The organism is Alteromonas sp. S005 (assembly GCF_036864475.1).
In the GTDB taxonomy this organism is placed as follows: domain Bacteria; phylum Pseudomonadota; class Gammaproteobacteria; order Enterobacterales; family Alteromonadaceae; genus Alteromonas.
The window spans coordinates 1-45,138 of the sequence record NZ_JAZETN010000022.1 but is presented as its reverse complement, the minus strand read 5'-3'; the positions used below and the strand labels follow the sequence as shown (position 1 = coordinate 45,138).

Sequence of the window (45,138 nt, the reverse complement as noted above, 5' to 3'; positions counted from 1 at the left end):
TGTTTTAGTACAAAGTAGGCGCAAAGGCTGTAATAAAGCAGTATGTCTCCGCCAAATACAAACACGCCATGTATTAACCCAAATAAAAATAGCCATTTAAGCCGAGATTTAGAAAAGTCTAGAAAGTTGTGCCCACGCTTCTGGCAAGCATCAAATTGAATCGCTAAACCTGCTCCAAACAACAGGCAAAATAAGGTGCGAAATCTTCCATCTAAGAAAAGTGCGCTAAATGTTGAGATAATCTCATCAGATAAAAGTGGCTCTTCAAAAAACGCGTAGCCGGTGTGAAAATTTTGATGGTATGCAATGTTTAAAGACAATATGCCAAGGATTGCTAAACCTCTAATGGCATCTATCGATTGATTTCGCATTTACGTTCCCTGTAACAATGTTTAGTTGCTTGTCGAGTGTAGTGTCTCGTTTTCGTGGTGTCGATACTTAAAGTGAAGCCAAATATTAACCATTACTAATATCATTAAATTACAGGAGATATTTACTTTTTCAATAAAGTTAGACTGCATTGAGTCTCAAGCGTTATCGAAAAGGCACGAAGTAGGGCATTGGTGTAAATAAACTTAACGAAGAATTTGGCGTATAAAACCGAAAAGGCATAACAGATACTGTAAATGACATTACTTCCCTGCGCTTTCGCTAAGTGGTTTAAGCAAAAAGGCTGGCAACTACGTGATTATCAACAGAACATGTTGGTTGAAAAAGATAAACATGACTGTACATTACTGATAGCACCGACAGGGGCGGGTAAAACCTTGTCAGGTTTTCTTCCGAGTTTAGTAGAGCTTAGTGAATTATATGAAGGTAATGCGTCAGCTCAAAACAAGGGTGTGCAGAGTGGCTTTAACGGTTTACATACCCTATACATCTCTCCACTTAAAGCGTTAACTCAAGATATCCATCGCAATCTGTTACAGCCTATTGAAGAAATGTCGCTGCCTATCACTGCGGAAACCCGCACTGGCGATACGCCTTCTCATAAACGTCAGCGACAGCGCAAAAAGCCGCCTAATATTCTACTTACTACCCCCGAGTCCCTCATGCTGATGTTAAGCTACGCCGATGCCGATAAGCTTTTCGGTAAGCTAAAACGGGTGATCATCGATGAAACTCACAGTTTAATGGCGAATAAGCGCGGCGACTTTTTATCACTCGCCCTAGCGCGATTAAGCGTGTTTTCACCACGCTGCAAACGCATAGGCTTGTCAGCGACCGTGGCGTTTCCAGAAACACTGGGCGCGTGGCTAGCGGGCAGTGACGGTGTTGCTAATATCATTAAAGTAAAAGCGGGCGAGAAGCCAAAAGTTGAGATGCTGCATTCTAAAGCACGCATGCCTTTTGGAGGCTTTATGGCTCGTTACGCCATTGATGATATCTATGAGGCCATAGAGAAAGCGCAGACTACACTGGTTTTTGTTAATACTCGTGCTCAGTCTGAACTTCTATTTCAAATGTTGTGGGAAGCAAACAAAGCTGCGCTTCCCATAGCGCTTTATCACGGCAGTTTAAGTAAAGAGCAAAGGCGAAAAACCGAAGCCATGATGGCAAGTGGTATGCTTAGAGCAATTGTATGTACTTCTGCATTAGAGCTAGGCATCGACTGGGGCGACGTCGATAAAGTCATTCAAGTAGGTGCGCCTAAAGGCGTAAGCAGGCTGCTGCAAAGGATAGGGCGAGCGAACCACAGGTTAGATGAACCTAGCGAAGCGTTACTTGTCCCAGCAAACCGGTTTGAAGCGCTGGAATGCCAAGCGGCCATTACGGCTATTGAAAAAGGTGAACTTGATGGCGAAAGCCCTCAGCCTGGAGCCCTAGATATCATTCCGCAGTTTATCTTGAACTGTTTATGCAGCAAAGCTGATAGCCCGGATGCCTTGTATCAAGAGATCCTTACCGCCACGCCTTATCAAGGGTTAGATAGAGATGATTTCGATAAACTGTGGCGCTTCACTCAAGACGGTGGCAGTGCTCTAAATGCTTATGAACGATATCAGCGTTTAACGCAAAACGACGATGGCACTTTTGCGCCCGCAAATCGGCGAGTTATACAAAGACACAGGCAAAACATAGGCACAATCGTTGAGGCAGGGCGTTTAAAGGTAAAGCGTATCCGAAGGGGAAACCAAGGCAAGATCATTGGCGAGGTAGAAGAATATTTCGCCCAGCAGTTAACGCCCGGAGATACCTTTTATTTCGGCGGAGAAGTACTGCGCTTTGAAGCTATTCGCGACATGCAGCTTCACGCCAAGCCGGCCAAAGCGAAAGAGCCTAAAATACCAAGCTATGCGGGTGGACAAATGCCGCTATCTACCTATCTAGCAGAAGGGGTACGAGCTATCTTGGCTACTCAAAAATCCTGGAAGGCACTGCCGGTACAGGTACAAGAGTGGCTGAAGCTTCAGCAGGCGTTCTCTCAGCTACCTAGCCCTGAAAAGGTGCTGGTGGAGCAGTTTCCATTTAGACAGGCGCACTATACCTTGTACTACACCTTCGACGGACGCAAAGCGAACCAAACCTTAGGTATGTTGTTAACGCGGCGAATGGAAAAAATGGGCATTAAGCCTTTAAGCTTCAGCGTGACTGATTATGGTTTATCGGTAGCATCAGTGAACGCCACCACCCAAGGGCAGTTAGAGCAGTTATTTCAGCCGGATATTCTAGGCGACGAGTTAGAAGATTGGATGTTACAGGCGCCAATGCTAAAGCGTTCCTTCAGGCAAGTAGCGGTGGTTAGCGGGTTGACAGAACAGCGTTATCACGCCAGTCAAAAAACCATGAAGCAAGTAACGTTTTCTACCGACCTCATTTACGATACGTTGCGAGAGCACGACCGCGACCATATATTACTTAAAGTAGCGCGTGCTGATGCTGAGCGCGAGCTCCTCGACTTACGGCGACTCGCTAACTTACTTATTCGCTACGTAGATTCAGCGACATTAGTTAACCTTGAAAAACCGTCGCCTATGGCCATTCCTATTGTACTGGATGTACGCAGTGAACAAGTAAAAGGCGCTGGTGCACAAGCCATAATCGAGCAAGCTAATTTATACGCCGAAGCTGAAACCATGTTAGACGAAGTACGCGCACTACTCTCAGGGACTAGCGTTGAATAGGTAATATGAACTCACAAATGAAAAGAACAAGAGGGTAAGTTGGCAATAACCGATTCGTGGCTGACGGAGAAAGTCAGTCAGCGCCAAATTACAATTACGAAGTACGCCGACTACTTGTGGTTGTTAGACGCACGTGGCGTAGCATATTTACCTGCATGCGACTGGCTGATAGTGTCTGATCTTCACTTAGAAAAAGGCAGCTATTTACGCAGCTATGCGAACCCCATACCTAGCTTAGACTCCACCGCCACACTTAAACGCTTAGAAAGCATTATTGATGATTACCAGCCTAAACGAGTAATCAGCCTAGGCGATAGCTTTCATGACAAGCATAGCATGTCCCGAATGACCAATGATGACCGTCAGCACTTGTGTAGGCTTGTTGATAAAGTGAAAGAGTGGATGTGGGTAGAAGGCAACCATGACCCAGATCTGCCAGAAGGCATTCCAGGCACGCCATGTTTTGAAGTAGTGCTAGATAATATGGTATTCAGGCATGAGCCGGATTTAAACGAAAAGCGACCGCAAGTTATCGGTCACTATCACCCTAAAAAGCGCACCACTATTTCTCGCCGCCGTTACTCTGGTAAATGCTTTACTAACGTCAACAGCCTATTTGTGATGCCTGCCTTCGGGCAGTTTACCGGCGGGCTAGACATAGACGAAGACGTAATGCTAACGCTTCTTCCCAAGTCGACCCGTCAGGTTTTTATGCTCTGTGAAGGTATTATCTTTAAAGTATAGCTCACCAAAATTGGGGTTAGTCGCGCCAGCGTTTGGTTAACTCGTCGTAGGCGTCTATGCGGCGGTCACGGAAGTAAGGCCAAATGCGCTTAACCTGTTCGGTACGTTCCATATCAAGCTCTACTGATAACGTTGTTTCACCTTCCGCTTCGGCTTTGGCCAAAATTTCGCCCTGCGGGCCTGCAACAAAACTTTGTCCCCAAAACTGAATGCCTGGGTCGCCTTCAACGGGTGACGCTTCAAAACCAGTGCGGTTCGCTACAATAACTGGTACTGAGTTTGCCACAGCATGAGAGCGCTGAATGGTTTCCCATGCACCGTGCTGACGGGTACGCTCTTCTTCTGTGTCAGTTAAATCCCAGCCAATAGCCGTAGGGTAGAACAACAAGTCTGCACCTGCCATTGCCATTAGGCGTGCCGCTTCTGGGTACCATTGATCCCAACATACCAAGACGCCAAGCTTACCTACGCTGGTTTCTATAGGCGTGAAGCCCATATCGCCCGGTGTGAAATAAAACTTCTCATAAAAACCTGGGTCGTCAGGAATGTGCATTTTACGGTATTTGCCCGCAATTTCTTTACTGCGGTCGAACACTACGGCGGTATTGTGATACAAACCAGAACCGCGCTTTTCAAAAAGCGATGTCACTAAAACGATATTGTGTTTTTCTGCGAGTTCACCAAAAAAGTCCGTCGCTGGTCCAGGAATGGGCTCAGCCAAATCAAAGGCGTCAGTATCTTCTTGCTGGCAAAAGTACAGGGTGCTGTGCAGTTCTTGAAGCAAAATACACTCGCAACCTTCAGCTGCTAATTTGGCAACTTGCTCGGCACTTTTGTTCCAGTTCGTTGCTTTGTCATTGTCGGCAACGGCCTGTTGTACCAGACCAACTTTTAGCTTAGCTGGGCGCATGTAATGACACTCCTTTCTTTAAAGTGGCGATAATCGAGTCTTTTAGGGTATTTGTGGGCACTTGCATAGAAATACAATGCAGGCTGCCGTATTGTCTTACGAGTACACTGCAATCAATTGGTTCAACAATATGAGTGGGATGTGCTTTTTGCACCGTCTCTATGGCTTCGGCATCTTCTTCTTCACCATACACGGGCAATAAAATCGCGTTATTACAAATCAAGTAATTGGCATACGATGCCGGCAAGCGATCCCCTCCATCATTAACAATATTAGGTAACGGTAAATGAAATTGTTCATGCTCTGGCAATTCAAGGGCGCATTCGTCACATAACGCTTTTAACCCTTCGAAGTGACTGTCATTAGGGCGGTTGTTACACGCCTGAATTACTAGGCCTTTATTCGGGGTAAAGCGTACTAATGTGTCGATATGACCGTCAGTGTCATCGCCTTCTAAATGACCATGCTGCAATATAGTAACCTTGCTGCAGCCCAGCATATCTTTAAATGCATCTTCATAAGCACTTAGCGACATGTCACCGTTGCGCTCAGGGTTAAGTAAACACTGAGCGGTACTTAATAGGTGTCCGTTTTCATCAATTTCCAGCGCGCCACCTTCAGCCACTACAGGGCTGCTGCGAAGCACAGATTTGCACATGGCAGCAAGATAGCGCTGATTAGCCAAGTTATCTTCATCGGCGTTAAACTTATTACCCCAACCGTTAAAGCGAAACTCTACAGGCGAGCCGTTACCATCATTGTCTTTGCAAGTGATAAAACCGTAATCGCGCATCCAAGTGTCATTAAAGGATGCGGAAACAATAAGTACTTGGGCATTCTCTGGTAAACGTGATTTAAGACCGTCTACATCGCTTGGCGCGCATAATAAAATCACGCCCGCATGATTACGGTTTACTGCAGCAATTACGTTTAAGTAGGTCGCTCGCGCCTCTTCCAACCACGGAGCCCAATCGGTTTGTGCATGTGGCCATGCCAACATAACTGCATCAATGTTATGCCATTCAGGCGCCATAATACGGTTGCCGTGCATAGTAGAATTCCAAGTCGCTTTAAAATAGGGAGTGGATTATAGCCATGCCTCGGCACCAGACCAAGGCTAACGGCGATGAAATTAATTGGCGGTGACGATTAATTTAAAACACTAAAAAACTAAGCTAAGCTTAAAGTCTGTAATATCACTTTAAATGTCGTCCACCGTTAAGGTGAAGGGTTTGTCCTGTTACGTAGTCACTGTCAAATAAATAGTTCATGGCTTTCACAGCCTCTTGCGCGCCTGGGACGATTTCAAGTAACGACTTCTTTACTGCCTTTTGTTTATAAGCTTCGTCATCACCTTCGTTGAACATAAGCAAAGCTGGGGCAACGCTATTTACTTTCACCTTTGGAGCTAATTTCTTAGCAAATGATAAGGTTAGATTGTGCAGCGCTGCTTTGCTTGCCGCATAAGCCATATGCTTCTCGCTACCTGTTTCTTGTACGTAATCAGTCATATGAATAATGTCAGCTTGCACTTCACAGTCTTGCAGCGCCTTTTCAAGTGCCAAGTTTATGCGGTAAGGAGCGACAGCATGGACCATCATCATGCGCTCTATTAAGTTGTGCTTGTTACTGTAATCTTTCTCCTGCGCCCAATCCGATGCGTTATGAATTATCCCTCGATAGGTTTTACTGATTGCCTTAATCTCATCAATTGCTCGATCAATAGCCGCCTCAGTGCTAAAATCTGCCTGTAAGACTGTAGCGCCTTTATCCTTAAGCATTGCAATACTGGAGCGATGTGTTCGATAAGTCACGACAACGTGATGGCCTTGTTCGAGTAACCTGTCAGCCATCGCTAAGCCTAAACGTTGACTCGCGCCTGTTATTAGTACAGGTGAATTCAAGATAGCGTCCTTCTTTTCTAAGAGGTATCAGTTTTATTATTCCGTGCTAAAAGCACGCGAGGAAACAACAACATTAAATAAAAGTCATGTTGTCGTATAATGGAACTTTTACGATTTTACAGGCGTATCAGTTCAAAAAAGCAGTAACAACGGATAAAACAATGTTAGCAAAAGAAGCGGTAATTGTGCGTGATGCACTAGACCCCTCTATATCAGAGCCGGCACAACGTGTACGAGAAGCATTAGAAGCCAAGGGGCTAGAAACTCCTATGGTAGTTAATGGCCTTTCTGACGAACAAAAGCGCAAACGAATTGAAAGCGCGATGCGTGACGTAATGGACACGCTTGGCCTTGATCTCACTGACGACAGCTTGTGTGATACGCCCAGCCGTATTGCAAAGATGTACGTTAATGAAATCTTTGGTGGCTTGGATTACCGGAAGTTTCCTAAGATTACTGCTATCGAAAACAAGATGCAGATTGACCAGCCTGTTCAGGTGTCTGACATCAGCTTAACGAGCACCTGCGAACATCATTTTGTGACTATCGATGGTACTGCGACAGTATCATATATACCGAAAGATACGGTGATTGGTCTTTCCAAGATAAATCGTCTTGTGGGCTTTTTTGCTCAGCGCCCTCAGGTACAAGAGCGCCTAACACAGCAGGTGTTAGTTGCGCTGCAAACACTAACGAATACAGAGGACGTTGCTGTAAGCATTAATGCAACTCACTATTGCGTAAAGGCGAGAGGAATTCGAGACACTAATTCTTTCACAAGAACATCTGCATTAGGCGGTCGCTTTCTAACAGATAGTGAATTGAAACGAGAGTTCTTTCGTTAAGTAAGTTGCAAGTGCTTTTACGTTCCAAAAAGAAAAGCCGCTTTTAAAGCGGCTTTTTTGTATCTTATGTCATTTATTACTTGATGAGGTGTTCGCTATCTAGAGCATCTACAATGAGATTGATCCGACCGCCAATACCATCGGCGGCAGTAAGACTGAGTATTTTGTTACAACAACTACAAGACTCATGTTGTTCGTGATACATATCGCGTGTGGAGTTTAATTGAAAATCATTGATTGCGCCGCAATAGGGGCACATGTATTCCAACATACTTTCACTTTGCATCGTTCTATCCGTTACCATGTTTTACATATCCATATGACGTAAGTCTAAATCCAGTGTGTGAGAAAATAACTGGTATTGCTTTTGCCATAAGCTTTAAAAAAGCTAATAGCTTGCAAGATACAAACCACACACATAGGTAAAGCGCTATTGTCGTGCTAAACAATCTGTAAGCTGCGTCGAGTCACCGCTTTTGCGAAATTGTCTCACGATAAATTGGGAATATTGCTACCCACTACTAAAGTATAGTCGGTTATTCTTTTACTGCCTTTGTAATTCGCGGCTTTCTTAGTAAGTAGTTGGCGACAAAAGGTAATTAAATTTGTCGGCGGTAACTCACCAGTCACGGGGCTAGCAACAGGTGGGTTACCGCGTATAAGAGGTTTTATTAGTCAGCTAATAGCCATAGCTGCTGAAAGGGAGCAAGTACAATAGGTGTTGATTCCATCGACACGTTATCGCCTGATAGCAAATCCACGCTTGATATGCAGTCTACTGTCGTCAAAAGGGAACGCGGAAGCTGCTGCTCGTGTTCACTGAAATTACAAACGACGAGGAGTTTTTCACCTTTGGTATTTTCTCGCATGAAAACAAAGCAATGTTGATTATCAGAATCTAGTATATGTGTTTGAGCTTGCCCGAAAATGGTGTACTGTTTTCTAATTTCAATCATTTTCTGTAAGCCCGAAAATATACGAAGGCTTGCCATTTCCGCCAAGCTTGCAGGTGCTGTTTGACCAAGCGCTAAAGCGGTGTCTTCATTATTAACCGCGATACGATTTACCCATCTATCATCATGCTTTTTACTTTCGTCGAATCGATAGCTATAGTCATTAAGCTTTCCAATTTCATCGCTTGAATACAGTAATGGGATTCCACCTATGCTGAACGTTATCCCATATAACAGCAGCATACGCTTTACCGCTTCTTCAATGCCTTTCGTATCATTAGCCTGCAGTGCGCCTTCTAGCCCGCACAAAGATGCCAGTGAACCACATACACGACAATCCCCGTTGCTCGGGTTTTCTGCAAACGGCACACCGTTTGCGAAACTTCCTTCAAAACGACCGGTGTAGAACTGATTCAGAAAATAGCGATGATCGAACGGGTTTATGCCTAATTCGTCAGCGACAGCATCGTCAAAAGTCCAACCTATGTCATCGTGACAGCGCACGTAGTTCACCCATGTACACTCGTCTGAAATAGCAAAGCTCTTTTTCATCGACTGTGTGAGCAGGCGAGTTTTGCGTGTTGCCAATGAGTTCCAGAGTAGCGCCATTAACAAGGGGTTATAGGACAGCTGACATTCGTCTTTATCGATATACTTGAGCACTTCATCCGGATGAACGATAGCCTCTGATTTGAATACCACCGCTGGCGCAACAATTTGTAAACAACAATTAAATGCTTGAATAAGCACGTGAGCCTTCTCTTGATTCTCACAATTTGTACCAAGTTCTTTCCAAATGAATGCCAATGCGTCTAAACGAAGAGCGGCGCTACCAACATTAGCCAAAAATAGCATTTCAGAGGTGATAGCGTTGAATACTTCAGGGTTGCTGTAATTTAGATCCCACTGAAAGCTATTGAAGGTCGTCCAAACCCACTTTTCAATCTGCTCATTGTAGGTAAAGCTGCCCCTTCTTACTTGAGGAAAAATTTCTCTTAGCGTTTCCTCATATTGGTCGGGAATGGTCTTGTCATCAAACAAGTAGTAATAGTTTTGGAATTGCTTGTCGCCCTTAAGTGCAGCTTTTGCCCACGCATGTTCGTCAGATGTGTGATTAAAAACAAAGTCGAGCACAAGGTTAATTCCTTCCTTTTGGAGAGCCGACGCAAGCTTTTCTAAATCTTTCATAGTGCCTAACGAGGAATTTACCTTGCGATAGTCCGATACTGCATAACCGCCATCACTGTCTCCTTTAGGTGCATCGTATAAAGGCATTAGGTGGACATAAGTTACACCGAGAGCTTTGAAGTAAGGGATTTTATCGTGTAAGTCATTCAGCGTAGGCCCCATTAAGTCCACATAGCAAGCCATACCGACCTGTTGCTGATCGCGATACCATAGAGGAGATTTAAGCCTTTCATTATCGAGCTTTTTGAGCGCCGGCTTTCGACTTTTCAACCCATCTCTTAATATTTCAATAAGTTTTTGTAAATGAAAATAGCAGTCGTACTGATGTCCATAAACATAAGTATAGTTTGTGAAAAGGCGAGGAAAGTGAACTTTTAATCGCTTAGTAAACGTGGCCGCATCTTTCTTCGAAAGGCTTGATAAATCAGTGGATGCCAGGATGCGCTCCAAACATAAACTACTATCGGCAGCATAGCTCATAAAAAACTCCAAAGTATAACGCGACTGCGCGTCTAGTAACCCTATCCTAATTGTCAGGTTTACAGGCTTTTTAAATTCTGTTAACTTTTATCTTAAACGATTAAGTCTTGTTTTCCAAGTTAGACTAAAGTTTTGATACCAAGCGCAATAGCATTTTTTGTTATCAAACTTTTTACATCGTTCTTTTATTGATTAGATTATGAAAAGTGGGTGCTTCAGATTTCTTTGTCTGCTATCGCCCACATGCTTTGTTTAAAAGTATGTAGACGTAAAACACCTTCATACCGATGTTGTGAGACCGACTATGCCAAGCCAAGACCGTAGCAGTAGAGTTATTAGGTGGTTAACCTACCTCATGTTCATGATGTTTGCTATGACATCAGATTCAGTGGGCGAGATCATTAAAGAAGTTAAAGTGGCGTTCTCTGTCACTAATGCACAAGCGAGTTTAATGCATTCTTTGCCCATGCTGGGTATTGCGCTATCTGGTTTATTCTTAGGTTTTTTAGCAGATAAATTAGGCCGTAAGCCAACAATCATCATTGGTTTAGCATTGTTTGGGATAGCTTGTTACAGCTTTCTAATTGCTAATGACTTCTTGTTGATCGTTAGTTTGATGAGCTTATCAGGGGTAGCCGTTGGTATTTTCAAAACGGGGGCGCTCGCGTTAATTGGTGACATATCGTCATCTACAAAACAGCACACAGCTACTATGAACGGCGCAGAAGCATTCTTTGGCGTAGGTGCAATTATCGGCCCGTTAATCGTTGCATACCTTATTCATCAAGGCGTTGCTTGGCAGTGGCTTTATGTCATTGCCGGTGGGGTTTGTACCATACTGATTGTGGGGGCGTTATTAGTTAAATATCCTGCTTATACTAGAAAAACAGGAAACGGTGAAGAAAAGATATCAATAGCGCAAAGTCTGAAACTGGTTAAAAACCCCTACGCATTGGGCTTCTCAATAGGCGCATTTCTCTATGTTGCGGCAGAAAGCGCAATTTATGTTTGGATGCCGAGCTATTTAGTGTGCGATGCAACCACACTTAGGGCTACCTATGATTGTTACACAGAAGGCTTTTCACAAACGTTGGCCATATATTCAGTCACCGCTTTCTTTATTCTCCGAGCTGCAGGACGATTTGTAGGTATTTGGATGATGTCTCGCTTTAACTGGGCACTAGTGCTGATGTTGTTCACTGGCGCGATTGTATTGTGCTTTGGTTTAGGGTTATGGGGTGGAAAGCAAGTCGCGCTTTACTTGTTCCCTTTAACAGGTATCTTCATGTCGGTCATTTACCCTACGTTTAATTCGAAAGGGATAAGCTGTTTCCCTAAACACCAGCACGGCAGCGTGGCAGGGGTTATCTTGTTCTTTACCGCTGCTGGCGCAGCGGCTGGTCCTTTTATTATGGGCCTTGTAAGTGATGCTAACGGAGGCGATGCCAAATACGGTTTTATGGTGGCAACAGGGTTTGCGGCGCTGTTATTTGTGGGCTTGGTATATAACTATGTCAAGAATCCTACAAAGGCGCGTTTGGCTGAAATAGAAGCAAGTGAATACGCTAACTAATCATCGTTTTTTCTTAGGCTTGTCATCAGCAGGCCTTACTTCCCCTTAAGCAGTGCTGGGCTAAGTTCCGGCACTGGTTTTTCTTATCATTGTTGTTTAATCTTCACTTATTCAAGTATCACCGCTAATTGTACTCACGCTCAATGGATGAATTAAAACAAGCCCAAGCACTTTACGACACCCTCGTGGAGTTCGCAGTGACCTACAGCTTCCAAATTGTAGGTGCCATCATCATTTTCCTGCTTGGTTGGTGGGTTGCCAATAAAATAGGCCATGTGGTTGAAAACCTCATGGTAAACAAAAAAATTGACGTTACGCTAAGCCGGTTTACCGGTGGTATATGCAAGCTGGTGGTGCTTGGAATTGTAATCATCATCGCCCTTGGAAACGTGGGGATTAGCGTTACTCCATTAATTGCGGCGCTTGGTGCTGTTGGCTTAGGGGCCGGTCTCGCAATTCAGGGCATGCTGGCAAATTACGCCGCAGGTTTTACTATAATTATTACCCGCCCGTTTGTAGTAGGAGATACTATTCGGGTTCGTGGCGTTGCCGGAGTTGTTGATCAGGTTATGCTGCCTTATACCATTCTTATCGATGAAGATAACGTGCAAATCCAAATTCCCAATAAGCTCATTGTAGGGGAGATCTTGCATAACTCAGCTGAAAACATGCTTATAGAGCTAGATATTGGCGTTGCTTACTCTAGTAATGTAGATAATGTCATTGAAGTCATTCGACATGCAGTTGCTTCTGTTGACGGTGTTAGTGCAGAAAAAACACCTGCTATTGGTGTCGATAATTTTGGCGACAGTAGTATAAATTTTGGAGTTCGGGTTTGGGCACCGGCCGTAAGGCATTTCGAAGTTCGCTATGCGCTAAACCAGGCCATTTTTAATGCGCTCCAACAGCACAATATTGATATTCCATTCCCGCAACGGGAAGTAAGAATGCTGGACTAGAGGTAGTTTCTTTCTACAAGCTTATTGTTAAATAAATGCCGAATAACTACTTAGCTATTCGGCATTATTTTTAAAGTTCGTAAAGCTCCAACGGTAAACCATCAGGGTCTTGAAAGAACGTAAAGCGCTTGCCTGTATATTCGTCAGTTCTTACCGGCTCACATTCCACACGTTTATTCGTTAAATGATCAATCATTTCATCTAGGTCGTCTACTTTGAACGCCAAGTGTCTTAGCCCTTGTGCTTCTGGACGGGATGGCCTCTGGGGTGCCCCTGGAAACGAAAATAACTCAATTTGACTTCCGTCTGGTAAACCAAGGTCGCATTTATATGAATCTCTGGCTTCTCGATAATTTTCGTCAATGATGGAAAAACCTAGTACGTCCGTGTAAAACGTTTTTGAACGTGGATAGTCGCTACAAATAATAGCTACATGGTGAAAGCCTTTAAGCATAGAATTTCCTTTTGTGTGCCTACGGCATCTCTAGACCGCGAGCAGCTTCAAATAATTTATACCAGTGTTCGCGAGACAGGTGAACGTCCAATGCTTTATGGCTAGATTTAATTCGCTCTATATTTGTGCTGCCTAGCACCGGTGCAATATTCGCAGGGTGTCGCATAAGCCATGCTAGAACAATGGCTTCAGGGGTTGTTTGGTATTCGCTTGCAAGTTGCGCTACTAATTCTGCGGTAGCAGCGTCTGAGTTAGTTTCGGTTTTCGCCCCTGTATATTTTCCTTGAGCCAAGCTTCCCCAAGCCTGAAGCTGAACATTATTCATCATACAATATTCAAGCGTGCCTGGCGCATAACCTATGTTGCGATTAGCCGCACTATTGCTGGTGATGCCGTCTTCTAGCCAATCTCTAAATCCAAGGCTCATTTCAAGTTGGTTGGCAACAATAGGTGTCGAAAGTGCTGATTGAAGGTAGTTTATTTGGTGACCGTGCATATTAGACACACCCACGTGTTTTATCTTTCCCTGTTGCTGCAGAAGTAATAAGGTGCCAGCCACTTCTTCAAGTTCCATAAGCGGGTCGGGGCGATGTAACAGCAGTATATCAAGTTGCTCGATACCTAGACGAGAAAGAATACCTTCAACAGATGTGTGAATATGCTTTGCCGAGAAATCGTAACGCTTTGGTCCTAAATCATCTTCGAAGCGTATTGCACATTTAGATTGAATAAGCATTTTTTCTTTAAGCTCTGGAGCTTGCTTAAGCGCTTCACCAAAGGCAGTTTCTGCTTTACCGAATGTGTAAATATCAGCATGGTCAAAAACGTTAATATCTAAGTCTAGTACAGCGTCGATGATTGATCTTGCTTGGGTAACAACGGCTTTAGTAACGGGGTCATTATTCCAGCCCCCACCTAAGCCCATGCATCCATAAATTAGGCGGCTTGCATGTGGAAAGTGTGCATTCATATGATTATCTCTTCTTAAAAGTGTGAGTGAACAAAAGTATTCATGCACTCAGTAAAAGCTTTGGCGCTTAATTTTATTTGTAACAAAGCGGTACTCTAGTATGACTTTGTTGATAATAAAAGCTTGATTAGGCGAGTGTATTTTTACTGTCGACAGTTAACACCTCAGACTTTTTCTTATGTGCAAAGGGTCAAGAAGAGCAAAATTGCCGGTGTGAGCATATTAATAATATAGTGAGTACTCATCACTGCACATCATTACAGAGAAAAGAGGATTTATGCTGAAAAAATGGTTTCTAATTGCAATGGCAAGTGCACTACTCGTTGGGCTATCTGGCTGTACCGGAGTACCGGAAAACGTAAAGCCAGTTAGAGGTTTCGAGCTTCCTAGATACTTAGGAGAGTGGTACGAAATCGCGCGCTTCGACCACAGCTTTGAAGAAGGGTTAAGCGAAGTCACAGCAACTTACAGTATGCGCGATGATGGTGGCGTCAAAGTTATCAATCGCGGTTATTCAAAAGAAGACGGTAGGTGGGATGAAGCCGAAGGGAAAGCATACTTTGTAGAGTCTGAAACCACAGGGCATCTAAAGGTATCTTTCTTCGGTCCATTCTACGCAAGCTATGTAATTATGGAGTTAGACCAAAAAGGTTACCAATATGCGCTAATTACAGGGCCAGATAAAGATTACCTTTGGATATTAGCAAGAACGCCTACCATTTCAGATGAGGTTCGCGCCCGTTTGCTAGAGAAGGCGAGGGCAGCTGGGTACGACACTAACAAGCTTATTTGGGTTGAGCACGGCCAAGTGAAATCATAGGTACTATCAAGCGAGTTGTTCTGCGCGCAAATACGGATTTGTGCTATTATTGCGCGCATTCCCCTCTGTTTGAATAAGTACTAAGAGAGACAAGGCATGCAAACGCTCACCATTACCACGCCAGATGATTGGCACCTTCACTTTCGCGATAACGAAATGCTTGCTGAAACAGTGCCAGCAACGGCACGTTGTTTCCAGCGCGCTATTGTTATGCCGAATTTAGTACCACCAGTAGTTAATGCTGAAATGGCGATGGCATACAAAGGGCGAATTGAGGCTGCGCGACCTCAAGGCAGTAATTTTGAGCCATTAATGACTCTATTTCTGACTAACCAAACTACTGCGCAAGACATTGTCGATGCAAAGCAAGCAGGCGTAACCGCATGTAAGCTTTATCCAGCAGGTGCGACGACCAATTCGGATGCAGCGGTAAAAGGTATTCAGGCTTTGTACCCAGTATTTCAAGCCATGCAAGAACAAGGTTTACTCTTGTTAATTCACGGTGAAGTAACCGAGCATCACATTGATATTTTTGACCGTGAAAAAGTGTTCATAGACACACATCTAGGCCCCATAGTTGAAGCATTTCCTAATCTGAAAGTGGTGTTCGAACACATTACCACAGCAGATGCGGCAAGTTTCGTAGCGAACGCGAGCGAATTTGTAGGCGCCACTATTACGCCTCAACATTTATTGCTTAACCGCAACGATTTGCTTGTTGGTGGCGTACGCCCTCATAACTATTGCTTACCGGTACTTAAGCGCAACACCCATCAAAAAGCTTTACGCGATATGGTGGCAAGTGGCAACAAGAAGTTCTTTTTAGGTACTGATTCTGCACCTCATGCTAAGCATAAAAAAGAGAATGCATGCGGGTGTGCAGGTTGTTACAGCGCATGGTCTGCTATTGAGCTTTATGCTGAAGTGTTCGAACAGCTAGGTGTAATAGACAAACTTGAGGGCTTTGCGAGCCATTACGGCGCAGACTTTTATGGTTTACCGCGAAATACGACTACAATGACATTAGTGAAAGAGTCGTGGACGGTGCCAGAACAAGTAACCCTAGCTGACGGTACCGATATGGTTCCATTTTTTGCGGGGCAAACACTACAGTGGAAATTAGAAAAAGCATTTCAAGCGTAGGCTTATTTGTTATTGTTTTTACGTGTGCCCTGTGGAGCTTATCCACCTGGGCACAAGTTTTCTATTATTCTCACGCCCAAGATTTACCGAGCGCCATATCTTCTTATCAAAAGCAGAGTATTGAATCTTACTCACTCAGTATTTTAAAAAACACTTTATCTAAAAAAGACGTCAATTTTGCACCCGCTTCGAATACTGCAGGCAATAAATCTCAATTAGTAATAAACCTGATCAGAGATGAAAAAAACGAAGATAGTTATCACTGGATAACGCCGTTATTTGCTTTTGAGTGCAAAAAGAATATTCGCTGTACGCCGAATGCAGGTAGTCAGGCTACAAGAATAGCCGTGAGCTATATCGCACTTGCCAAAGGCGAAGGCTCTGCCGATATAGCAGAGCGTTTTATTGAACTCTTCGCACAGTACAAAGGTTCAGATGGTTTCGCATTACTCGCTAATGCTTTAAAAGATGAACTCAAGCCATCATTCCCCGCTACGATACTTACTTTTGGCGTACTAAGTTTAGCGGGCGAACTACATGCGAACTCTGACAACCTGTGGGTTATCGCTGACATAGTTCCACTTTTCTCAGAAAAGGGAGAGAGAGGAAAACTCAAAGGTATTGCTGCCGATTTGGTCAATGATATTTTGGATGAAATGGCACTGGAGCAGAACATTCTCTCTGCACCTTGGGCACGCATTGCAAAAGAAGCCATAACCAAATCTAATGTTTTAGTGTTTTCGGTTATTCGAACTGAGGAAAGAGAAAGCGTGTTTCACTGGGTAACCCCAGTATCAAGAAATCTTCACGGTCTTTATGGCATAAACAAGCCCAACTTCGATTCATTCACCGATGTCCCGAAAACTTATAGAGTAGGAACGTTATTGCAAGACTATCGCTACAACATTGCAATAGAACATGGCTTCAAAGTCAAAGCATATGACTCATGGCCAGCGTTAGTTGACGCACTTATCAACAACGAGATTGATACTATTTTCGGCTCTCAAGGAGCAATTGACTTTGGATGTAACCCAAATCAATTTAAATGTGAGACAATACGCCTTACAAGCAAATACGATATTTCAACGGCCTACCTAGCACTATCAAAGAAAGACACCTGTGTTTTAGTACTCGAAAAGCTAAAGTTAGCGGCGGCCGGTGTGAAAATGAGCGACAAATTTAATGAGCGGCTTTCTTCGTGGAGTGACATGGTGTCCCAAGAATATGGCATAGCTCATCATACCGAACATGGTGTAGTGCACCTTTGGAACCCAAATTAATGACAGTTGAAACAGTTAAGCATTTAGATATAAACCCTGCCATAGTTAAGGCGTTAGACTCTCAAGGTATTTACCAACTTTCTCCAATACAGGCGCAGTCGCTACCCGAAGCGCTGCAGGGTAAGGATGTCATCGGACAGGCACAAACAGGTAGCGGAAAAACGTTGTGCTTTGTTATCCCCGCCCTACAGCACATTGAAGTAAACGATTTTACCACGCAAGCCATTATGCTTTGCCCAACCCGTGAGCTTGCCGATCAAGTTGCGCAGCAGTGTCGTACCGCGGCTAAAAATATCGGCAATATTAAAGTGACCACCTTATGTGGTGGGCAGCCCATGGGGCCGCAAATACAGTCGTTAAAGCATAGCCCTCACATTATCGTAGGGACTCCTGGCCGTGTGATGGATCATGTGGAAAAACGTCGTATTGATTTAAGTAGCGTAAAACTACGTGTGCTTGATGAAGCGGACCGTATGTTAGATATGGGCTTTGAAGACGATTTACGTATTATCTTCGGACAGACGCCAACGCAAGTGCAAACACTTCTGTTTTCTGCAACGTTCACCGAGCAAATTGAGCGTGTAGCCAAGCAGTACTTGCACAACCCCGTAACCTGTAAAGTAGAAGCGCAAGAGAGCAAGCCGGCAATTACCCAGTTAGGTTATAACGTGTTGCCTCATACTCGAACCCAGGCGCTAAAAGCAGTGTTAACCGAATACCAGCCTAAAAATGCGATTGTTTTTTGTAATCGCAAAACGCAGGTAAATGAAGTCGTTGAAGAGCTTATAGAAGATGGCTTTAGCGCTAAAGGCCTTCAAGGTGACATGGAACAGCACCAAAGAACCTCTGTGCTTATGCAGTTCGCTAGCGACTCCCTTCAAGTACTGGTTGCCACCGATGTTGCCGCGCGAGGGCTGGACATTGACGATGTTGCCTGCGTGATTAATTACACAGTAAGCGAAGAACCGGAAACCCATATTCACCGCATTGGCCGTACGGCACGTGCGGGTGCTCAGGGAATGGCCGTGACGCTAGTTAGCGATGACGAAGAGCACTTTTTGCGAAAAATTGAAGTGTTACAAGAAAGCGATATTGCGCTTAAAGGCGCGCAGAGCTTACGTTTTCATAAAAACAAAATCACTCAGCCTGACTTTACCTGTATTTCATTAAGCGCCGGTAAGAACGAAAAGCTCCGTCCTGGTGATTTGGTGGGGGCACTAACCAAAGATGCGGGCATTCCTGGCGACGACTTAGGCAAAATTAAAGTGCAAAACAGCATGAGTTTTGTCGCAGTCAAAACGCGAAGCGTGAAAAAAGCCATGGCGCACTTTAGAGAAGGCAAGATTAAAGGAAAGCGTATTAGAGCCCGAAAGCTTTAATATGCACTCTTAGATCTAAGTACTGACGTTATTCAATGGAAGGTTGAGTGTGGTCGCTGAAACTGACTTGAGCGTGTTACTGAAAAATTTGAATCCTGTGGCGAGTAGTGAAAATTACGTTTTTACTACTTTGCCTGCTGACAGGTTAACCAGCACGTTAATTTCAATAGCTAAGGGTATGTTTCAGGAACGCGAGGGCACTACGCTTATTCTTCCGGTTGCGGCAGCTGAGAAAGCTAACTTGCCATTTGAAGGTTATTACCGCTGTATAACCTGTGAAGTGCATTCTAGTTTGGAAGCGGTAGGCATGACTGCCGCTATGTCCACCGCGTTAGGTAAAGCCGGAATAAGTGCTAACGTGGTAGCGGCTTACTATCACGACCATATTTTCGTGCCAGCTGAAAAAGTTGATGTGGCGATAGAAGTGCTAACGTCGCTGTCTAACTAAGCCTGCCCCTTTCCTTCCTGCCGGTGCTCTTTTTTCAAAAACGCATCAACAAGCCCCATGGTTAAGCAATATTGCGCACCATAGTAAGTTGTCATTACCCAAAAGGTAGACAGTGGAAGCGGGGTTTTGAAAACCGACTGGGCGAGAATGGCATCTGATATCACAAAAAGTAACGCACCGGTTACGATTAGCTTGGTTTGAGCCAACCACACTGCGGTTAAGCCCATCAGTGTGATTACGCTCATGTATGCCACTACAGGGTAAAAAAGCGAACTTGATGCAGGCAGAATATGAATGGCCATCACTGCCGTAAAGCTAATAATGATAAAGCTAATTAGCCATTTCACACTGGGCGAAATAATTCCGCCTGAAAGCGTTTTGAGTTTTTGGCGATTCAGGGTGGCAAAACACGCGGCATAAGATAAGTGCGCAACAAAAAAGCACGCCAAGCCGGCAATAAAACTATCCGCAAAGGGCAAGGCCAGACTAACATCTCCAGCAAGACTGAAAAGTAACGCCGTCAACACCATATATCGCGGCATGGCGCTAAGTTTTAGATAGGCGAAAACTGCCAGTACCACAATTGGCAGGGCTTTGGGTAAGAATTGCGCCACGTAGGGGGTAAGCGGCAGCGTCGTCAGGTAAGTCAACGCTAAGCTGCTAAAGACAATAGTTGTTCTTACATCCATATTTAGCCTTTTTGAAACTGCTTAGTCATACACTTCAACACGAAAAAAAAGCCCCAGTTTGATGAAGCAAACATGAGGCCTTAGCTGTTTTGTTTATGTACGCGACTCTTTATGTACTGTGATCAGAGAACACGAATTACCAAATTTTCACACGCTCTTCTGGCGGCAGATACAACGCATCGTCTTCGGTTACGTTAAACGCTTCGTAAAATTCAGGTACGTTGCGAACAGCACCGTTAGTGCGGAACTTCGTAGGAGAATGGGTATCGGTTTGTACTTGGCTGCGCAACGCTTCTTCGCGGTATTTACTCGCCCAAACCTGGCCGTAACCAATAAACACGCGCTGATCGCCAGTAAAACCGTCTAGTTCAGGGGCTTCTTCACCGTCAAGAGACAGGTGGTAAGCTTTAAGTGCGATGCTGATGCCGCCAAGGTCGCCAATGTTTTCACCTAAGGTATATTCGCCGTTTACGTGCAAGTCAGGCAGAACCTCAAACTGGTTATACTGTTCAATCAAGTTTGCAGTGCGTGCTTCAAACTCGCCGCGATCTTCGTCAGTCCACCAGTTTCGCAGAACTCCGTCACCGTCAAAGGTTGACCCTGAATCATCAAAACCATGGCCAATTTCATGACCAATTACTGCGCCAATGCCACCGTAGTTCACCGCATCTTCTGCGTTCATGTCAAAGAACGGAGGTTGAAGGATAGCCGCAGGGAATACAATTTCGTTAAGCGGCGGGTTGTAGTAAGCATTAACAGTTTGTGGTGTCATGCCCCATTCGTGAGTCCACACCGGGCCGCCTTGTTTCTTCAGCATTTCTTCATACAGCACGTCAGAAGAACGCTTAAGGTTTCCGAATAAGTCACCAGCATTAACCGTTAGGGCAGAATAGTCTCGCCACTGATCTGGGTAACCTATTTTCACGGTAAACTTAGACAGCTTGTCCAGCGCTTGTGCACGAGTTTCATCTGTCATCCAATCAAGATTTTCGATACTTTCTTTGTAAGCTAACAGCAGGTTATTAACCATTTCCATCATGCGGTCTTTCGCTTCAGGCGGGAAGTGCTGTTTCACATAAACCTTACCGATTAGCTCGCCTACATGGGCATTTGAAAGGCTTACCGCTCGACGCCATTGTGGCTGTTGCTCTTCAACACCGCGAAGCACTTTACTGTAGAAATTGAAGTTTGCTTCATCAAGCTCGGCATTTAAGCGACTGGCTGAAGCATTTAACAAGCCCCACTTAAGGAACGTTTTCCAATCTTCCAGTGAGGTTTCTGCAATAACACCATCAATGTTTTGCATGTAGTCTTTTTGCAAAATACCTAGCGAAGGAATGTCGCTAATGTCTGCTTCAGTAAGATAAGCGTCCCAGTCGAACTTAGGCATTAACGCTTTAAGTTCTTCAAGTGTCAGTTTGTTATAGTTAGCAGCAAAGTTTCGGGCCTGCTCTTTTTTCATATGTAGCTGAGCAATTTTAGTCTCAAGTGCGAACAGCATATCCGCACTTTCTTTAGGCGCGTCGAAACCCGCCAGCTCAAACATAGTTTGAATATGTTTAACGTAGGCATCACGAATGGTTTGTGATGTTTCGTCGTCCTTGAAGTAGTACTCTCGCTCAGGCAGTCCAAGACCGGCCTGCCACGTATACATTAAATATTCTTTTGGCGACTTTAGATCTGGGTATTGGGTCAGGCTAAACGGTGTACCGTAGCCATAGCGAGCAGCATAAGCAAAATACTCGGCAAGATCGGTATAGTCTTCAATAGCATCAATCTTAGACAACTCAGGTTTAAGCGGCGTAACGCCAAGTTCGTTGCGGGTTTCCATGTCCATATAGGCACGATAAAAATCCCCCACCTTCTGCTCGTCGCTTCCCGCCTTAAAATCACCTTCGGCAGAAGACTTAATAATGTCCATTACGTGGTCTTGCGCTTCATCACGAAGAATAACGAAAGAACCGTAGCTAGACTTATCTGCCGGTATTTCAAAATTATCAAACCAATTACCGTTTACGTAGCGGAAGAAATCATCACCAGGGTCTACAGACAGGTCCATATTTTCTTTAATGACACCTGAAGAAAGCTGTTGTTGAGCCTCTTCGGTAGCCGCGCTTTGTGTCTGTTGTTCTGTGGATGAATTTTGGGGGCTACAAGCCGTTAGGGCCAGCGCCACGCTTAAGCTTAAAACGCTGCGTAACATGTGGAGTTTTCCTTTTCATTCTGATGGGCAATATCTGAACTTGCCGCTTATTGTTTTAGTGCGTAGCGAAACCTGTGCATCCCTTTTAAAGAATGTTGTGGCGTATTGCGTGCACGTTTTTTACTAATTTTTAGCATGACGGGGGGGATAGAAAAAGTGTTTATAATGAAAATACACAGCTTGTAACAACTTGTAATACACAATTGGCTATAGTGGAAGCAGTGTGGATGCAGGTTATTCAGTTAAAAGGAGTGGTGTATGAAAACCAATGAAATTCCGTTTGATAGTGTTTCCCCGTGCGAGTATGCCGATGCGTTGCCCAAAGAGCAGTTTATTGACTATGCCATAAAACCTCTGTGGCCAGGTATTCCGCGGATTGCTGGGCCAGCCTTTACCGTAAAATGCGACCCAGGCGACCACCTCATGCTACATGCAGCTATTTATCGAGCGAATGCTGGCGACATTATTGTGGTTGAAGCCGATGATAAGTATGCGGTTGCTGGGGGCAATGTCTGTGCAATTGCTCAATCACGCGGTATTAAGGGGTTCGTGATTGACGGCGTTATTCGCGATATTGCAGAAACCAGAGAAAATCAATTTCCTGTGTTTGCGCGTGGTGTCGTGCCAAAACCCGGCGCAAAAAAATGTATTTCTCCACTGAACCAGCCAGTGCGTTGTGGCGGTGTTACCGTCAATGCAGGGGATATTATAGTAGCGGATGAAGAGGGGATAGCGGTTATTCCTCGTGAACAAGCGCAGCATGCTTTTGAGATCGCCAAGGCGAGAGGTGATAAAGATGCAGCAATGTCACTGAGTGAATGGCAAGCGCAGCATCAAGAAAAAGTAGAGGCTACACTCGCAAAATTAGGTTTCACTGATTTGAAATAGATGTTTTAGTAAAGCCACGCATAGCTGAACTTCATAAAAACTGCTTGCTCGGTGCGCAATAGGCCAGGGTTTTCATCATCGGCAAACGCTGAATCGCCATAGCCAATGAATAGGCGCGAAAGTGGGTTTATCATGTAAGAATACACTACTTGCGTGCCTAGGCTTCTATCTCGAGCATCTACGCGCATTAAGTAATTATCCGTATTGCGCTTGATATCGGCGTAAACCAGTGCAACGCGGATAAACTGTTCTGCACTAAACTGATAACTAAGTCGCAAGTCCGATAGGTTGGCTGTAAAGAGCATTTTATCGTTTACATCAATACGATTGTATTCATGACTCAGCGACGCTTCTAAATGCTGTCCCAAATTAAGGGTAATTGAAGGCTCTATTAACACCTGATCGCCCAACCGGTCGTTTCTTAAGTCGATTCTGTCACCAATACGGGCAAAATTTTCAAAGTAGAGGGTACGGCTTGGCTGGGCTTCAAAATAGAAGGAAAATTGTTCTTCGGTAAAGCGCGTGGTATTGCCATCTATGGCTAAACTCGCACCATTGTGGCGTAATCCAACAGTATCTCTTTTTACCCACTGAAAATTAAAATAAGACTGATAAGCAGCATTTAACTCTACTTGTGCCTGCATTTCGCGTTCAATAAGTTCACCGTCATCGTTGTGGGTAATATCCCAATCACCGCCGAACTCAAAGCGATTCCACCATGCATCTTCATTCCACCAGATATAGCCGCCGCCCAGCACACTTTTATGTCTATCTACAGTGCTTTCAAAGCCCAGGTCAGCACGAAAGTCAGCTTGAGTGCTGGTGCGGTTGGCATAAACATACCAGTCGCGAACTTCGTGACGGTAGTCAATCTTGTAGGTACTGCCCGAGAAAGTATCGCTTTTGCGCGTTCGTAGCGTGATTTCATTAATATCATCGTCGGCACTACAGTCATTACTGCAAAAATCAGAGAACAATGTTTGTGGGTATTGCGTTTGTGAGCGGAGTACTTGCAAACGTAACGTGTCGCTTGGCGTTATTTGATAACGGCTATCTAGGCCGGTAACAATGTTGTGGTAATCCTCTGAGTGACGACCCGTAATTATTGCGCCCACGGAAAGGTCATCTGAAATATCATATCGGTATCGGGCGGCTATATTGGTACTTTCTTCGTTAAGCCTTGCTACACTAGAGCCCAGATTTCCAGGCACTAAAAACGTGGTGCTTTCGTCGTTAGCAGCCAAAATACCAAAAGTATGGTTGTGTACCCGCCCAGTTAGTTTTGTGCCGATGTCAGGTGCGCCGATATTACGGGTATAAACAAGATCGTATTGAGTACTGAAAAAATCGGCGTTTTCAAGAAAGAAGGGGCGCTGTTCAGGGAAAAATAGCGCAAACGGGTTGTTGATACCGAGTTGTCCAGCGTCGGCTTCCACTTGCGAAAAGTCGGGGTTAACTGTGGCTTGCAGTAGCATGTCAGATGATATGCCCCAGTTTATATCAACACCTATTTCTTGGTTATCTTGATATTGCCAGTCTGTCGCATTTTGTGAGGGTATAGCTTCACGGTTACGGGCATAACCCGCTACCGCATAGGGCGTAATGGATAAGTTTTGACCTTGCTTTGCCGTGGCGAAGCCCTCCATATCTCCCATCTGGCATAACCCGCATGCGTTATTTCTGTCAACGGGCCTATTGGAAATTCGAAGGTTGTTCTCTCGCGGGTAGAAACGTACAAACTCTGCTCGCCATCTCTTTGGGCCATCACTATCGAGAAAGTTCATGATGCGAAAAGGCAATGCGATCTCAACGGTATAGCCGTCTTGTGTTATTTGTGCTTGTGCGTCCCAAATCGCATTCCAACTATCGCTTTCACTCAACGTCATTTGGTTTTCGATGGCATCAGACTGTATGCCACGTGGGTTAACAAAGAACTGATATGACAGACGGCTGTCGCCAAACGTATCTATTTTTATTCCAACTAAGTCGTTATCCCATACGTTGTCTCTATCTCGAAATAAGGCGCGTAATTGCGATGGGTCGTCGTCTTGCGCAGTAAACGCAATATATATGTTTTCGCCGTTTTCAAATATGCGTGCCGTTGTGAGCACGGGAGGTGTTGTATTCTCAAAAGGACGGGTAATAAAAGTAAGCGGTACTTTAGTTGCTTCTTCCCACACTGCTTCGTCGATAATGCCATCAAGTTCTACTGTGCCTGCGATGAAAGGAACAACCAGCGAATCGCCGATATGGTCATTAGACGTTTCTGTAATCGTATTTTCCGACCGCTCTGTAACGATAGTGGGAGGTGTGGAAGTTTCTGTTGCTTGAGGTTGCTCGAGTGGTGTTTCTTGTAGTGGTGTTGTAAAGGCGGCGCCAGAAAAGATACAACCCACAACGGCACAAGATACCACGACCATACGTGCGCACTTAAGCGCAGTATCGCACGGCTTTAATAAAAAATTATCCATAATAATGTTTGTGTTGTCGTTATTATTTTTTCCGCATTAAGTATGGATAAAAGCCAAGAAGACAAAAAGCAGCCTAATCGCAAATAAACGGATGCTTAACGTGTATTAAACTTTTGCTTAAGTGAAATTGCAGCCAAACGACCGGTAAACCGCAGTGAAGAAATTGCACGCAACAAACCAAGGTAACACCGACAACGCATGAACATTTAGTGTAGAATTGCGTACTTAGTAAGAGTGTATTAACCCTTGTATTAAAAAATATATCGCAACGGTAAGTACACGCTAGTCACGTCATTGCTATCTAGCATTGGCAACACGCATTAGTCATCTGTCATTGAATAACTAACGAGTTCTACATGTTTTCATTTTTTGAAAAGCTAACCCAGCCTTTCCCTGACACGCCGCCTACCCAACCGCCAACAGGTATCGTTGCCTTTTGTAAGTACTATACGAAAGGCATGTGGGGCGTGATACTTACTGTTTCCGTACTTAGTGCCATTGTGGCCATGTTAGAAGTGGCGCTGTTTGGCTTTCTAGGACAGTTGGTGGACTGGTTTTCAGAGCAAAGCCGCGAAACCTTTTTAGAAGACCAAAAGTTCACGCTGATAGGCATGGGCTTAACGGTTCTTGTCTTTATTCCTTTGTTTATTTTGCTTCGTTCACTGTTTTCTCGTCAGTCTTTGATGGGTAACTATCCTATGCGCATTAGGTGGCAGGCGCACCGCTATTTGCTTGGTCAAAGTTTAACCTTCTTCCACGATGAGTTTGCAGGACGAGTTGCTACAAAGGTAATGCAAACAGCGCTTTCTGTACGAGAAACCGTCACCAAAGTACTTGATTTGCTGGTGTACATTAGCGTTTATTTTATCTCTATGGTTGTGCTTATCTTTAGCACAGACTGGCGCTTGGCTATGCCGCTTATTGTGTGGTTTTTTGTATATATTGGTATTTTGAAAGTGCTGGTGCCAAAGCTAAAAGAAGTTTCGCAAAAGCAAGCGGACGCGCGCTCGATGATGACTGGGCGTATTGTAGATAGCTACACCAATATCACTACAGTTAAGCTGTTTTCACATAGTCGACGTGAGGCGGATTATGCAAAAGAAAGCATGGATGGCTTTCTTAAAACGGTTTACCCACAAATGCGTTTGGTGACCGTACTGGAATTTTGTGTGGAAATGGCTAATGCCATACTTATCTTTACCATTGGCGCGCTGTCTGTGTACTTGTGGATGGAAAACATCGCAAGCCCCGGTGACATCGCCATTGCTATAAGTTTGTGTCTTCGTTTAAACGGCATGTCTCACTGGGTGATGTGGGAAGTCTCTGGACTGTTTGAAAACTTAGGTACTGTGCAAGATGGCATGAACACCTTGGCGCAGCCAATTACAGTCAAAGACAAGCCTGAGGCTCGCGCTTTACAAATAAATGGCGGTGGGATTAACTTCGACAAGGTGAACTTTTCTTATTCTGGGGCCGACGACCAACCTATTGATGTGTTTAAAAAACTAGATTTGAGCATTCAGCCAGGCGAGAAAGTGGGATTAGTAGGGCGTTCTGGCGCGGGTAAATCGACCTTAGTGAATTTATTAATGCGTTTTTACGACACCCAGAGCGGTCGTATTGTCATTGATGGCCAAGATATCACTGAAGTAGACCAAGAAACCCTTCGCGCCAAAATCAGCATGGTGACGCAGGATACCTCTTTGATGCATCGTTCTGTGCGAGACAATATTTTATATGGCCGTACGGATGCGACAGAGGACGATATGATCCGCGCGGCTAAACAAGCCGAAGCTCACGACTTTATTCTGACACTCACCGATAGCTACGGAAGGACAGGGTATGATGCTCACGTAGGCGAGCGAGGCGTTAAGCTTTCAGGCGGGCAGCGTCAGCGTATTGCTATCGCGCGGGTATTACTGAAAGACGCTCCTGTGCTAGTACTAGACGAGGCGACATCCGCACTAGACTCAGAGGTTGAAGCAGCTATTCAGGCCTGCTTAGATAAAGTCATGGAAGGCAAGACTGTGCTAGCGATTGCACATCGACTGTCCACCATTGCTCAAATGGACAGATTACTAGTTTTAGATAAGGGTAACATTGTAGAGCAGGGTACACATGCTGAGCTTATTGCGAAAAATGGTATTTATGCGAAGCTTTGGTCACATCAAACGGGCGGATTTATTGGCGTTGAGTAGGTAAAGCGCGAAATAGTGTTCAATCGCAGATGGGATGGATAAACCGCTTGTATCTTGAAAGTGGTTAAGTATAATACGCGTCCCTCCCTTGCGATACCGCACTTTCCTTAGAAAAGACGCACAACTCACAAGGGCAGTGTAAGTAAATTTTGTCTTTTAGACACCACAGGGGTGTAGTTCGAATTGGTAGAACAGCGGTCTCCAAAACCGATGGTTGGGGGTTCGAGTCCCTCCACCCCTGCCAAATTTACTTAAACTAAGAATTTTTAAATTGCGCATTTAATGAGTGCGTAAAACAACGACGCTGTAGTGCTAGGATCGTAACATGAGCGAAAAGACGGAAAATCAGTCCAATGCATTGGACATGTTTAAATGGGTAGTGGTTTTTGCACTACTTGCCGGTTTAGTAACCGCTAATACAATGTACGGTGAGATCTCGGTACTATACCGTGCTATCGCTATTGTTGTGGTAGTTGGTATAGCTGGTTTTATCGCGGCAACTACCGAAAAAGGTAGCACCTTCTTGAGCTTTGCTAAAGAGTCTCGCACAGAAGTTCGCAAGGTTGTGTGGCCTACTCGCCAAGAGGCGAACCAGACTACCCTTATCGTGCTTGCAGCGACGTTAATCATGGCACTAATTTTATGGGGACTAGACGGCATCATCGTTCGTGTAGTTGGCTTTATTACTGGAATAGGAGCATAAACGTATGTCTGAAGAAGAAGCAGTAAAGAAAAGATGGTACGTAGTACAAGCCTATTCGCAATATGAGTCTCGCGTAAAGAAGACCCTGCTTGAATACATCAAAATGCACAACATGGAAGACTACTTCGGTCAGGTACTAGTACCAACAGAAGAAGTGGTAGAAATGCGTGCGGGTCAAAAGCGTAAATCTGAGCGCAAGTTCTACCCTGGTTATGTTTTGGTAGAAATGGCGATGACTGAAGAATCGTGGCACTTGGTGAAAAGCGTTCCTCGTGTACTTGGTTTCATCGGTGGTACGTCTGACCGTCCGATGCCTATCACGCAAAAAGAAGCTGATGCTATCTTAAATCGTCTTGAAGAAAACGTTGATAAGCCAAGACCAAAGACCTTGTTCGAGCCAGGCGAAGTTATTCGTGTTACCGACGGTCCATTTGCAGACTTCAACGGTGTGGTAGAAGAAGTAGACTACGAAAAGAGCCGCGTAAAAGTGTCGGTACTTATCTTCGGTCGTTCTACACCGGTAGACCTAGAATTTGGTCAGGTAGAAAAAGGCTAAGCCTTGCCTGTTTCACAGTTTTGAAAAAGCCCCTACTACATAGGGGCTTTTTTTTGCGCGTATCAAAACCAAACGCATGTGGACTGATGGCACAATAATTCGTTCCAGTAAGTCTTTACGTCCTCCTTTTTTTGCTTATTTTACATCCATGATCTAGAACTAAAGTATAAAGTGAGGAGGTAAAATGATAGCCAATAGCGTAGCTAATAGAATTTCCTGTAAAAACATTGATCTCAATGGTCATTCATTTCACCGAACCATTATATTAGAGTTAGAGAAGCTGCTAGAGGATGTGATTGGCGTTGAGGAATCAAAAAGTTTTATCAGTATGGTTGCTGATAAAGTAGGCGCTCTGATCTACGAGCAGTATAAAAAAGAACTTAATAATGAGAGCCTTTCAATAGAGACTATTGCACACGTTTTAGTGGATTTAAAACGCAGGATTGGAGGCGAGTTTAGGATTTCTGAGATTTCAAAAGACGCCATCGTACTTTTGAATACCAAGTGCCCTTTTGGTACCAACGTAGTAAACAAAAAGCCGCTATGCAACATGACCGCTAATGTTTTTGGGAAAATTGTGTCTAGTGAACTGGATTATGCTGCTGTTGAATTAAATAAAACGATTGCGAACGGCGATGGGCATTGTCATGTCATTATCCATTTGACGCCAAGTGGCGATTTCGAGGGTAGGGTCAATGAGTATTTCGGCTAACACTAATAATTTGTCAGCCAATGTAAGTATCCGTTCTGTGTTAGACAATATTACCGAACCTGCTATTTTGTTGTCGTTGTCCGGTCACATCACTGATTTTAATCGCCAGTTTCAAATGAAGGTTCCTGAGGCAAAGAATTCGCTTAATATTAACGAAATTTTTGAAGTATCTTCAACATCATACGGTGTTAAATACATAACTGAAATGGCCGAATTAGCGTTAACAAGAACAGGATTATTTCCAATCCAGCTGTCATTCAAAAATGATTCAAGTAACGCAGAAAGAGGTATCCCTTGTTATTTATCAGCACTTCGCTTTGCAGAATCGAAAGAGCCTGCCGCTATACTCATACAATTAGACGAACACCTTTTGCGCTTATTTTCACGATTTATATCACTTCGAGAAGAACAATATAATCATGCCCGGCAAGCTATGTTAGCGTCGGTGGAGGCGACTACTGACGAATTAACAGGTTTGAAAAATCGTCGTTTTTTGAATTCAATTTTAGATTTTCAATGGAACGCGACGAAGCGGAGTAGCGAGGATGCTGTACTTATTATTTTTGATATCGACCACTTTAAGCGGATAAATGATCATTACGGGCATAATGTCGGAGATAAAGCAATTAAAGCTTTTGCAAAGTGCCTTGAAGCAGAGGCAAGGGCTGCTGACATAGTTGCACGATGGGGAGGGGAGGAATTTGTTCTCATACTAAGTAACTGTGATGAAAGCGATGCGGAACTGTTTTTAAAAAGGGCCATGGATGAGATTAGGAACCTTGTGGTTAGCGCCGATGATTCTGTCATACGAATGACCGCTAGCGCTGGTTTCGTTTCGCTTTCAAAAACAACTAGTGTAGAAAATGCGTTATCGCGCGCAGACAAAGCCCTTTACCAAGCGAAAAAAACTGGCCGTAATCAATTCATCAAATGCCCACAAGCAAATTTATAAGCCAACTCTTTTTATTATTTTTCTTCAAAGATCGTTTTTTAGTCATTCCAAGGGTTGCATAGCATTTAATCACCTTATATAATGCGCGCCCTTTTAAACGGAAACGGGAAGCCGATTGAGCAAATAATCTCTGTATTTGCGAGGCGTTAGACCCAAACAAGAGAGCATGTAAAATGGCTAAAAAAGTAAGCGGTATTATCAAGCTTCAGGTTGCAGCTGGCGCTGCTAACCCAAGTCCACCGGTTGGTCCTGCACTAGGTCAGCACGGTGTAAACATCATGGAATTCTGTAAGGCTTTCAACGCGAAAACTGAAAGTCTTGAGAAAGGCGCTCCAGTTCCAGTAGAAATTACTGTATACGAAGATCGCTCTTTCACATTCGAAACTAAGACTCCTCCTGCGTCTTACCTGCTTAAGAAAGCAGCGGGCATCAAGAGTGGTTCTGGCCGTCCTAACACTGAAAAAGTGGGTAAAGTTACTCGCGCTCAGTTGGAAGAGATTGCTAAAACTAAAGAGCCAGACCTTACTGCAGCTGATCTAGATGCAGCGGTACGCACTATCGCGGGTTCTGCTCGCTCAATGGGCTTGAACGTAGAGGACTAATCGAATGGCTAAATTAACTAAACGCGCTCGCCTAGTACGCGACAAAGTTGACTCTACTAAAGAGTACGAAATCAACGAAGCAGTAGCGCTTCTTAAAGAACTAGCAACTGCTAAGTTCGCAGAAAGCGTTGACGTATCTGTAAACCTTGGTATTGATGCGAAAAAATCTGACCAAAACGTTCGTGGTGCAACTGTACTACCTAACGGTACTGGTAAAGACGTTCGCGTTGCAGTATTTACTCAAGGCGCAAATGCTGAAGCCGCGAAAGAAGCTGGTGCAGACATCGTTGGTATGGACGACTTAGCTGAGCAAGTTAAGAAAGGCGAAATGAACTTTGACGTAGTAGTTGCTAGCCCAGACGCGATGCGTGTTGTTGGTCAACTAGGTCAAATCTTAGGTCCACGTGGCCTTATGCCTAACCCTAAAACTGGCACTGTAACGCCTGACGTTGCAACTGCAGTTAAGAACGCTAAAGCTGGTCAGGTACGCTACCGTAACGATAAGAACGGTATCATCCACGCTAGCATCGGTAAGATTGCGTTCGAAGCGAACCAAATTCAAGAAAACCTTGAAGCGCTACTTGAAGCACTGAAGAAAGCTAAGCCTTCTTCTGCTAAAGGTACATACATCAAGAAGATCAGCCTAAGCACTACAATGGGTGCTGGTGTTGCTCTTGATAAGGCTTCTGTAGGTCTTTAATTTCGCTGAGCTTAGGCTCGTCGAAATCTCTTAAAGGTTATGGGTTGGAGCTGTGACAATTAGCAGTGCTAATAAGCAGCTCCCGTCCAAGACCGCAGGTGCGGTGTGGTGAAAGAGGTAAGAGAACTTTCACAGTCAACACACTGCTTAATACAACAACCTGCGCAGACGGTGGTTTGACTCAGACTCTCTGGGGTAACAAACACCGTAGAGCGGTATCAACCATGAGGGTTGGTATCAATCTGTGAACCCTGATTGCGTGAGTAGGTAACTACACACAAAATCAGATACAAAGAGGTGAACTCAGTGGCACTAGGTTTAGCAGCAAAAAAAGAGATCGTAGCAGAAGTTTCTGAAGTTGCGTCTCGCGCTCTATCCGTAGCCGTTGCTGAATACCGTGGGATGGAAGTTGCAGAACTGACTGAACTACGTGTTAAAGCTCGTGAGCAAGGCGTATACCTAAAAGTTGTACGTAACACTCTTGCAAAGCGTGCTCTAGCAGACAGTCAATTTGCAGACTTAGACAGCGCCCTAACTGGCCCGCTTATCTATGGTTTCTCTATCGACGCACCAGGCGGTGCGGCACGTCTTTTCAAAGACTTCGGTAAGACTAACGATAAGCTTAAAGTTACAGCACTATCTATTGGTAGCGGTCTTCTTGGTCCAGAGAAATTGGACGCAGTTGCAGCACTACCTACCCGCGACGAAGCGCTTGCGAAACTACTTGCAACCTTCAAAGCACCAGTTGGGAAATTCGTTCAAACAATCAACGAAGTTCCTGGCAAGTTTGTGCGCGTATTGGCGGCGGTCAAAGACACCAAGTAATTGGCGTTTTTGGCATATTGATTTTTTTAACATTTTATACCCAGGAGTTTAGAGAACATGGCTCTAACTAAAGAAGATATCTTAAACGCAATCGCTGAAATGCCGGTAATGGAACTGGTAGAACTAATTGAAGCGGCTGAAGAGAAATTCAACGTATCTGCTGCAGCTGCTGTTGCTGTTGCTGGTCCAGCTGCTGGCGGCGACGCTGCTGCTGCAGAAGAAAAGACTGAATTCGACGTTGTAATGACTTCATTCGGTGGCAACAAAGTTGCAGTTATCAAAGCAGTTCGCGGCGCGACTGGCCTAGGTCTTAAAGAAGCTAAAGAAGTAGTTGAGTCTGCTCCTAAAGCTATCAAAGAAGGCGTAAGCAAAGATGAAGCTGAAGCACTTAAGAAAGAGCTTGAAGAAGCTGGTGCAGAAGTAGAAATCAAGTAATCTGACCTAGTCAGATTATTGCCTGAGACGGCAAGGCTGGTGGTTTTTTGAACCACCAGCCTTTTTGCGCTGTATAGTGTGTAGAATCTAACCCTTGGTTACACTACTTTAAGCGCCATTCGGAAATACCCGTAAAAAGCATAAAAATCCAACAAGTTAACTAATAATTGGTTAAATTTTGTTGTATGCTGGTGTATCTGCCCGAAAAAGGGTTGTGGAAGTTTGTTGCTTAGTGCGCCATTTGAAACGCAGCTTTTAGCCCATAGCACGCGTTTTAAAGCATTTTGCAGCAGGTTGGGTCATAAATCAGCAGGCTGAGGAACCCATGGTTTACTCTTATAGCGAAAAGAAACGTATCCGTAAGGATTTTGGCAAACGCCCACAGGTATTGGAAATTCCATACCTTCTTTCAATTCAGCTTGATTCTTTCAAAAAGTTTATTGAGACCGATCCGGAAGCTCAATACGGTTTGGAAGCAGCATTTCGTTCCGTTTTTCCAATTAAAAGCTACTCAGGTAGTTCAGAGCTTCAGTATGTAAGCTACCGCCTGGGAGAGCCAGTTTTCGACGTTAAAGAATGTCAAATTCGTGGCGTAACTTTCTCTGCTCCGTTAAGAGTAAAACTACGGTTAGTGTTGTTCGATAAAGACGCTGCCCCAGGTACCGTAAAAGATATTAAAGAACAAGAAGTGTACATGGGCGAGATCCCATTGATGACTGAGAACGGTACGTTCGTTATCAATGGTACTGAGCGTGTTATCGTGTCACAACTACACCGTTCACCTGGTGTATTCTTTGATCACGACAAAGGTAAAACCCACTCGTCAGGTAAAGTGCTTTATAACGCACGTGTAATTCCTTACCGTGGTTCGTGGTTAGACTTCGAGTTTGACCCGAAAGATAACCTGTTTGTACGTATTGACCGCCGTCGTAAATTGCCTGCAACTATTATCTTGCGCGCACTTGAAATGACGTCTGAAGAAATCCTTGATACTTTCTTCGACAAAGTTGGCGTACGTATCAACAAAGACAAGTTGATGATGGAAGTGGTTCCAGATCGCCTTCGTGGTGAAACTGCTGCATTTGACATCATTGACGGTGAAGGCAACGTTGTTGTTGAAACTGGTCGTCGTATCTCAGCACGTCATACTCGTGCATTAGAGAAAGCAGGTCTTAATGAGCTAGAAGTTCCAGCTGATTACCTAATTGGCCGCGTATACGCTGCTACTTACGTAAACGAAGATACTGGCGAAGTTATTGTAAGCGCGAACGAAGAACTTACCCTTGAAAACCTAGCGGCGCTAAGCCAAGCGGGTATCAAAGAGTTCGAAACGCTTTACATCAACGAGCTTGACCACGGTTCATATATTTCAGATACACTTCGTATCGACTCTTCAACTAATCGCCTAGAAGCACTAGTTGAAATTTACCGTATGATGCGTCCTGGTGAGCCACCAACAAAAGACGCAGCGGAAACCTTGTTCGATAACTTGTTCTTCTCTGACGAACGTTACGACCTATCTTCTGTTGGCCGCATGAAGTTCAACCGCCGTCTAGGCCGTGAAGAACTTATTGGTTCGGGCACACTAGATAAAGAAGACATTATTTCTGTAATGAAGCAGCTAATAATGATTCGTGACGGTAAAGACGAAGTAGATGATATCGATCACCTAGGTAACCGTCGTATCCGTTCTGTTGGTGAAATGGCAGAGAACCAATTCCGCGTTGGTCTTGTACGTGTTGAGCGTGCAGTTAAAGAGCGTCTAAGCTTAGGCGATCTAGACAACGTAATGCCACAGGACCTAATAAACGCTAAGCCTATCTCGGCTGCGGTTAAAGAGTTCTTCGGTTCATCTCAGCTTTCTCAGTTCATGGACCAAAACAACCCGCTATCAGAAGTAACGCACAAGCGTCGTATTTCTGCATTAGGCCCGGGTGGTCTTACGCGTGAACGTGCAGGCTTCGAGGTTCGAGACGTACACCCGACTCACTATGGTCGTCTATGTCCAATCGAAACGCCGGAAGGCCCGAACATCGGTCTTATTAACTCATTGGCGAGCTTCGCGCGCACCAATGACTTCGGTTTCCTTGAAACACCTTTCCGTCGCATTGTTGACGGTGTGGTAACAGACGAAATCGATTACTTATCTGCAATTGAAGAAGGTCAATTCGCAATCGCTCAGGCTAACATTGCGCTGACTGAGAATGGCGAGTTGGTAGACGACCTAATTCCATGTCGTCACCGCGGTGAAACTACGTTGATGCCAACTGAAGACATCAAATACATGGACGTTTCACCACAGCAAATCGTTTCAATTGCTGCGAGCATTATTCCATTCCTAGAGCACGATGATGCAAACCGTGCACTTATGGGTGCGAACATGCAACGTCAGGCAGTACCTACATTGCGCGCTGATAAGCCGCTAGTTGGTACCGGTATGGAAAGAACTATCGCGGTTGACTCAGGTGTTACTGTAGTTGCTAAGCGCGGTGGTGTGGTTGACTATGTTGATGCCAGCCGTATCGTAATCAAAGTAGACGAAGATGAAATGCTTCCAGGTGAAGCAGGTATCGATATCTACAACCTGACTAAATACACGCGTTCTAACCAGAACACTTGTATCAATCAGAAGCCTACCTGTAGCGTTGGCGACCCGATTGTTACTGGTGACGTGCTAGCTGACGGTCCTTCGACAGACCTAGGTGACCTTGCACTTGGTCAGAACATGCGCATTGCGTTCATGCCGTGGAATGGTTACAACTTCGAGGATTCAATCCTTATTTCTGAGCGTGTAGCGCAGGAAGACCGTTTCACTACAATCCACATTCAAGAGCTTAGCTGTATCGCTCGTGATACTAAGCTTGGGCCAGAAGAGATTTCTTCTGATATTCCGAACGTGGGTGAATCTGCACTAAGCAAGCTTGATGAATCAGGTGTTGTTTACATTGGTGCGGAAGTGAAAGGCGGTGACATCCTAGTAGGTAAAGTAACGCCTAAAGGTGAAACTCAGCTTACGCCAGAAGAGAAACTACTACGTGCAATCTTCGGTGAAAAAGCGTCTGACGTTAAAGATACGTCTCTACGTGTACCTAACTCTGTTCACGGTACCGTAATCGACGTTCAAGTATTTACCCGTGACGGTGTAGAGAAAGACAAGCGCGCGCTAGAAATCGAAGACATGCAGCTACGTCAGGTTAAGAAAGACCTTACTGACGAGTTCGAAATTCTTGCAGACGGTATCTTTGCTCGTGCGCAAACTGCACTTCTACGTGCTGGTGTTGACCAAGCTAAGCTTGACAGCCTACCGCGTGAAAAGTGGTTTGAAATTGCACTTAACAGCGAAGATGCACAGCTAGAGCTAGACCAAATCGCCGATCAACACGCTGAAATTAAAGCGGACTTCGATAAGAAGTTTGAAACTAAGCGTCGTAAGATCACACAAGGTGATGACCTAGCGCCTGGCGTACTTAAGATTGTTAAGGTTTACCTTGCGGTTAAGCGTCACATCCAACCGGGTGACAAGATGGCCGGACGTCACGGTAACAAAGGTGTTATCTCGACTATCCAGCCTGTAGAAGACATGCCATACGATGCTAACGGTACGCCGGTAGATATCGTTCTTAACCCACTAGGTGTACCGTCTCGTATGAACATCGGTCAGATCCTAGAAACGCACTTGGGTATGGCTGCACACGGTCTTGGTGTGAAGATTGATCGCATGATTAAAGAGCAGCGTGAGCTGGCTGAACTGCGTGAGTTCTTGAAGAAGGTGTACGAGCTTGGTGAAAATCACCAAGAAGTTGACATCGATAACTTCACAGACCACGAAGTACGTCGCTTAGCGGAAAACCTTCGTAAGGGTGTTCCAATTGCAACGCCTGTGTTCGATGGTGCTCGTGAATCTGAAATCAAAGAAATGCTGAAGCTTGCTGATATTCCAGAAAGCGGTCAGATTTCATTGTTCGACGGTCGTACCGGTCGCGAGTTTGAGCGTCCAGTTACGGTTGGTTACATGTACATGCTGAAACTGAACCACTTAGTAGACGACAAGATGCACGCGCGTTCTACCGGTTCTTACAGCCTTGTTACACAGCAGCCTCTTGGTGGTAAAGCACAGTTCGGTGGTCAGCGCTTCGGTGAGATGGAAGTGTGGGCACTGGAAGCATATGGTGCAGCATATACCCTTCAGGAAATGCTTACTGTTAAGTCAGATGACGTTAACGGCCGTACCAAGATGTACAAGAACATCGTCGATGGCGACCACAGAATGGAACCTGGCATGCCAGAATCATTCAACGTACTACTTAAAGAAATTCGCTCGTTGGGTATCAACATCGAGCTTGAAGAAAAGTAATACGGCAATCGCCGCGTAATGTTATGAGATGGCCCGGCGCTTGCGCCGGGTTCTAGAGACTGACTCCGCTGGGAGAGTAATGTGAAAGACTTATTAAAGTTTCTAAAGCAACAAAACAAGACCGAAGAATTCGATAATATTCGAATTGGTCTGTCTTCACCTGACATGATCCGTTCATGGTCATTTGGTGAAGTTAAAAAGCCTGAAACAATTAACTACCGTACGTTCAAGCCTGAGCGTGACGGTCTGTTCTGTGCGCGTATCTTTGGTCCGGTTAAAGACTATGAATGTCTTTGCGGTAAGTACAAGCGCCTTAAGCACCGTGGTGTTATCTGTGAGAAGTGTGGCGTTGAAGTTACACTGACTAAAGTACGTCGTGAGCGTATGGGTCACATCGAGCTAGCTAGCCCGGTTGCACACATCTGGTTCCTTAAATCACTTCCGTCTCGTATCGGCCTTATGCTTGATATGACACTTCGTGATATTGAACGTGTACTTTACTTTGAATCATACGTGGTTACAGAGCCAGGTATGACTACACTTGAGCGTAGCCAACTTCTTAACGAAGAAGAATACTTGGATGCACTTGAAGAGCACGGTGACGAGTTTGATGCGAAGATGGGTGCTGAAGCAGTATTCGATCTTCTAACGGTACTTGACGTAGACGCAGATGTAGCGGCTATGCGTGAAGAGCTGCCTTCAATCAACTCTGAAACTAAGCGTAAGAAAATTACTAAGCGTCTTAAGTTACTTGAGTCATTCCAACAGTCTGGCAACAAGCCAGAGTGGATGATCATGACGGTTCTTCCGGTACTTCCACCAGATTTACGTCCTCTAGTACCACTAGATGGCGGCCGTTTTGCAACGTCTGACCTTAACGACCTATACCGTCGTGTTATTAACCGTAACAACCGTCTTAAGCGTCTTCTAGACCTAGCTGCTCCAGACATTATCGTACGCAACGAAAAGCGTATGCTTCAAGAGTCTGTTGATGCGCTTCTAGATAACGGACGTCGTGGTCGTGCGATTACCGGTTCTAACAAGCGTCCACTTAAGTCGCTTGCAGACATGATCAAAGGTAAGCAAGGTCGTTTCCGTCAAAACCTTCTTGGTAAGCGTGTTGACTACTCAGGCCGTTCTGTAATTACCGTTGGTCCTACGCTACGTCTTCACCAGTGTGGTCTTCCTAAGAAGATGGCACTTGAGCTATTCAAACCGTTTATCTACGGTAAGCTTGAAGGTCGTGGTCTTGCGACTACAATTAAAGCAGCTAAGAAGCTTGTAGAGCGCGAAGCACCAGAGGTTTGGGACGTACTAGACGACGTTATCCGCGAACACCCGGTACTTCTTAACCGTGCACCTACACTTCACCGTTTGGGTATCCAAGCATTCGAACCTACACTAATCGAAGGTAAAGCGATTCAGCTTCACCCTCTAGTGTGTGCGGCGTACAACGCCGACTTCGATGGTGACCAAATGGCGGTACACGTACCGTTGACAATCGAAGCACAGCTAGAAGCACGTGCACTTATGATGTCAACGAACAACATCCTGTCACCAGCGAACGGTGAGCCAATCATCGTACCTTCACAGGACGTTGTATTGGGTCTTTACTACCTAACGCGTGACAAGGTAAACGGCTTAGGCGAAGGCATGGTATTTACCAGCCCGAATGAAGCAGAAAAAGCATACCGTACAGGTAATGCTGAGCTTCACTCTCGCGTTAAAGTACGTATTACTGAATATGACATCGATGAAGATGGCAACAAAACTGAGAAAGTAACGCTAACTGACACGACTGTTGGTCGTGCGATTTTCTCATTGATCCTTCCAAAGGGTCTGCCGTTTGAAATCATCAACCAAGCGATGGGCAAGAAGCAAATTTCAAGACTATTGAATGCTTGTTACCGTACGCTAGGTCTGAAAGACACAGTAATTGCTGCTGACCAAATCATGTATACCGGTTTCCACTACGCGATGATCGCGGGTGCGTCTGTTGGTATCGACGATATGGTTATCCCTGCTGCTAAGAAAGACATCATCGATGCAGCGGAAGCAGAAGTTATTGAAATTCAGGAACAGTTCCAAAACGGTCTTGTTACCGCGGGTGAGCGTTACAACAAAGTTATCGATATCTGGTCAAATGCCAACGAAAAAGTTGCTAAGGCTATGATGGATAATCTTAAGACTGACATCGTAATTAACCGCGATGGCGAAGAAGAAGAGCAATCATCATTTAACTCTGTTTACATGATGGCCGACTCGGGTGCTCGTGGTAGTGCCGCTCAGATTCGTCAGCTAGCTGGTATGCGTGGTCTGATGGCTAAGCCAGATGGCTCAATCATCGAAACCCCAATTACGGCGAACTTCCGTGAAGGTCTGAACGTACTACAGTACTTCATCTCAACTCACGGTGCTCGTAAAGGTCTTGCGGATACCGCACTTAAGACAGCTAACTCGGGTTACCTAACGCGTCGTCTAGTAGACGTTGCACAAGACTTGGTAATCACTAACGACGACTGTGGCACATTCGAAGGTGTTCAAATGACACCACTAATCGAAGGTGGTGACGTTGTTGAGCCACTACGCGAGCGTGTACTAGGTCGTGTGGTAGCAGAAGATGTACTTAAGCCAGGTACTAACGAAGTACTAGTAGAGCGTAACGTTCTTCTAGACGAAGCGTTAGTAGACATGCTTGAAGCTAACTCAGTTGACCAAATCATGGTTCGCTCGGTAATCACTTGTGACAACGACTTCGGTGTTTGTGCTAAGTGTTACGGTCGTGACCTTGCACGTGGTCACATGGTGGGTAGCGGTGAATCGGTTGGTGTTATTGCAGCACAGTCAATCGGTGAGCCAGGTACACAGCTTACCATGCGTACGTTCCACATCGGTGGTGCGGCATCAAGAGCATCTGCTGAGAACAGCGTACAAGTTAAGACTGCGGGTAGCCTTAAGCTACACAACGCGAAGTTCGTACGTAACTCTGACGGCAAAGTGGTTATCGTTTCTCGTTCAACAGAACTTACTGTTATCGACGAGCAAGGCCGTGAGAAAGAGCGCTATAAAGTACCTTACGGTGCTGTACTTAGCGTGGATGACGGTGCAACTATTGCAGCTGGCGACGTTGTTGCTAACTGGGATCCGCATAGTCACCCAATCATCACTGAACGTGCAGCTAAGATCAGCTTCGCAGACATTGATGACTCTAACACTGAAATGCAGCAAGACGAGCTTACTGGTCTAACCCGTATCGTTGTTAAAGACCTTGCGAAAGTAAACTCTAAAGAGCCTAAGCTAATTCTTGAAAGCGACGAGTTCGGTCTTCAAGAAATTCGTCTTCCAAGCTTCACTACCATCGAAGCGAAAGAAGGCAAAGTGGCTAACGAAGGTGACGTGCTAGCACGTATTCCTCAGGAAAGCTCGAAGACTCGTGATATCACGGGTGGTCTACCGCGCGTTGCGGACCTATTTGAAGCACGTAAGCCTAAAGAGCCTGCTATTCTTGCAGAAATCTCAGGTACTATCGGCTTTGGTAAAGAGACCAAAGGTAAGAAGCGTCTTGTAATAACGCCTGCTGAGGGTGACGCGTACGAAGAGATGATTCCTAAGTGGCGTCAGCTTAACGTGTTCGAAGGTGAGAAAGTGGAAAAAGGCGAAGTTATCGCTGATGGTCCAGAGTCTCCACACGATATCCTACGCCTACGTGGTATCTCAGCTGTAGCAAACTACATCGTGAACGAAGTTCAGGAAGTTTACCGTCTACAGGGTGTTAAGATTAACGATAAGCACATCGAAGTAGTTATCCGTCAGATGCTACGTAAGTGTATTATCACTAATCCAGGCGATACGCAGTTCCTTGAAGGTGAACAGGTTGAAGTATCGAACGTTAAAGTGGCTAACCGTGAAATTGAAAAACACGGTAAGATCCCAGCGCAGTACGAAACACAGCTGCTTGGTATCACTAAAGCGTCACTGTCTACTGAGTCATTTATCTCAGCGGCATCGTTCCAAGAAACAACACGTGTTCTAACTGAAGCTGCGGTTCAAGGTAAAGAAGATGACCTACGCGGTCTGAAAGAAAACGTAATCGTTGGTCGTCTAATTCCAGCGGGTACCGGTTTCGCTTACCATGAACGCCGTGCACAAAAACGCAAAGAGCAAATCGAAGAAATGTCAGTTTCTGCTGCTGAAGCAGAACAGGCACTAACCGAAGCGCTTAATGCTGGTGCAGACGAAGATACTGCCGAATGAGGCAAGATCATAGGAGTACGTTAACGTACTCCTAACAATTTGGCAGTCAAGTTGTACAGATTGCAGATAAATTAACTGCTTAAGCTTTGTACACCTTGACAGTCAGAGCGATGATCTTTAATATTCCGCGACCCGATTTTGGATAGCCATCAAATGGCTCGATAAACGGTCGCGGTTTTTCGTATCAGCGCTCAGTGAATATTGACGAGCACAATGTTCACAAACAAGCGCGATTAAACAATTAATCGCATTAATATGGACCCAATCACAGTGATTGGGTTTTCGTAGTTTTTAATCAGGAGCTAGTTAATGGCAACAGTTAACCAGTTAGTGCGCAAGCCGCGTAGAAAGCCCGTTGAAAAAAGCAACGTAGCTGCTCTACAAGCTTGTCCACAAAGACGTGGTGTATGTACTCGTGTATATACTACTACGCCTAAGAAACCAAACTCTGCACTACGTAAAGTATGTCGTGTACGTCTAACTAACGGTTTTGAAGTTTCTTCATACATCGGTGGTGAAGGTCACAACCTACAAGAGCACAGTGTAGTACTTATCCGTGGTGGTCGTGTTAAAGATCTACCAGGTGTTCGTTATCACACAGTTCGCGGTACTCTTGACTGCGCAGGTGTAAACGATCGTAGACAAGCCCGTTCTAAGTACGGCGCGAAGAAGCCTAAATCTTAACGGTTCTCCGTTAGTAAGGCCAAACTGAAGTTTAAGAGTTTTGGGTTTTCCCTGAATTCATACGGAGAATAGAAAATGCCAAGAAGAAGAGTCGTAGGTCAACGTAAAATCCTACCAGAGCCAAAATTTGGTTCACAACTGCTTGCGAAATTCATGAATGTCGTAATGCTCGACGGCAAAAAGTCAGTCGCTGAAAGAATCGTTTACGGTGCGCTTGATATTGTTGCTGAAAAAACCGGCAAAGCACACCTAGATATCTTCGAGGAAGCGCTTGATAACATCCGCCCAACAGTAGAGGTTAAGTCTCGTCGTGTTGGTGGTTCAACTTATCAGGTTCCAGTTGAAGTACGTCCAGTTCGTCGTAACGCGCTAGGTATGCGTTGGATGGTAGAAGCTGCACGTAAACGTGGCGAAAAGTCTATGGCACAACGCCTAGCGGCTGAAATGCTAGACGCAGCAGATAACAAAGGTTCAGCGGTTAAGAAACGTGAAGACGTTCACCGTATGGCCGAAGCAAACAAAGCGTTTGCTCACTACCGTTGGTAATCAACGTTATTTAACTGAGAGAGATTTATGCCTCGTAAGACCTCGATTGAGCGTTATCGCAATATTGGTATTGTGGCTCACGTGGACGCGGGTAAAACCACGACCACAGAGCGAGTCCTGTTTTATACAGGGCTGTCTCACAAAATCGGTGAAGTGCACGATGGTGCTGCTACCATGGACTGGATGGAGCAAGAGCAGGAGCGTGGTATTACTATCACGTCTGCTGCAACGACTTGTTTCTGGTCTGGTATGGAGCAACAGTTCGATCAGCACAGAATTAACATCATCGACACCCCTGGACACGTAGACTTTACTATAGAAGTAGAGCGTTCATTACGTGTATTAGACGGTGCAGTAGTTGTATTCTGTGGGTCTTCTGGGGTAGAACCTCAATCAGAGACAGTCTGGCGACAGGCTGACAAATATCAAGTGCCACGCCTAGTGTTCGTTAATAAAATGGACCGGGCTGGCGCTGATTTTGAACGTGTTGTGGGTCAAATCCGCAAGCGTTTAGGCGCAAACTGTGTTCCGATTCAAATCAACATGGGCGCTGAAGAGAATTTCCATGGCGTCATCGACCTTGTGAAGATGAAAGCCATTAACTGGAATGAAGACGACATGGGTATGACATTTACCTATGAAGACATTCCAGCTGAATATCTTGATACCGCTGAGCAGTACCGTACCGAAATGATCGAAGCGGCTGCAGAAGCGTCTGATGAGCTGATGGATAAGTATTTAGAAGGCGAAGAGCTGACTGAAGAAGAAATCCGTTTAGGTCTTCGCACGCGTACACTGAACAACGAAATTGTTCTTGCCACTTGTGGCAGTGCCTTCAAAAACAAAGGTGTTCAGGCAGTACTAGACTCTGTAATTCACTACCTACCGTCCCCAACGGAAGTTAAAGCCATTACAGGTGTGCTTGACGATAAAGACGAGACTGAAGCAGAGCGTCATTCAAGCGACGATGAGCCATTCTCAGCGCTAGCGTTTAAAATAGCGACCGACCCATTTGTGGGTACGCTTACGTTCTTCCGTTGCTACTCAGGTGTGGTTAACACGGGCGATACTGTATATAACCCAGTAAAAGGTAAACGTGAGCGCTTCGGGCGTATCGTGCAAATGCACGCGAAAGACCGCGAAGAGCTTAAAGAAGTACGCGCAGGTGACATTGCCGCTGCTATCGGCCTTAAAGATGTAACCACGGGTGATACGCTTTGCGATCCTAATAACGTTATCACGTTAGAGCGTATGGAATTCCCTGACCCTGTTATTTCAATAGCGGTTGAGCCTAAATCTCAGGCTGACCAAGAGAAAATGGGCATTGCCCTTAGCAAGCTTGCGGCAGAAGATCCGTCGTTTAAAGTTAAAACTGATGACGAGACGGGTCAGACAATTATCTCAGGTATGGGTGAACTACACCTTGATATCATTGTCGACCGCATGAAGCGCGAATTTAAAGTTGAATGTAACGTAGGTAACCCACAGGTTGCTTATCGCGAAACCCTTCGTAAATCTGTTGAAGTGGAAGGGAAGTTCGTTCGTCAGTCAGGCGGCCGCGGCCAATTTGGTCATGTATGGCTACGCATTGAGCCTCAGGAAGAAGGTTCAGGCTACGAATTTGTGAACGAAATCGTCGGTGGTGTTGTACCAAAAGAGTTCATTCCAGCGGTCGATAAAGGAATTCAGGAGCAGATGCGAAGTGGTGTTCTTGCAGGGTTCCCGGTACTAGATGTAAAGGTTACTTTGTTTGATGGTTCGTACCACGATGTTGACTCTTCTGAAATGGCGTTTAAGATCGCCGGCTCTATGGGTTTCAAAAAAGGCGCCGCAGAAGCAAATCCGGTGTTGCTTGAACCCACAATGAAAGTTGAAGTGACTACTCCAGAAGACTGGATGGGTGATGTAGTTGGCGACATTAATCGTCGCCGCGGCATGATCGAAGGTATGGAAGATGGCGTAGCAGGTGTTAAAATAATACGTGCAAAAGTGCCGCTTTCAGAAATGTTTGGCTACGCAACTGATTTGCGTTCACAAACACAAGGTCGTGCTTCATACTCAATGGAGTTCTTCAATTATTCTGAGGCGCCTAACAATGTGGCGCAGGCTATTATTGAATCTAGAATTTAATCTAAATGAAGGTTCGGTCCGGTCTATTGGTGGGTCGGACTTTTAACTTAGGAAACGAGAA

General features: G+C 45.0%; 34 protein-coding genes, 1 tRNA gene and 1 pseudogene. 26 read left to right on the top strand and 10 right to left on the bottom strand.

What is annotated here, in order from left to right; genetic code table 11:
- Positions 1-371 (bottom strand): annotated as a pseudogene (locus tag V7R55_RS18205) (DUF418 domain-containing protein); the annotation flags it as partial.
- 255 nt (positions 372-626) lie between these two features.
- Between V7R55_RS18205 and V7R55_RS18200 the strand changes: the two are divergent.
- Both V7R55_RS18200 and pdeM read left to right on the top strand, forming a co-directional pair.
- On the top strand, positions 627-3,125 hold the full coding sequence (locus V7R55_RS18200; RefSeq protein ID WP_334060666.1) for a ligase-associated DNA damage response DEXH box helicase: 2,499 nt from the start codon (positions 627-629) through the stop codon (positions 3,123-3,125).
- A gap of 39 nt (positions 3,126-3,164) precedes the next feature.
- Positions 3,165-3,869, top strand: a complete 705-nt coding sequence (pdeM, locus tag V7R55_RS18195; RefSeq protein ID WP_334060664.1) for a ligase-associated DNA damage response endonuclease PdeM — start codon at positions 3,165-3,167, stop codon at positions 3,867-3,869.
- 16 nt (positions 3,870-3,885) lie between these two features.
- On the opposite strand, the gene V7R55_RS18190 is transcribed toward pdeM, so the two are convergent.
- From V7R55_RS18190 to folM, 3 genes are all read right to left on the bottom strand, one after another.
- Positions 3,886-4,779: a carbon-nitrogen hydrolase gene (locus V7R55_RS18190; RefSeq protein WP_179984822.1), complete on the bottom strand. Its 894-nt coding sequence runs from the start codon at positions 4,777-4,779 to the stop codon at positions 3,886-3,888.
- A complete protein-coding gene (locus V7R55_RS18185) occupies positions 4,766-5,830 on the bottom strand; it encodes an agmatine deiminase family protein (RefSeq protein ID WP_334060661.1) in 1,065 nt (354 codons plus the stop codon). Before V7R55_RS18185 ends, V7R55_RS18190 begins: the two co-directional genes overlap by 14 nt.
- A 145-nt stretch (positions 5,831-5,975) precedes the next feature.
- Positions 5,976-6,683 carry a dihydromonapterin reductase gene (gene folM, locus V7R55_RS18180; RefSeq protein WP_334060659.1) on the bottom strand — a complete coding sequence of 236 codons (708 nt, stop codon included), beginning with the start codon at positions 6,681-6,683 and terminating at the stop codon, positions 5,976-5,978.
- Positions 6,684-6,844: 161 nt separating this feature from the next.
- Between folM and folE the strand changes: the two genes are divergently transcribed.
- Positions 6,845-7,528, top strand: coding sequence for a GTP cyclohydrolase I FolE (gene folE / locus V7R55_RS18175; protein WP_334060657.1), 684 nt, complete (start codon positions 6,845-6,847; stop codon positions 7,526-7,528).
- 671 nt (positions 7,529-8,199) lie between these two features.
- On the opposite strand, the gene V7R55_RS18170 is transcribed toward folE, so the two are convergent.
- The gene (locus tag V7R55_RS18170) at positions 8,200-10,149 is read right to left on the bottom strand and encodes an amylosucrase (RefSeq protein ID WP_334060655.1); all 1,950 of its coding nucleotides are present in this window, start codon (positions 10,147-10,149) and stop codon (positions 8,200-8,202) included.
- A gap of 355 nt (positions 10,150-10,504) precedes the next feature.
- Here V7R55_RS18170 and V7R55_RS18165 point away from each other — a divergent pair, with 355 nt between their 5' ends.
- Together V7R55_RS18165 and V7R55_RS18160 are read left to right on the top strand one after the other, a co-directional pair.
- Positions 10,505-11,722, top strand: a complete 1,218-nt coding sequence (locus V7R55_RS18165; RefSeq protein ID WP_334060654.1) for an MFS transporter — start codon at positions 10,505-10,507, stop codon at positions 11,720-11,722.
- A gap of 143 nt (positions 11,723-11,865) precedes the next feature.
- The gene (locus tag V7R55_RS18160; protein ID WP_334060653.1) at positions 11,866-12,681 is read left to right on the top strand and encodes a mechanosensitive ion channel family protein; all 816 of its coding nucleotides are present in this window, start codon (positions 11,866-11,868) and stop codon (positions 12,679-12,681) included.
- Positions 12,682-12,751: 70 nt separating this feature from the next.
- Here the strand turns inward: V7R55_RS18160 and gloA2 are convergent, their stop codons facing one another.
- Together gloA2 and V7R55_RS18150 are read right to left on the bottom strand one after the other, a co-directional pair.
- A complete protein-coding gene (gene gloA2 / locus V7R55_RS18155; RefSeq protein WP_334060651.1) occupies positions 12,752-13,135 on the bottom strand; it encodes an SMU1112c/YaeR family gloxylase I-like metalloprotein in 384 nt (127 codons plus the stop codon).
- A gap of 19 nt (positions 13,136-13,154) precedes the next feature.
- Positions 13,155-14,105, bottom strand: a complete 951-nt coding sequence (locus tag V7R55_RS18150) for an aldo/keto reductase (protein WP_334060649.1) — start codon at positions 14,103-14,105, stop codon at positions 13,155-13,157.
- A 277-nt stretch (positions 14,106-14,382) separates the two neighbouring features.
- Between V7R55_RS18150 and V7R55_RS18145 the strand changes: the two genes are divergently transcribed.
- The 5 genes from V7R55_RS18145 (at position 14,383) to V7R55_RS18125 (ending at position 19,175) form a co-directional block, all read left to right on the top strand.
- Complete coding sequence (locus tag V7R55_RS18145; RefSeq protein ID WP_334060648.1) at positions 14,383-14,925, top strand: lipocalin family protein; 543 nt, start codon at positions 14,383-14,385, stop codon at positions 14,923-14,925.
- Between the two features lie 96 nt (positions 14,926-15,021).
- Positions 15,022-16,068 carry a dihydroorotase gene (gene pyrC, locus V7R55_RS18140; RefSeq protein WP_334060646.1) on the top strand — a complete coding sequence of 349 codons (1,047 nt, stop codon included), beginning with the start codon at positions 15,022-15,024 and terminating at the stop codon, positions 16,066-16,068.
- Positions 16,038-17,348: a substrate-binding periplasmic protein gene (locus tag V7R55_RS18135; RefSeq protein WP_334060644.1), complete on the top strand. Its 1,311-nt coding sequence runs from the start codon at positions 16,038-16,040 to the stop codon at positions 17,346-17,348. The genes pyrC and V7R55_RS18135 overlap by 31 nt, the downstream gene beginning before the upstream one ends.
- Positions 17,348-18,727, top strand: coding sequence for an ATP-dependent RNA helicase DbpA (gene dbpA, locus V7R55_RS18130; RefSeq protein WP_334060642.1), 1,380 nt, complete (start codon positions 17,348-17,350; stop codon positions 18,725-18,727). Before V7R55_RS18135 ends, dbpA begins: the two co-directional genes overlap by 1 nt.
- Before the next feature lie 49 nt (positions 18,728-18,776).
- Complete coding sequence (locus V7R55_RS18125; protein WP_334060640.1) at positions 18,777-19,175, top strand: ACT domain-containing protein; 399 nt, start codon at positions 18,777-18,779, stop codon at positions 19,173-19,175.
- Here the strand turns inward: V7R55_RS18125 and V7R55_RS18120 are convergent.
- Entirely contained in the window at positions 19,172-19,864 is a 693-nt protein-coding gene (locus V7R55_RS18120; RefSeq protein WP_334060639.1) for a lysoplasmalogenase, read from the bottom strand. The two genes, V7R55_RS18125 and V7R55_RS18120, sit on opposite strands and share 4 nt — an antisense overlap.
- Before the next feature lie 136 nt (positions 19,865-20,000).
- Positions 20,001-22,067: a M13 family metallopeptidase gene (locus tag V7R55_RS18115; RefSeq protein WP_334060638.1), complete on the bottom strand. Its 2,067-nt coding sequence runs from the start codon at positions 22,065-22,067 to the stop codon at positions 20,001-20,003.
- Between the two features lie 258 nt (positions 22,068-22,325).
- Between V7R55_RS18115 and V7R55_RS18110 the strand changes: the two genes are divergently transcribed.
- Positions 22,326-22,955: an RraA family protein gene (locus tag V7R55_RS18110; protein WP_334060637.1), complete on the top strand. Its 630-nt coding sequence runs from the start codon at positions 22,326-22,328 to the stop codon at positions 22,953-22,955.
- Positions 22,956-22,960: 5 nt separating this feature from the next.
- Here V7R55_RS18110 and V7R55_RS18105 read toward each other — a convergent pair whose 3' ends face one another.
- On the bottom strand, positions 22,961-25,375 hold the full coding sequence (locus V7R55_RS18105) for a carbohydrate binding family 9 domain-containing protein (protein WP_334060635.1): 2,415 nt from the start codon (positions 25,373-25,375) through the stop codon (positions 22,961-22,963).
- Positions 25,376-25,782: 407 nt separating this feature from the next.
- On the opposite strand from V7R55_RS18105, the gene V7R55_RS18100 reads away from it, so the two are divergent.
- The 15 genes from V7R55_RS18100 to fusA all read left to right on the top strand — a co-directional run bounded on the left by V7R55_RS18100 (position 25,783) and on the right by fusA (position 45,077).
- Positions 25,783-27,624 (top strand): ABC transporter ATP-binding protein, encoded by a 1,842-nt coding sequence (locus tag V7R55_RS18100; protein WP_334060634.1) that lies wholly within the window; start codon positions 25,783-25,785, stop codon positions 27,622-27,624.
- Between the two features lie 167 nt (positions 27,625-27,791).
- Positions 27,792-27,868 (top strand) — tRNA-Trp (locus tag V7R55_RS18095).
- 81 nt (positions 27,869-27,949) lie between these two features.
- The gene (secE, locus tag V7R55_RS18090; protein WP_014951045.1) at positions 27,950-28,327 is read left to right on the top strand and encodes a preprotein translocase subunit SecE; all 378 of its coding nucleotides are present in this window, start codon (positions 27,950-27,952) and stop codon (positions 28,325-28,327) included.
- 4 nt (positions 28,328-28,331) lie between these two features.
- Positions 28,332-28,883, top strand: coding sequence for a transcription termination/antitermination protein NusG (gene nusG / locus V7R55_RS18085; protein ID WP_179984807.1), 552 nt, complete (start codon positions 28,332-28,334; stop codon positions 28,881-28,883).
- Positions 28,884-29,067: 184 nt separating this feature from the next.
- The gene (locus V7R55_RS18080) at positions 29,068-29,595 is read left to right on the top strand and encodes a methanogen output domain 1-containing protein (protein ID WP_334060632.1); all 528 of its coding nucleotides are present in this window, start codon (positions 29,068-29,070) and stop codon (positions 29,593-29,595) included.
- The gene (locus V7R55_RS18075) at positions 29,579-30,547 is read left to right on the top strand and encodes a GGDEF domain-containing protein (RefSeq protein WP_334060631.1); all 969 of its coding nucleotides are present in this window, start codon (positions 29,579-29,581) and stop codon (positions 30,545-30,547) included. The genes V7R55_RS18080 and V7R55_RS18075 overlap by 17 nt, the downstream gene beginning before the upstream one ends.
- A 173-nt stretch (positions 30,548-30,720) precedes the next feature.
- Positions 30,721-31,149 carry a 50S ribosomal protein L11 gene (rplK, locus tag V7R55_RS18070; RefSeq protein WP_014951043.1) on the top strand — a complete coding sequence of 143 codons (429 nt, stop codon included), beginning with the start codon at positions 30,721-30,723 and terminating at the stop codon, positions 31,147-31,149.
- A gap of 4 nt (positions 31,150-31,153) precedes the next feature.
- Positions 31,154-31,849, top strand: a complete 696-nt coding sequence (gene rplA / locus V7R55_RS18065; protein ID WP_020744434.1) for a 50S ribosomal protein L1 — start codon at positions 31,154-31,156, stop codon at positions 31,847-31,849.
- 306 nt (positions 31,850-32,155) lie between these two features.
- Positions 32,156-32,674: a 50S ribosomal protein L10 gene (rplJ, locus tag V7R55_RS18060; RefSeq protein ID WP_118491686.1), complete on the top strand. Its 519-nt coding sequence runs from the start codon at positions 32,156-32,158 to the stop codon at positions 32,672-32,674.
- 57 nt (positions 32,675-32,731) lie between these two features.
- Positions 32,732-33,109, top strand: coding sequence for a 50S ribosomal protein L7/L12 (gene rplL / locus V7R55_RS18055; RefSeq protein ID WP_015068303.1), 378 nt, complete (start codon positions 32,732-32,734; stop codon positions 33,107-33,109).
- Positions 33,110-33,434: 325 nt separating this feature from the next.
- Positions 33,435-37,463 (top strand): DNA-directed RNA polymerase subunit beta, encoded by a 4,029-nt coding sequence (gene rpoB / locus V7R55_RS18050; protein WP_334060629.1) that lies wholly within the window; start codon positions 33,435-33,437, stop codon positions 37,461-37,463.
- 81 nt (positions 37,464-37,544) lie between these two features.
- Positions 37,545-41,717, top strand: a complete 4,173-nt coding sequence (gene rpoC, locus V7R55_RS18045) for a DNA-directed RNA polymerase subunit beta' (RefSeq protein WP_334060628.1) — start codon at positions 37,545-37,547, stop codon at positions 41,715-41,717.
- A gap of 309 nt (positions 41,718-42,026) precedes the next feature.
- Entirely contained in the window at positions 42,027-42,401 is a 375-nt protein-coding gene (rpsL, locus tag V7R55_RS18040; RefSeq protein ID WP_025257518.1) for a 30S ribosomal protein S12, read from the top strand.
- A gap of 75 nt (positions 42,402-42,476) precedes the next feature.
- On the top strand, positions 42,477-42,947 hold the full coding sequence (gene rpsG, locus V7R55_RS18035; protein ID WP_014980519.1) for a 30S ribosomal protein S7: 471 nt from the start codon (positions 42,477-42,479) through the stop codon (positions 42,945-42,947).
- Positions 42,948-42,974: 27 nt separating this feature from the next.
- Complete coding sequence (fusA, locus tag V7R55_RS18030; protein ID WP_334060627.1) at positions 42,975-45,077, top strand: elongation factor G; 2,103 nt, start codon at positions 42,975-42,977, stop codon at positions 45,075-45,077.
- The last annotated feature ends 61 nt before the right edge of the window (positions 45,078-45,138 follow it).

Bases quoted from the DNA above. Each gene is read 5' to 3' on its own strand.
- V7R55_RS18145 (WP_334060648.1), top strand. From the start codon at position 14,383: ATGCTGAAAAAATGGTTTCTAATTGCAATGGCAAGTGCACTACTCGTT.
- V7R55_RS18100 (WP_334060634.1), top strand. From the start codon at position 25,783: ATGTTTTCATTTTTTGAAAAGCTAACCCAGCCTTTCCCTGACACGCCG.
- V7R55_RS18160 (WP_334060653.1), top strand. From the start codon at position 11,866: ATGGATGAATTAAAACAAGCCCAAGCACTTTACGACACCCTCGTGGAG.
- V7R55_RS18115 (WP_334060638.1), bottom strand. From the start codon at position 22,067: ATGTTACGCAGCGTTTTAAGCTTAAGCGTGGCGCTGGCCCTAACGGCT.
- rpoB (WP_334060629.1), top strand. From the start codon at position 33,435: ATGGTTTACTCTTATAGCGAAAAGAAACGTATCCGTAAGGATTTTGGC.
- fusA (WP_334060627.1), top strand. From the start codon at position 42,975: ATGCCTCGTAAGACCTCGATTGAGCGTTATCGCAATATTGGTATTGTG.
- V7R55_RS18150 (WP_334060649.1), bottom strand. From the start codon at position 14,105: ATGAATGCACACTTTCCACATGCAAGCCGCCTAATTTATGGATGCATG.
- rplK (WP_014951043.1), top strand. From the start codon at position 30,721: ATGGCTAAAAAAGTAAGCGGTATTATCAAGCTTCAGGTTGCAGCTGGC.
- V7R55_RS18105 (WP_334060635.1), bottom strand. From the start codon at position 25,375: ATGGTCGTGGTATCTTGTGCCGTTGTGGGTTGTATCTTTTCTGGCGCC.
- rpsL (WP_025257518.1), top strand. From the start codon at position 42,027: ATGGCAACAGTTAACCAGTTAGTGCGCAAGCCGCGTAGAAAGCCCGTT.
- V7R55_RS18120 (WP_334060639.1), bottom strand. From the start codon at position 19,864: ATGGATGTAAGAACAACTATTGTCTTTAGCAGCTTAGCGTTGACTTAC.
- V7R55_RS18170 (WP_334060655.1), bottom strand. From the start codon at position 10,149: ATGAGCTATGCTGCCGATAGTAGTTTATGTTTGGAGCGCATCCTGGCA.
- secE (WP_014951045.1), top strand. From the start codon at position 27,950: ATGAGCGAAAAGACGGAAAATCAGTCCAATGCATTGGACATGTTTAAA.
- rpsG (WP_014980519.1), top strand. From the start codon at position 42,477: ATGCCAAGAAGAAGAGTCGTAGGTCAACGTAAAATCCTACCAGAGCCA.
- rplL (WP_015068303.1), top strand. From the start codon at position 32,732: ATGGCTCTAACTAAAGAAGATATCTTAAACGCAATCGCTGAAATGCCG.
- V7R55_RS18110 (WP_334060637.1), top strand. From the start codon at position 22,326: ATGAAAACCAATGAAATTCCGTTTGATAGTGTTTCCCCGTGCGAGTAT.
- dbpA (WP_334060642.1), top strand. From the start codon at position 17,348: ATGACAGTTGAAACAGTTAAGCATTTAGATATAAACCCTGCCATAGTT.
- folE (WP_334060657.1), top strand. From the start codon at position 6,845: ATGTTAGCAAAAGAAGCGGTAATTGTGCGTGATGCACTAGACCCCTCT.
- V7R55_RS18080 (WP_334060632.1), top strand. From the start codon at position 29,068: ATGATAGCCAATAGCGTAGCTAATAGAATTTCCTGTAAAAACATTGAT.
- V7R55_RS18190 (WP_179984822.1), bottom strand. From the start codon at position 4,779: ATGCGCCCAGCTAAGCTAAAAGTTGGTCTGGTACAACAGGCCGTTGCC.
- V7R55_RS18185 (WP_334060661.1), bottom strand. From the start codon at position 5,830: ATGCACGGCAACCGTATTATGGCGCCTGAATGGCATAACATTGATGCA.
- V7R55_RS18075 (WP_334060631.1), top strand. From the start codon at position 29,579: ATGAGTATTTCGGCTAACACTAATAATTTGTCAGCCAATGTAAGTATC.
- nusG (WP_179984807.1), top strand. From the start codon at position 28,332: ATGTCTGAAGAAGAAGCAGTAAAGAAAAGATGGTACGTAGTACAAGCC.
- gloA2 (WP_334060651.1), bottom strand. From the start codon at position 13,135: ATGCTTAAAGGCTTTCACCATGTAGCTATTATTTGTAGCGACTATCCA.
- rplA (WP_020744434.1), top strand. From the start codon at position 31,154: ATGGCTAAATTAACTAAACGCGCTCGCCTAGTACGCGACAAAGTTGAC.
- pyrC (WP_334060646.1), top strand. From the start codon at position 15,022: ATGCAAACGCTCACCATTACCACGCCAGATGATTGGCACCTTCACTTT.
- V7R55_RS18165 (WP_334060654.1), top strand. From the start codon at position 10,505: ATGTTCATGATGTTTGCTATGACATCAGATTCAGTGGGCGAGATCATT.
- V7R55_RS18200 (WP_334060666.1), top strand. From the start codon at position 627: ATGACATTACTTCCCTGCGCTTTCGCTAAGTGGTTTAAGCAAAAAGGC.